General features: G+C 49.7%; 52 protein-coding genes, 4 pseudogenes and 1 other annotated feature (2 of these 57 cut by a window edge). Of the genes and pseudogenes, 32 read left to right on the forward strand and 24 right to left on the reverse strand.

What is annotated here, in order from left to right:
* Positions 1–797: pseudogene (locus tag IM299_RS04285) on the forward strand (hypothetical protein) (it extends 122 nt beyond the left edge of the window).
* A gap of 572 nt (positions 798–1,369) precedes the next feature.
* Here the strand turns inward: IM299_RS04285 and IM299_RS04290 are convergent.
* The 4 genes from IM299_RS04290 to IM299_RS04305 all read right to left on the reverse strand — a co-directional run bounded on the left by IM299_RS04290 (position 1,370) and on the right by IM299_RS04305 (position 4,943).
* The gene (locus IM299_RS04290; protein WP_049097167.1) at positions 1,370–1,726 is read right to left on the reverse strand and encodes a helix-turn-helix domain-containing protein; all 357 of its coding nucleotides are present in this window, start codon (positions 1,724–1,726) and stop codon (positions 1,370–1,372) included.
* A 112-nt stretch (positions 1,727–1,838) separates the two neighbouring features.
* Entirely contained in the window at positions 1,839–2,702 is an 864-nt protein-coding gene (locus IM299_RS04295; RefSeq protein WP_004899294.1) for an HlyD family secretion protein, read from the reverse strand.
* The gene (locus IM299_RS04300; protein ID WP_004899298.1) at positions 2,699–2,914 is read right to left on the reverse strand and encodes a DUF1656 domain-containing protein; all 216 of its coding nucleotides are present in this window, start codon (positions 2,912–2,914) and stop codon (positions 2,699–2,701) included. The genes IM299_RS04295 and IM299_RS04300 overlap by 4 nt, the downstream gene beginning before the upstream one ends.
* Positions 2,904–4,943, reverse strand: a complete 2,040-nt coding sequence (locus IM299_RS04305) for an FUSC family protein (RefSeq protein WP_049097165.1) — start codon at positions 4,941–4,943, stop codon at positions 2,904–2,906. The genes IM299_RS04300 and IM299_RS04305 overlap by 11 nt, the downstream gene beginning before the upstream one ends.
* 76 nt (positions 4,944–5,019) lie before the next feature.
* Between IM299_RS04305 and IM299_RS04310 the strand changes: the two genes are divergently transcribed.
* The 20 genes from IM299_RS04310 (at position 5,020) to IM299_RS04405 (ending at position 22,192) form a co-directional block, all read left to right on the forward strand.
* Positions 5,020–5,826, forward strand: a complete 807-nt coding sequence (locus IM299_RS04310; RefSeq protein WP_049096918.1) for a helix-turn-helix domain-containing protein — start codon at positions 5,020–5,022, stop codon at positions 5,824–5,826.
* Between the two features lie 603 nt (positions 5,827–6,429).
* Positions 6,430–6,615: an AlpA family transcriptional regulator gene (locus IM299_RS04315; protein WP_032936812.1), complete on the forward strand. Its 186-nt coding sequence runs from the start codon at positions 6,430–6,432 to the stop codon at positions 6,613–6,615.
* A gap of 61 nt (positions 6,616–6,676) precedes the next feature.
* Entirely contained in the window at positions 6,677–7,261 is a 585-nt protein-coding gene (locus IM299_RS04320; protein ID WP_032936811.1) for a DUF2857 domain-containing protein, read from the forward strand.
* Positions 7,251–7,460, forward strand: coding sequence for a TraR/DksA family transcriptional regulator (locus IM299_RS04325; protein WP_048211278.1), 210 nt, complete (start codon positions 7,251–7,253; stop codon positions 7,458–7,460). Before IM299_RS04320 ends, IM299_RS04325 begins: the two co-directional genes overlap by 11 nt.
* A gap of 396 nt (positions 7,461–7,856) precedes the next feature.
* On the forward strand, positions 7,857–8,090 hold the full coding sequence (locus IM299_RS04330) for a hypothetical protein (RefSeq protein ID WP_049096916.1): 234 nt from the start codon (positions 7,857–7,859) through the stop codon (positions 8,088–8,090).
* A gap of 71 nt (positions 8,091–8,161) precedes the next feature.
* Entirely contained in the window at positions 8,162–8,824 is a 663-nt protein-coding gene (locus IM299_RS04335; RefSeq protein ID WP_049096915.1) for a lytic transglycosylase domain-containing protein, read from the forward strand.
* Positions 8,821–9,099, forward strand: coding sequence for a TrbC/VirB2 family protein (locus tag IM299_RS04340; protein WP_049096914.1), 279 nt, complete (start codon positions 8,821–8,823; stop codon positions 9,097–9,099). The genes IM299_RS04335 and IM299_RS04340 overlap by 4 nt, the downstream gene beginning before the upstream one ends.
* Positions 9,100–9,110: 11 nt before the next feature.
* Positions 9,111–11,858 (forward strand): VirB3 family type IV secretion system protein, encoded by a 2,748-nt coding sequence (locus IM299_RS04345; protein WP_120763963.1) that lies wholly within the window; start codon positions 9,111–9,113, stop codon positions 11,856–11,858.
* Positions 11,859–11,880: 22 nt separating this feature from the next.
* Entirely contained in the window at positions 11,881–12,609 is a 729-nt protein-coding gene (locus IM299_RS04350; protein ID WP_090049478.1) for a type IV secretion system protein, read from the forward strand.
* Positions 12,610–12,620: 11 nt separating this feature from the next.
* The gene (locus IM299_RS04355) at positions 12,621–12,896 is read left to right on the forward strand and encodes an EexN family lipoprotein (protein ID WP_090049480.1); all 276 of its coding nucleotides are present in this window, start codon (positions 12,621–12,623) and stop codon (positions 12,894–12,896) included.
* 71 nt (positions 12,897–12,967) lie between these two features.
* Positions 12,968–13,999 carry a type IV secretion system protein gene (locus IM299_RS04360; RefSeq protein WP_049096909.1) on the forward strand — a complete coding sequence of 344 codons (1,032 nt, stop codon included), beginning with the start codon at positions 12,968–12,970 and terminating at the stop codon, positions 13,997–13,999.
* An 89-nt stretch (positions 14,000–14,088) separates the two neighbouring features.
* The gene (locus IM299_RS04365; RefSeq protein ID WP_032936799.1) at positions 14,089–14,229 is read left to right on the forward strand and encodes a hypothetical protein; all 141 of its coding nucleotides are present in this window, start codon (positions 14,089–14,091) and stop codon (positions 14,227–14,229) included.
* Positions 14,222–14,905, forward strand: coding sequence for a virB8 family protein (locus tag IM299_RS04370; protein ID WP_049096908.1), 684 nt, complete (start codon positions 14,222–14,224; stop codon positions 14,903–14,905). Before IM299_RS04365 ends, IM299_RS04370 begins: the two co-directional genes overlap by 8 nt.
* Positions 14,905–15,792 carry a P-type conjugative transfer protein VirB9 gene (virB9, locus tag IM299_RS04375; RefSeq protein WP_064360579.1) on the forward strand — a complete coding sequence of 296 codons (888 nt, stop codon included), beginning with the start codon at positions 14,905–14,907 and terminating at the stop codon, positions 15,790–15,792. Before IM299_RS04370 ends, virB9 begins: the two co-directional genes overlap by 1 nt.
* Positions 15,789–17,096 carry a VirB10/TraB/TrbI family type IV secretion system protein gene (gene virB10 / locus IM299_RS04380; RefSeq protein ID WP_049096906.1) on the forward strand — a complete coding sequence of 436 codons (1,308 nt, stop codon included), beginning with the start codon at positions 15,789–15,791 and terminating at the stop codon, positions 17,094–17,096. Before virB9 ends, virB10 begins: the two co-directional genes overlap by 4 nt.
* Positions 17,086–18,105, forward strand: coding sequence for a P-type DNA transfer ATPase VirB11 (virB11, locus tag IM299_RS04385; RefSeq protein ID WP_193357100.1), 1,020 nt, complete (start codon positions 17,086–17,088; stop codon positions 18,103–18,105). Before virB10 ends, virB11 begins: the two co-directional genes overlap by 11 nt.
* 60 nt (positions 18,106–18,165) lie before the next feature.
* Positions 18,166–18,468: a TrbM/KikA/MpfK family conjugal transfer protein gene (locus IM299_RS04390; protein WP_075208278.1), complete on the forward strand. Its 303-nt coding sequence runs from the start codon at positions 18,166–18,168 to the stop codon at positions 18,466–18,468.
* A gap of 698 nt (positions 18,469–19,166) precedes the next feature.
* Positions 19,167–21,041 (forward strand): type IV secretory system conjugative DNA transfer family protein, encoded by a 1,875-nt coding sequence (locus IM299_RS04395; RefSeq protein ID WP_129639793.1) that lies wholly within the window; start codon positions 19,167–19,169, stop codon positions 21,039–21,041.
* 10 nt (positions 21,042–21,051) lie between these two features.
* Positions 21,052–21,798 (forward strand): MobC family replication-relaxation protein, encoded by a 747-nt coding sequence (gene mobC / locus IM299_RS04400; protein ID WP_129639792.1) that lies wholly within the window; start codon positions 21,052–21,054, stop codon positions 21,796–21,798.
* A gap of 106 nt (positions 21,799–21,904) precedes the next feature.
* On the forward strand, positions 21,905–22,192 hold the full coding sequence (locus IM299_RS04405; RefSeq protein WP_129639791.1) for a hypothetical protein: 288 nt from the start codon (positions 21,905–21,907) through the stop codon (positions 22,190–22,192).
* Between the two features lie 297 nt (positions 22,193–22,489).
* Here IM299_RS04405 and IM299_RS04410 read toward each other — a convergent pair whose 3' ends face one another.
* Positions 22,490–23,092, reverse strand: coding sequence for a hypothetical protein (locus tag IM299_RS04410; RefSeq protein ID WP_129639790.1), 603 nt, complete (start codon positions 23,090–23,092; stop codon positions 22,490–22,492).
* A gap of 32 nt (positions 23,093–23,124) precedes the next feature.
* Complete coding sequence (locus tag IM299_RS04415) at positions 23,125–25,116, reverse strand: DEAD/DEAH box helicase (protein ID WP_129639789.1); 1,992 nt, start codon at positions 25,114–25,116, stop codon at positions 23,125–23,127.
* Between the two features lie 40 nt (positions 25,117–25,156).
* Between IM299_RS04415 and IM299_RS04420 the strand changes: the two are divergent.
* A pseudogene (locus tag IM299_RS04420) lies at positions 25,157–26,198 on the forward strand (IS3 family transposase).
* A gap of 484 nt (positions 26,199–26,682) precedes the next feature.
* Here the strand turns inward: IM299_RS04420 and IM299_RS04425 are convergent.
* From IM299_RS04425 to IM299_RS04435, 3 genes are all read right to left on the reverse strand, one after another.
* Complete coding sequence (locus IM299_RS04425) at positions 26,683–27,627, reverse strand: ArdC family protein (RefSeq protein WP_129639788.1); 945 nt, start codon at positions 27,625–27,627, stop codon at positions 26,683–26,685.
* A gap of 656 nt (positions 27,628–28,283) precedes the next feature.
* Positions 28,284–29,507 carry a hypothetical protein gene (locus tag IM299_RS04430; protein WP_227013031.1) on the reverse strand — a complete coding sequence of 408 codons (1,224 nt, stop codon included), beginning with the start codon at positions 29,505–29,507 and terminating at the stop codon, positions 28,284–28,286.
* A 38-nt stretch (positions 29,508–29,545) separates the two neighbouring features.
* The gene (locus tag IM299_RS04435) at positions 29,546–31,828 is read right to left on the reverse strand and encodes a hypothetical protein (RefSeq protein WP_129639787.1); all 2,283 of its coding nucleotides are present in this window, start codon (positions 31,826–31,828) and stop codon (positions 29,546–29,548) included.
* 191 nt (positions 31,829–32,019) lie between these two features.
* On the opposite strand from IM299_RS04435, the pseudogene IM299_RS04440 reads away from it, so the two are divergent.
* A pseudogene (locus tag IM299_RS04440) lies at positions 32,020–33,187 on the forward strand (IS3 family transposase).
* 71 nt (positions 33,188–33,258) lie between these two features.
* Here the strand turns inward: IM299_RS04440 and IM299_RS04445 are convergent.
* Genes IM299_RS04445 through IM299_RS04455 form a run of 3 tightly spaced genes read right to left on the reverse strand, consistent with a single transcriptional unit; the run spans position 33,259 to position 38,918 of the window.
* Positions 33,259–36,000, reverse strand: a complete 2,742-nt coding sequence (locus IM299_RS04445; protein ID WP_227013032.1) for an AAA family ATPase — start codon at positions 35,998–36,000, stop codon at positions 33,259–33,261.
* Positions 35,993–36,538 (reverse strand): hypothetical protein, encoded by a 546-nt coding sequence (locus IM299_RS04450; RefSeq protein ID WP_107759093.1) that lies wholly within the window; start codon positions 36,536–36,538, stop codon positions 35,993–35,995. Before IM299_RS04450 ends, IM299_RS04445 begins: the two co-directional genes overlap by 8 nt.
* Positions 36,531–38,918 carry an ABC-three component system protein gene (locus tag IM299_RS04455; RefSeq protein WP_129639785.1) on the reverse strand — a complete coding sequence of 796 codons (2,388 nt, stop codon included), beginning with the start codon at positions 38,916–38,918 and terminating at the stop codon, positions 36,531–36,533. The genes IM299_RS04450 and IM299_RS04455 overlap by 8 nt, the downstream gene beginning before the upstream one ends.
* Before the next feature lie 1,022 nt (positions 38,919–39,940).
* Here IM299_RS04455 and IM299_RS04460 point away from each other — a divergent pair.
* Positions 39,941–40,402 (forward strand): hypothetical protein, encoded by a 462-nt coding sequence (locus IM299_RS04460; RefSeq protein WP_129639784.1) that lies wholly within the window; start codon positions 39,941–39,943, stop codon positions 40,400–40,402.
* 452 nt (positions 40,403–40,854) lie between these two features.
* Here the strand turns inward: IM299_RS04460 and IM299_RS04465 are convergent, their stop codons facing one another.
* The 4 genes and pseudogenes from IM299_RS04465 to IM299_RS04480 all read right to left on the reverse strand — a co-directional run.
* Positions 40,855–42,033 carry a DUF3800 domain-containing protein gene (locus tag IM299_RS04465; protein ID WP_129639783.1) on the reverse strand — a complete coding sequence of 393 codons (1,179 nt, stop codon included), beginning with the start codon at positions 42,031–42,033 and terminating at the stop codon, positions 40,855–40,857.
* Between the two features lie 62 nt (positions 42,034–42,095).
* Positions 42,096–43,523, reverse strand: a complete 1,428-nt coding sequence (locus IM299_RS04470; protein WP_107759087.1) for a hypothetical protein — start codon at positions 43,521–43,523, stop codon at positions 42,096–42,098.
* Positions 43,524–43,602: 79 nt separating this feature from the next.
* Positions 43,603–43,821, reverse strand: coding sequence for a hypothetical protein (locus IM299_RS04475; protein WP_107759086.1), 219 nt, complete (start codon positions 43,819–43,821; stop codon positions 43,603–43,605).
* A 47-nt stretch (positions 43,822–43,868) separates the two neighbouring features.
* Positions 43,869–44,069 (reverse strand): annotated as a pseudogene (locus IM299_RS04480) (tyrosine-type recombinase/integrase); the annotation flags it as partial.
* 19 nt (positions 44,070–44,088) lie between these two features.
* Here IM299_RS04480 and IM299_RS23080 point away from each other — a divergent pair.
* A complete protein-coding gene (locus tag IM299_RS23080; protein ID WP_370567624.1) occupies positions 44,089–44,289 on the forward strand; it encodes a hypothetical protein in 201 nt (66 codons plus the stop codon).
* Positions 44,290–44,400: 111 nt separating this feature from the next.
* Here IM299_RS23080 and IM299_RS04485 read toward each other — a convergent pair whose 3' ends face one another.
* The 4 genes from IM299_RS04485 to dacD form a co-directional block, all read right to left on the reverse strand.
* Positions 44,401–44,736, reverse strand: coding sequence for a DUF496 family protein (locus tag IM299_RS04485; RefSeq protein WP_028013754.1), 336 nt, complete (start codon positions 44,734–44,736; stop codon positions 44,401–44,403).
* 159 nt (positions 44,737–44,895) lie between these two features.
* The gene (locus tag IM299_RS04490; protein WP_028013755.1) at positions 44,896–45,954 is read right to left on the reverse strand and encodes an FUSC family protein; all 1,059 of its coding nucleotides are present in this window, start codon (positions 45,952–45,954) and stop codon (positions 44,896–44,898) included.
* Between the two features lie 92 nt (positions 45,955–46,046).
* The gene (sbmC, locus tag IM299_RS04495; RefSeq protein WP_028013756.1) at positions 46,047–46,520 is read right to left on the reverse strand and encodes a DNA gyrase inhibitor SbmC; all 474 of its coding nucleotides are present in this window, start codon (positions 46,518–46,520) and stop codon (positions 46,047–46,049) included.
* A 119-nt stretch (positions 46,521–46,639) separates the two neighbouring features.
* On the reverse strand, positions 46,640–47,806 hold the full coding sequence (gene dacD, locus IM299_RS04500; protein WP_048961279.1) for a serine-type D-Ala-D-Ala carboxypeptidase DacD: 1,167 nt from the start codon (positions 47,804–47,806) through the stop codon (positions 46,640–46,642).
* A 198-nt stretch (positions 47,807–48,004) separates the two neighbouring features.
* Here dacD and sbcB point away from each other — a divergent pair, with 198 nt between their 5' ends.
* Positions 48,005–49,441 (forward strand): exodeoxyribonuclease I, encoded by a 1,437-nt coding sequence (gene sbcB, locus IM299_RS04505; RefSeq protein ID WP_370567625.1) that lies wholly within the window; start codon positions 48,005–48,007, stop codon positions 49,439–49,441.
* Positions 49,442–49,500: 59 nt separating this feature from the next.
* Here sbcB and plaP read toward each other — a convergent pair whose 3' ends face one another.
* From plaP to IM299_RS04525, 4 genes are all read right to left on the reverse strand, one after another.
* Positions 49,501–50,859 carry a putrescine/proton symporter PlaP gene (gene plaP / locus IM299_RS04510; RefSeq protein WP_028013759.1) on the reverse strand — a complete coding sequence of 453 codons (1,359 nt, stop codon included), beginning with the start codon at positions 50,857–50,859 and terminating at the stop codon, positions 49,501–49,503.
* The gene (yoeI, locus tag IM299_RS04515) at positions 50,849–50,911 is read right to left on the reverse strand and encodes a membrane protein YoeI (RefSeq protein ID WP_099458931.1); all 63 of its coding nucleotides are present in this window, start codon (positions 50,909–50,911) and stop codon (positions 50,849–50,851) included. The genes plaP and yoeI overlap by 11 nt, the downstream gene beginning before the upstream one ends.
* Positions 50,912–51,130: 219 nt before the next feature.
* Entirely contained in the window at positions 51,131–52,060 is a 930-nt protein-coding gene (locus IM299_RS04520) for a LysR substrate-binding domain-containing protein (RefSeq protein WP_048957557.1), read from the reverse strand.
* A gap of 41 nt (positions 52,061–52,101) precedes the next feature.
* Complete coding sequence (locus tag IM299_RS04525) at positions 52,102–52,926, reverse strand: SDR family oxidoreductase (RefSeq protein WP_048957556.1); 825 nt, start codon at positions 52,924–52,926, stop codon at positions 52,102–52,104.
* Between the two features lie 175 nt (positions 52,927–53,101).
* Here IM299_RS04525 and hisL point away from each other — a divergent pair, with 175 nt between their 5' ends.
* The 6 genes from hisL to hisH form a co-directional block, all read left to right on the forward strand.
* A complete protein-coding gene (hisL, locus tag IM299_RS04530; RefSeq protein WP_001364200.1) occupies positions 53,102–53,152 on the forward strand; it encodes a his operon leader peptide in 51 nt (16 codons plus the stop codon).
* Positions 53,128–53,251 (forward strand) — a sequence feature (His leader region). Its footprint overlaps the gene before it by 25 nt.
* 45 nt (positions 53,252–53,296) lie before the next feature.
* Positions 53,297–54,196, forward strand: a complete 900-nt coding sequence (gene hisG, locus IM299_RS04535) for an ATP phosphoribosyltransferase (RefSeq protein WP_000886595.1) — start codon at positions 53,297–53,299, stop codon at positions 54,194–54,196.
* Between the two features lie 5 nt (positions 54,197–54,201).
* On the forward strand, positions 54,202–55,506 hold the full coding sequence (hisD, locus tag IM299_RS04540; protein WP_193357101.1) for a histidinol dehydrogenase: 1,305 nt from the start codon (positions 54,202–54,204) through the stop codon (positions 55,504–55,506).
* Positions 55,503–56,564, forward strand: coding sequence for a histidinol-phosphate transaminase (hisC, locus tag IM299_RS04545; protein WP_028013763.1), 1,062 nt, complete (start codon positions 55,503–55,505; stop codon positions 56,562–56,564). The genes hisD and hisC overlap by 4 nt, the downstream gene beginning before the upstream one ends.
* A complete protein-coding gene (gene hisB / locus IM299_RS04550; protein ID WP_028013764.1) occupies positions 56,561–57,628 on the forward strand; it encodes a bifunctional histidinol-phosphatase/imidazoleglycerol-phosphate dehydratase HisB in 1,068 nt (355 codons plus the stop codon). The genes hisC and hisB overlap by 4 nt, the downstream gene beginning before the upstream one ends.
* Positions 57,628–57,671 carry the beginning of an imidazole glycerol phosphate synthase subunit HisH gene (gene hisH / locus IM299_RS04555; RefSeq protein ID WP_048957555.1) on the forward strand. 547 nt of this gene lie beyond the right edge of the window, so 44 of the gene's 591 nt are visible here — the first part of the coding sequence; its start codon is at positions 57,628–57,630; the stop codon falls past the right edge of the window. The genes hisB and hisH overlap by 1 nt, the downstream gene beginning before the upstream one ends.

Consider the following 57,671-nt stretch of genomic DNA (forward strand, 5'->3'; position numbering starts at 1 on the left):
AGCATGCATTACATGGCAGCATTCATCTCTCTATTTACTTTCAGTCGCCAATTACATTACGAAAAATACAGAGGTCGGGCTACAAAGTAAGGCTCAGACCATGTGATATGTCATCAATAAATCGTTTATGCCTTCTTGACAAAAAAGCGTTTATTGAAGGACATAATTTTATTGTTAGCACTACTGGCAAATATATCATCCCCACAGAGAGAGTTATTGACACTCTATTGATTGGATATGAATATGTTCTAGTACAAAAATTACTTGCCCAATCTCTTAAAATACCATTACCTGTAACAGGAGCTATTGATTTTAATCATGGCATAACAGTTAGCTTACAAGGAGAACCATTTCAACTATTCGATAAAATGACATGGGAAGAAAGAATAACACAAAAAATTATGCAACTCCCTAAAAACATTTCACCATATGTACATAAAGAGATATTCTCAAAGAGGATAAATAATTACCTGGGGAAAGAGTATTTCCCGGCTCATATTTTACCTCGGGATGCCTGGTTTGTTATTCGACACACTGAACTTGATAAAGTCATTGACATCATAACCAATAGCAGAGTGCCCCCATTATCTGCAACGCGAATATCAACACCACTATCTCGTTTTTTCTGGCTGGCCTGTAAAAACAATGAAGTCATCCGTCCATTAATTAGTAAACCGTACAAACTACTATCTATTTTCGAACAATGGGCATCTGACGAAGGCATTACCGACAGGCTCAGTGGTGATACGTTAAAAACTGCACTCGTACGCGGTTCCCCCACATCAATGTCGGATTGACGCAAGTGAATTTTACCAAACCCAAATGTCCGTATTAAGGACCCTAAAATCAGTAATACGGACATAATTAGTTTTTTTGACTCTTTTTTCCTTGTCACCTCAAGGGATATTATATTTCTGCATTACGGGTATAAATACATATCATCAATTACCAAGCATTAGAAATGTAAAAACAAAATAGTACTTAAATGCTCACAACCCCACACATACATAAAGCCACTCCTTATTCAAGGAGGATTTAGCCGACCTGCATAGGTTCGATCGAATCCAAAATGCGAAAAATAGATTAACCTTAATTTATCCAACCATTAAATACACACATGGGTTCGTAATTATATTCCAATTAATTAATCCAAAATTTACTCACCAATACATTACACATGCAAAAACACGAAAACATACATTGCACAGAAAGACTTAGATTCATTTACAATGAAATAAATGAGTGATTTCATTTCGCTCAACAAATATATAACTGAGGTACTAAGGCCATGATTACTAGATGAACCCGTCCATAATCCAGATAGTTACTAAAGATTTAAAAACTCATCCTTATGATACGAGTAATTACCTTACTCCCTAGTAGACTTGCTTTTAATATTTACGGCCTTTTTTCTATACCGGTGCGGGGGGACATTATACCTTTTCCGAAATGCCCTGGTTAATGATTGCTGAGAGTCAAAGCCAAATCGCATCGCGATGTTTATCAAAGGTTCATTTGTTGTGATAACAGCCTCTAAAATAAGACATAATTTTTTCTCTCTGATAAAACCTCCCAGGCTCTGCCCTGTTTCAGAAAAAAACAGTCTCTGCAAATGCCATTTTGAATATCCGGACCTGATAGCCACATCATCAATTTTTAGTGGCATCTCTATATTTTTGTTTATCCAGATAATTAAGTCATTTACAAAATCTTTTCTGTTTTTCATAACCGAAACCTTAGAATTACTCTACTAGAAATACATTTTCATCAGGCATATAGATCAAGAGCTGACAATCCCTAAGTTCTGCATAAATCCTCAATAGAAACCATACTTTTTATTATGGTGTGATGGATATACTCGCAGACAGTCCAGCCACCAATTCAACTCCCTCCGGCAATCTGTCAATATGAATCCGAACCGGGATACGCTGCGCGAGCCGCACCCAGCTAAAGGTTGGCTCGACATTAGGCAGGCCAAGCCCCCCGGTCTCGTCATTGTTATCATCTATTCCGCGTCCGATACTCTCAACATGACCCGTGATCACCGGCTTAAATCCCATCAGCGTAATGTGTGCAGTATTTCCCGTGCGGATATGTTGCAACTTAGTCTCTTCAAAATAGCCAACCACCCAAAAACTATTGGCATCAATGATGGAAACTTTAGTTTCTCCCGCTGTGGCATAGTCACCAGGGCGAAGCCGCAAATGTGTGACATAGCCCGTAACCGGTGACCGAACAATAGCATGCGATAAGTTAAGCTCTGCAAGGTCCAGCGCAGCCAGTGCACCGTGGTAATTAGCCGCAGCGACGCTGGCTGCGCTGGCTGTTTGTTGTAAATCCTCGCTGGAAATCACCCCTTTAATCTGAGAGCGTCGCCTCGCCGCATCCTGGCGCATCAGCATTTCATGACGTTTCGCCTCAACATCAGCCTGGGCGCTGACCACTGCCAACCTCAACCAGTGCGGGTCAATGGAATAGAGCACATCGCCCCGATTAACCCACTGATTATCGCGGACGGCCACATTCAGAACCGGTCCAGAGACATCCGGCGCAATCTGGACCACATCCGCACGAACCCGACCATCGCGGGTCCAGGGGGTTTGCACATAATGTTTCCAGAGAATAAAAGCCAAAAGCGTAGCAACCGCCACAGCGCTGAGCGTCAGCAAATAGCGGCCCAGTAGAGAAAGTAACGATTTCATTTTAAAAACCCCAGTTCGGTCAGTCCCTGCAATAACAGGTAAAAAGTAATAATAAAGATGGAAAAATCGATCATCGGGCGAAACGGCAAGCGACGGTAACCCTTGCTTAGCGAGAAAAGCTGCACGAGTAATAGCGTACAGGTGAGCGCGACGAGGGAAATTAACAGTAGACCGGGTACAAAAACGCCCTCAATATTGAAATCATTGATCATCGACAGGCTCCATTTCCTGAGTGCTTAATGCGCAGTACAGATCAACCAGTTGATTAACATGATGCCGCGATAGTTCATCTGCTACGGACAGGCTACGCTCAGTCAGGCTGACAATCCGTTCAAGTAAGGTGTTAATATCCGTCGAGTGTGTAAGACAATTGAGAACCTCTTTTATTTCTTTGTCTGCATGCGCATCCCATCGGCGTAATCGCATTACACACAGGCCTATACGCAGGGTGTGCAAAAGATGATTCAATGCCTGTTCTGATGACTGTCCGCTGCGCGGCAAACGTGGCAGTATCAACGCAGCCCGATCGATCATCAGGTTGATCCAGAGAGTTTCATCAGTATTCAACACACCTTTCACGCTGCGGTTAATATCGCGCTGGCATAATTTAAGCAGGCGATTTATTGCCGCATCTGCCTGCACAGTCTGCAGAAAGCCCATGCTGAATACCGCAAAGCCAGTTGCAGAAAATAATGCGATAGAGGTATTCACCGCCACGGCAAAATCCCCGCTGTAATGAGCACCCAGCTCGCACAAAATAGGCAGCGTCAGTGTGATCCCCATCGCCATAAACGTGGTGGGCGGCCTTGCCTGGAGCGATCCGGCAAGCAGATATACCGGAGCTAGAACCACTACCAGCACGATAAAATCACTGACTTGCGGTAGGAGAAAGAAGCTGTAAATCAGGCTTATCACAACTCCCCAGAGGGAACCAATGATGTATTTCACAATATGCGGGGCAGGCGTATCGAAGCTGCCAAACAGTGTGCAACAAACGCCAAGGATAGATACTGCCGTACCGCCATCAGGCCATGCCGAGAAAATCCACACCATGCAGCCGCTCAAAATGATGGTGAAAGCGCCCAATGCGGTGCGGGCAGCAGTAAGAGGATCGCGGTGGAATACATACCCTTTCACGGTATTCATTTCTGAGTGCGCAGGCATCTGATTCGCGTGATGAATGGCATCCGAAAGACGATAGCACTGCTGCACGAGGACAATGGCCTCTGTCAGGTAGCGCATAAAACTTACATGCAGTGCTTCTACAAACGTCAACTCATGTACGACATAGCGCTGCAGTAATTTTTCACTGCGTTTTTTGAGCTCTTCCCCCTCGCTTTTAAATTTTCCTTCATCTTTGCAGGCCAGCCAGACCTCAACATCATCCATTAAAATTTGCACATCGAAAGGTATCTTCGCTATCAGCGCTAAACGGTCACGTAACTCACAGTTAACAATGACTAATCGCGCAAGCCTGTCATGAAGCCTTTTTCTCGCTTGCCGGACCGGTACAGAGAACGCAAAATCATAAGGGATATGATGGCTGATGCCCTGCAGGAACTGCAATGCCAGTGCCATATGCAGCGGCGAGGAAACAGGATCGGGTTTGCCTGTTAAAGTCTCTGCGATACGCTGTCGCGCCGCGAGCAGCGTCTGCGATAATTTACTGTTGAACTGGCCTGAGATGCGCGCGGGCAATACATAGCGATGGATAAGTGCCGCGCAGAAGATACCGATCATGATTTCCTGTACCCGAGTGATAGCGATTTCAAAAATCGCGCCAGGATCGGATACAGCAGGGAAGCCAATCAGACTCGCAGTGTAACCAGCAAGGACAAAACCATAGGCCCGGGGCGTACGTTCCAGCAAGGACAAATAGAGGCAGAATGTAATCCAGCCTGCCAGTATCACGCTGCAAAATACGGGGGAATTCACGAACGTGGGTACAATTAATACCGTCATGCCAGCGCCAATTACCGTTCCCACCAGACGATACAAACTTCTGCTTAGCGATGCTCCGACGGAGGTTTGGGAAACAATATATACGGTGATAATTGCCCAGGAAGGCCGCTCCAGGCCAATTGATAATGCAATATAGTATGCGAGCATCGCAGCGGTAAAACTCTTCGCCGAATAGAGCAGAGCGTTCGCATCATTCAGTAGTGAAGGAGAAGCCATACCGTGAAGACGATGGCATATCGTGTGTAAAAAAATGAAAGTAACTCGCGTTAATTTTTTCATGCCGGAAATTATTACCGGCTTGCATATCTACTTAAATACTCTATTCTGTCAAAAAATACCTAAATGTTGCCAATCTATGTTACCCCCACTTGCCAATACGCTGTTCGATCCGGATACCACCTCCTGCCCCGCAGTCGCGCGTCATTTGGATTTTGTCGATTACGCGGCCGAAGTGCCTGTGCATACGCACCGCAAAGGGCAATTGATTATTGCCCTCTATGGAGCGGTCATTTGTCGCGCCGAAAATGATATCTGGATCGTGCCGCCTGATTGTGCCGTCTGGATCCCTGGGGGAGTGCCGCACAGCGCAAAAGCTACTTGGAATGCGCATCTCAACTATCTTTTTATCGAGCCTGGAGCCGCCGAGCTGCCGGAGCGATGCTGCACTCTGGCCATTTCTGGTCTGATCAAAGAACTCATTGCCCGTTTAACCCACGAGGGCGTCGGATACCCACCAGAAAGCCATCTAGCCAGACTGACCAGAGTAACACTTGATGAATTAGCCACCATGCCTCAGCAGAAACTGAGCCTCCCTGTGTCGTCGCATCCTAAAATCCGCGCCATGGCCGATGCTCTGGTCAGTCAACCTGATGACCGAAGCACATTCAAAACATGGGCAAAAAGACTGGCGCTTAGCGAGCGTTCTCTCGCGCGTTTAATGCTGCGCGAAACCGGGTTGACGTTCGGACGCTGGCGTCAGCAACTGCAACTGATAATTGCTCTCCGGGAACTGGCTAGCGGCGTTTCGGTTCAGAATGTTGCAGCTAATCTGGGGTATGAATCGGTTAATGCGTTTATCACCATGTTCAAAAAAACCATGGGCAGTACACCCGCACACTATTTTGCCGAACGGAAAACAAGCGCACACTTAACCGATATTTAGCGACATCAGGTTTTCCAAGAAACCAGAGGTGAGTCATAGAGCTGCCATATCCGTCTCCCTATGCGGGGGATCACACTACAGAATCTTTACCGCATGGAACCTCCAGCCAGGACTATATTGCCTCAGCCGCCTTAACGATAAAAAGAATCAAAGGACGGTATTATATCTGTTGGATCGGTCTATACATGATCGGGAAGCACAATCAATTCAGCATTGTGTTAAGGAAGTAGTTGAGCATATATGTTTCGACCACACAGAACACTTCTATGGCGATGCTTCATAGCGCATTACCGCCACAGTGGTAACGCCCCCCCCCCTGACTGAAATTCACAATGAATGTATTTAACCGCATCTTTTTATTGTCCTCATTATCACGCTAAGTCATGACACCATTGCAGCAGCGAAACGCTGAAAACTACACAGCAGCACAACTATCCTTCTCCACATCCTTATACAACTAATAACTTATTATTTATTCACTACAAAACCGTACTAAGGATCTTCCCATCAGTAATAAGGTGCTATCGGCTTTTCCTAAGCTTACTGCTGTGTTCTTTTATTTTCTCTGGACATGCACCAGTCATTCCACAATAGGAGAATACAATGACATCACATCAGTTGTTACGTTTAAAACAGGTCGAAGAAAAAACCGGTTTGAAACGCTCTCAAATTTACTTGTATATGAAAAATGGTTCGTTCCCACGTTCAATAAAAATTGGCCCGGCCAGTGTGGCCTGGCTCGAATCGGAAATTGATGAATGGATCAACCTTAAGTTAGCCGGACGTTAGATCAGTTAAAAATGTCCGTTTATTTGCTCAACTTTTCCATATGGATTGAGGAGATAACAGAATGATTCCATTAATTAATTACACCATCTTAACTGATGCATTGCACGCTCTGAAAGAAGGCAATATTCGTCACTGTAAATCCCTCGGATTTACTTTCGACGAAATGAATGCTCTTAATCAGTTATCACTCGATGAACTGTTTACGGTCAGCCGGGCGGCAGTTCCCTTTGTTTCGGTCAGTGTCCGCCATGATGTTCTGCATCATTTACTGGCGCAGGCCCGCCAGGAATACCAGCATCAACAGGAGATTAACCGTGCTATCCGCCTGGGTGGCTCTATCTCGTTGCTCAACCACTATTTTGGCCTGACATCAAATGAAGTCTGCCTTCGTCGCCGGTTGCTGAGTGTCAGCGTGCCGTATGGGCGGACGCCTGAACCAGATGAAGAGACAGATGCCGAAATCTGGAGGCAATGGCAAAAATGTCGGGTGGATAACCTTGAATCCTCCGACGCGCTGGCCGCCATGATGCAGGTGACGGAAAAGCTATTGCCGGACGCCGAAGGTCTGTCTCTCACCACCATCTGGAAGCGCATCACACTCTGCGAAAAGGAAGCCGCCAACAGGAGGGCATCAAATGCCGGATGAGATCGACCGCGATCAGGAGTTCAATGAACAACGACTGGAAGAGATGATTGAACAGAGCCGTTTCAAACCAGGAACAACACCATCATTATTCCACTGCCGTTTATGCGGTAAACCTATTCCTGAAAAACGACGGCAGGCACTACCAGGCGTAACAACCTGTACGGAATGTCAGGATAAACTTGAACGCCGTCGTTGTTAAATGTGAACCAAAAGACGTATGAGTAATAAATGCTCATACGTCTTTATCTGTATCAGAAAGTAAAAATAAATCCCCATAATTTACTTCAACTTCCTTTCCTGCTCTCCAATTTCTTTATTTATCCATCCGACTAACTCTTTCATTTTTGTTTTGAGTTTATCGTTTATGACTCGATCCAGCCCCCTCATGCTGAACACGCCATTACAGAATGGTTGCCCTAATGGACGTTAATTCGTCCGGGCCGGGTATTGCTCTTTAATAATACGGAACGGGCTGTCACAAAACCACAATTCAGGGTGCCGCTGAATGTTCTCGCTGACCCGTTAAAACCGGAATGCAGAATCGGGACGTGATCGAAAAATATTATTTTCTACCATTTTATTAAAAGGGCTCATCATGAGAAAACCCGATTATTATGCATATGTTGCCCAGGAAAGTCAGCCGGATACTCAGGGCGAGAAAAATACGTACTGGACAAAAGTCGGCGTTGCCTTTGCTCACCACGGTAAAGCCGGTCTGAATATTGTCCTGACGCCCGGTATTGCCGTCTCCGGCAAACTAGTCCTGCTGGAACCTCGCGAGGAAAACAGTCCGCAGCAGAGTACGGCTCCTGTCGAAACCGCGCAGTAATCCCTTTGATTCTGACTCCACAGCATGCAGCGTCTGCAGACCCTGCATGCTGTCTGCTTTCTGAGGCCATCATGCTTTCCACCACTGCCTTTCTGGCGGCGGCCATGCAGTGCGCCGCCAGCATTCATCCGTCCACGGCACTCGACGTGGCGCGGGTGGAATCCGGTTTTAACCCGTATGCCATTGCCGAGATTGTCCCGAACTCCGGAGAATCTTCCGGCGATAAACACGTTAATTCTCACCAGCCAGCCAGTCGGGGAGAGGCAGAGCATATTCTCCGCAGCCTAATGGCTCAGGGCCGCCGTTACTCTGTTGGACTGATGCAAATCACCAGCACCAATTTCCGCCATTACGGCGTCACGGCCAGCGACCTACTTAACCCTTGCATCAATCTGTCGGTATTTGAGCGCATTCTCGCCGACTGTTACCGGCGCGGCGGCACCCTGAAACGAGCACTCAGTTGTTACTACTCCGGCAACTTTGAAACCGGACAGCGACCGGAATCCGCCTTTAACCAGACCAGCTACGTACAGCGCATTGGCTATGTCGTCCCGTCCACGCGGGAAGACCGGCACCGTGCCCCTGACCGGAGTGTACAGCCCTCTGTCCGTTATCCCGCCGTTGTGCTGCGCGGCGAGCCTGCCGGTGCCACTGCGCCGATCCTGACTTCTCTGCATTATCCCGGTGCCGTCATTCGCGGCGCTATCCCTGTTATCCCTGATGAGGATAAATGATCATGCGTAAACGCCGTTACTCCGTTGTTGCTTCCGTGCTGCTGCCTGCCCCACTGCTGGCGGCGGACAGCGGATTTAACAAGGCCAATGAGACACTGAGCAATACTTCGACCGGCCTGCTGGGACTGGCCGCCGTCACCATCACGCTGGCGACCATGTGGGTGGGCTACAAGGTGCTTTTCGACGGCAAGAGCCTGCACGATATGCGTAACGTCATCATCGGCGCGATCCTGATTGTCGGCGCGTCCGGCTTCGGTGCCTACTGGGTGTCATAAGCGAGGTAACGATGGCTACGCTGAATAAAGCACTCACGCGGCCTGCCGCCATTATGGGTATTCCTCTTGTGCCGTTCGTTCTCGTCAGCGGGGCCATCGTCCTGCTGGCGGTCTATGTCAGCTATTACCTGGCACTGTTGCTGATCCCGGCCTGGGCGGAAATGAAAAATAAAGCCCGGAAGGATATTCATTATTTCAGTCTGCTCTGGCTGGCATTTAAAACCCGTGGGCGACTTTTCACCAGTAAGCATTTTGGCGCGAATGCCCTTCTGGCAAACCAGTACGATAATGTTGATGTGTCGGAGTTTATTCAGAAAATGAAATTAAACGAGCGTATTACGCTGGATAAATATATTCCGTATTCCTCCCATATTCACCCTTACGTCATCAGAAACCGTCACCGTGATTTGGTTGCCACCTGGGAACTGGGCGGTACAGTCTTTGAATGTGAAGACGAACATCACCTGACCCTGATGGCCACGCATCTGAACAATATTATCCGCTCGTATGAAGGTCTGCCGGTAACATTTTATATTCACCGGCTCCGTGAAAAATACCATGATGCTTTTGAAGCCTGTTCGGGCATACCCTTTTCTGATGACGTGACCCGGCGGTATTACCAGCCGGTAAAAGAAAAACCGTTCTGGCGGCACCGGCTGTTTTTCACCGTCTGCTACGCGCCGTTCTCTGCGATTGAGAAAAAAACCATGAAAGCGCAGTCGCACGGTAAACGCCAGCCAGCTCTGGATGACGCGCTCAAAATCATGCAGGAATACCGTGAAGCACTGGAATCTTCATTATCCCGCTATATGGCAACGCCGCTGGGGATATATGAAGAAAACGGGCGGGTATATTCCTCACAACTGGCGTTCTTCCACCGCCTGATCACCGGCCAGTGGCAGAAAGTGGCCGTAACGCGCTCGCCGTTTTATGAAACGTTAAGCACGCCGGACGTGTTTTTCACCACCGACACCGGTGAATGCCAGACGGTCAGCGGTTCCCGCTTCTTCCGCAGTCTGGAGATTAAGGATTATTCCCCGGAAACCCACACCGGCATGCTGGATGCGCTGCTGTACGCCGAAAGCGAGTATGTTCTGACGCAGTCCTTTACCTGCATGGCACGGGATGAGGCACAGCATCATATCCGGCTGGCGGAAAAACGGCTTAACTCCACGGACGACGACGCGACTTCCCAGCGCGAAGAGCTGATTGTCCTGCGCGACCTGCTCCAGTCCGGACATGTGTCATGCGGTAAATTCCACTTTTCCCTGCTGGTCTCCTCAGACAGTGCCGGACAGGTGGTGAAGGACACTAACGTTCTGGCCCAGCCCTTCGCCGATTTGGGTATTATGACGACGCTTTCCACCCTGTCACTGCCAGCTGCATATCTGGCGCAACTGCCGGGCGTCTATATGCTGCGTCCCCGACTGGTGGCCGTCAGCAGCCAGAATTTCGCCGATATGGCCTGCCTGCATAACTTCCATCCCCACAAACGTAGCGGCAATCCGTGGGGGGAAGCCATCGCCATCCTCACATCTCCCGGCGGTGGCGGGTATTACCTGAACCTGCACGACAGCCAGGCCGGACGGGATGACACTGGTGAGAAAACGCCGGGGAATACGGCGATTATCGGGAAAACCGGCTCCGGCAAAACCCTGCTGATGACCGTCATGCAACAACTGATGCAGAAATACCGTAACCCGGCGTCGTTTGCGCCTTCTGCCACCCTCAAACGGCTGACCACGGTGTATTTCGATAAGGACCGGGCGGCGGAGATGGCGATCCGCCAGGCGGGCGGGCGTTATTTCCGTATCCGTACCGGCGAGCCCACCGGCTTCAACCCGTTTGCGCTGGAGCCAACCCGCCGGAACATCAGTTTTATCAAACGGCTGGTGCGCATGCTGTGCCGCCGCAACGGTAAGCCGCTCGATCCGCGCGATGAGGAGCGGATCAGTGCCGCCGTTGACACCATCATGCTGGACTATCCGCCGGAGTACCGCCGGTTCGGGATCACCCGGCTACTGGAAGTGCTGCCGGAGCCGCCGACCACAGACGCCCGCACCAACGGGCTGCGTATTCGCCTGAAACAGTGGGCGCAGGGGGGCGAGTTCGGCTGGGTGTTTGATAACGAGGCCGATACATTCACCATCAGCGATGTCGATAACTTTGGTATCGACGGCACCGAATTTCTGGATGATGACGATATTCGCGGCCCCGTGACCTTTTACCTGCTGTATCGCGTGACCAGCCTGCTGGACGGTCGCCGCCTGGTGATGTTTATGGATGAGTTCTGGCGCTGGCTGGCCGATGTCGAATTTTCCCGCTTCTCGCTCAATATGCTGAAAGTCATCCGCAAGCTGAACGGTATCTTCGTTCCGGCAACACAGTCACCGGATGAAATCGTCAAACATCCCATAGCCCCGGCGATTATTGAGCAGTGCGGTACCCAGATTTTCCTCGCCAACCCGAAAGCCAGCCATGCGGATTACGTGGAAAAAATGAAAGTACCGGAAAGTGTTTATGACACGGTCAGGAATCTGGATCCGGGCGAGCATTATATGGTCATCCTGAAAACACCGCTTCGGGCCGGGGAAACCCGCCCGTTTATGGCGATGGCGAAAATGGATCTGTCCGGACTGGGTAAATTCACCCGGCTTCTCAGCGGCAGTGAGGACAACCTGAAAATATTCGATGCCATTTATCAGGACGGTATGCGACCTGATGAATGGAAAGATACGTTTCTTGACCGGGCAATCTGAAAGCCAACCGGAGGTAATATCAATGCGTTCCAGGAATCACCTTCTGGCATTATCGTTATTTTTCTCAGCACAGACGTTCAGCGCCGGAATACCGGTTTTCGACGCCGTGCAGAATACCGAATCCATTAACCAGTGGATGCAGAAACTACAGCAATGGGAAGATACGGTTACCCATTATAAAAGTGAACTTGATGCATATAAGAAACAACTGGCTACCGCAACCGGCGTGCGGGATATTCAGGGTTTTCTCAGTGATGCCCGAAGCCTGAAAACCGATATTGATAATCTCCGTAAGAATGATATTTCACTGGATGATCTGCTGACCACGCAGAACAGTTCATATTCTGCTGAACTGCAAAACCTTTACAGTAAATACAAATCGTTCAGCGTATGCAGCCCGGAACAGGAAGGAATAAAATCCCAGTCTCTGGCCGACAGTTGTAAACAGATGATCCTCAATCAGGCAATGGCGATTGAGAATACCACTGACGTTGAAAACAGGATCAACAGCACACTCAGCGACATATCAGACTTATCTGACCGTATATCGAATGCGCAAGACTCGAAAGAGTCTCAGGATCTGGCTAACGCCATCGCGGCGAAAAGCGTACAGTTAAATGCGCTGACGAATCAGTGGGAGATGTCTGTCAGACAGGCTGAACAGCGAACGACATTGCTGGAACAGCAAAGACAGAAAGCCTTTGAACAGCAGCAGCTAACGGCACCTGTTGCTGACCTTAATAATTTATAAGGAGGTTATCCGTGCTCAGATCCTTATTCACCTTATGCATACTCTCAGGCGTTATCGTGCTCTCCGGCTGCAAGGAAACCAAATCCGAAGCCTGGTATAAACAGCATCCTGACGAAACTTATGCGGTTTATACGCAATGCCTGAAGGATGGCGAGGCAAGCGATAACTGCGAATTTGCCCACCGGGCAGCACTTATGTTTGCACAGGAAGGCCAGCCCGGGGTTAAGGAGAAATTTGAGGCGATATTTCAGCAGGAAGCTGAAAAACGAAATGCTGTGACACAGTAATTTTTCCTTCAGCAAAACAGGGAATTCTCCCTGTTTTTTATTTCCTTTCTTTATATATCAGGTGAGGCACCATGTCCGGTGGTATTTTTGTTGGTATGGACAAAAACATCATGAATGGACTGAATGCCGTACTGGAAGGCCAGTCTTCCACTTACGGCACGATGATCAGCGTCATCATTGTCAGCTCTTTTACCTTATTTATACTGTTTCGCGGTTATCAGACGCTGGCTGGCAAACTCCGGACCCCGGTTGAAGATATCGCCTGGGATGTGGGGCGAATGCTGCTTATCACCACCTTTGTGTTAAACCGGGATGGCTGGCTGGATATGGCGGTAGCGGCTATCCAGGGACTTAAAGACGGTATCAGCGGCGATGATAACGTCTGGGCGCTGCTCGATACTGTCTGGGAAAAGGCACAGGCGCTGGGGCAAAAGTTATTTAATATGGACACCTCAACTTACGTCAAACTGAATGGCGGCCTTGCCGAAGTTCTGGTATGGGGCGGCTCTATTGTCCTGCTGATGGCAGCCACCTTTGTCAACCTGCTCGCCGAAATCACCATCCTGTTAATGACGACCACCGCGCCGCTCTTTATTTTCTGCCTGCTGTACGGTTTTCTTAAGCCGATGTTTGATAACTGGCTGAAAACGATTTTCGCGGCAATATTAACGGTCATGTTTTCCGCTTTATCCATCCGTATCGCCATTAATTACCTGAATAAAATACTGGATGCCGCAGCAAAAACATCCGCTGAAACCAATATGGTCACGCTGGCAGCGCAGTGCCTGCTGGCCGGGATAGCGGCGGGTGTGGTGGTCTGGTTCTCCGCGAAGCTCGCCAGCGCACTCAGCGGGGCCGCCGTACAGGCGGTGCTGCAGGGTGCAGCCATGAGTGGCCTGAGCGGACTGGCGAATAAATCCGCCAGTCTTGCCGGGCCGGGTGTAAAGGGAGGTGCCCGCCTGGCTGCGAAAGGCGGCATGGCCGTCGCCGCGGCGACAGGCAGGCTCACCGGCGCAGGCGTGGGTAAAACCGTGAGCGCCTGGCAGAAACGCGCCGCCGCCATCGAAAGTATGAAACGCCTGAACCGGCAGCGTTACCGTTAATCCTCCCGGCTGTTAATTTCCTTTCCCCGTCACGCCGTGCCCAGCGCCACCGGTGCGGCATTCCTGCATCCATACGATAAGAGGCTTCCATGAAATTCAGCATCTTTCTTCTGATGCTGTGCGCGCTCACGGGCTGCGCACGGCATCAGGGCGACCTCCCGCCGGTATCCGGCGAACCCGAGCCGGTGAATTCCCCCGCCATCATTCAGGAGCTGACTCACCATGTCTGATATTCAGAACATTGTTAATGTTTCCCGCTCTTTTGAATCCATCCTGCTGGAAAAGGAAGAGCGTTCCCGAAGAACCGCCTGGCGGGTGGCCGCTGCCGGACTGATTCTGGCTGCAATGGCGATTGCGGCCATTATTATTCTGCTGCCGCTGAAAACTACCGACACTGAATTATGGTCAGTGGATAAACAGACCGGGCGCTATGAATATATGACCCGTGTGAAGGAGCGGGATATCTCGTCTGAAAAAGCACTGGCGCACTCTCTGGCAGCACACTATGTCAGACTTCGCGAGGGGTATAATTATTTCTCCCTCCAGCGTGATTATGACGACGTACAGTTATTTAACAGCGACAGCGTGAACCGGGACTATCTGGACGGGTTTAACGGTGACCAGGCACCGGACGTTATTTTTAATAAGGCGGAATATGTTGTCTATATCGACATTATTTCCAATGTTCATACGCCTGCCACCGGGCCGGATAATCTGGCAACCCTGCGTATCAAGCGCACTATCCGCCGTATTGCTGATAATTCCGTGAAAACGGATGTGTGGAATATCCGTCTCACATACCGCTACGTCCCGCACCGGCAACTGACCGACAGCCAGCGCGAAGTGAACCCGCTGGGCTTTATCGTCACCAGCTACCAGCGCGACAAAGAGCTGAGGGGGGAATGATGCTGAAATACATTCTGCTCCTCACGGGTTTACTGGCGTCATGCGTGGCATGGAGCGCGGCGACACCGCGCGGCAGCGCGTATGACAGCCGGATGCAGAACGTCACGTACAACAGCCAGAACGCCACGGTCGCCAGTACCCGACCCGGCTACGTCACCATGCTGGTGTTTGATGATGATGAAACCGTTATCGATGCGCAGGCGGGTTTCCCCAGAGGCTGGACCGTGACGAAAAGCGATAACCGGGTGGGCGTCAGCCCGAACCCGATTACCCAGCCGGTCACGGACGCCAGCGGCAACAACGTCAGTCAGGTGTTTCTGCCGACGGCAAAAGACTGGAAAACCAACCTGTTCGTGGTGACATCGAAGCGCGATTACAGCCTGGAGCTGAACGTGCTGGATAAAGACTCGCCCGCCCAGGCCTTTGTTATCCGCTACCACTATCCCGATGAGCAGCGGAAAAAGTCAGCGGCCACCAGCGCCACCCTCCAGCAACGACAGCAGGAAACACTGGACCGGCAGCGGATAGCGGCGGCATTCGGGCAGACAACCACGCCGCGCAACTGGCGCTATACAAAACGGGTGGCCGCCGGTTCCGCCGCCATCGCCCCGGACTTTACCTGGGATGACGGTCGTTTTGCGTATATCGGTTTTTCTCCTGCGAAAACCCTGCCTTCCGTTTTCCGGGTGGTTAACGGCCAGAAGCAGGCGGTCACGCCCGGAACGGTTAAACGGGGCAACTACACCGTGATGGTGGTTCCGGCATCGCCGCAACTGGTTCTGCGTTACGGCAGCTCGGTGGTGGGGATCGAAAACGACGGATTCGGGCGTATCCCGCTGACCAACAGTGACACCGTTTCGCCGTCCGTTACGCTGGAGGAAAAATGACCGACAAATCTTTCCCGGACGAACCGGAAAAAACCACCGCAGAACGGGAAGCAGAAGCCCGCGAACGCGCCCGCGCGGCAATGGCATATCAGGAACCGGAGCAGAAAACGCCGCCCGGTCAGCCGGAAGTGACCCGCTTTCGTAAAGCTTCTGGTCGCCGCACGCTGATCGTCAGCCTGCTGAGTCTGGTACTGGTCATCGCGCTGGCATCCGGTGGCGATCGTCTTCTCAGCGCCCTGAAAAGGGGTGCTGAGAAAGAATCTGACACTGCGCCACCGCCCGCCTCCGGGACGGTGCAGCAGGAGCGTAAGAATCTGGGCATGGACAGTAACCCGTTTGGCCTGTTCGGCCCAGGGAGGCAGGAAAGCGCAGGCACTGCCAGTCAGAGCGCCCCGGCCACTCCAGCTCTGCCGCCCGGGCCGCCCGCTCTGAACAAGGCGGCAGCACTGGCAGGCGGGCTGAACAGCGGCAGTACAGGGTCAGGCGACGATATGCGCACGCCCCGAAGCGGATCGCGCAGCAACGCGGAAACGTCGGGCAGCCCGTCAGCCTCAACGGCGTACACATCCTGTCAGTCGGTACTGGTCAGTGGCGAAGATGGGCGCCTGCGTTGCCCGGATAGGGTCACACCGGCAGCCAGCAGTAACAGCGACAATCCAGGCCTCGCCAGCGTTACCGGCGTGAAGCGGCTTGGCCTCAATCCCGATCTCTATATCCCGGTGGATCGCTATATTCCGTGTTCGATGATGCGGCGCTTCGTATCCGATGTTGGCGGTCAAATCTCCTGCCTGATCGGTGAGAATGTCTGGAGCGCCAGTAACCATGTGAAGCTGATCCCGGCAGGAACGGTCGCCCGTGGCGTCTACCGCACCGGGGCACTGCAACACGGACGCAGCCGGATGTTTGTGCTGTGGACGGAGCTGCGCACGCCGGAGCCCGGCAGCCTGCAAATCCCGCTCACCGATACGCAGGCCACCGGCCCGCTCGGTGAGGCGGGGATCGCGGGCTGGATCGACAGCCATTTCTGGGAGCGTTTCGGCAATGCCCTGATGCTCAGTACCGTGCAGGACGTGGCGGTGGCGGCATCAGATGCCGCACCGGGTAAAGACCGTAATACCGACTATACCGAAAACACCCGCGCTGCCACGGCGGAAATGGCGAAAACGACGCTGGAAAACAGCATCAGTATCCCGCCCACCATGTACCTGAACCAGGGTGATGTGATCGGCATCATGACCGGCACGGATATTGATTTTTCCTCTGTTTATCAACTTCGACTGAAAAAGAAATGGTATGAACGCTGAAAACCTGTCACTGGATTTTATGAAAAACCGGCTGTTTGGTGATTTTCTCGCGCAGGATGGCCTGACAGAAATTGCTGTTAACCGACCGGGTGAGCTGCATACAAAAATTCGGGGAAAATGGCAAAAACAGGCATCTCCCATCACGTTACGTCAGTGTCATGCTTTTGCCAGTGCGCTGGCGTCCTGGCATGACGATAATATCGACGATACATCACCCATCCTTTCAGCAACATTAGGATCCGGCGAACGTATTCAGGCGATTATTCCCCCGGCCTGCGAGCGTAATACGGTGTCCATTACGCTTCGCAAACCCTCGTTTGAGCAGAAAACACATCAGTCATGGATTGATGCGGGATTTTATCAGCACGTGGCTGGTCAGGAAAATACGGAAAGTCAGGATAATGCACTGATCCGGTTATATCACAGCGGGGATATTCCCCGTTTTATGGAAAAGGCGGTGGAATACGGCAAAACGATTTTTATTGTGGGTGAAACCGGCTCCGGCAAAACCACCTATATGAAAACGCTGCTGTATTATATTCCGCTACATCTCCGTCTGGTAACGATTGAGGATAATCCCGAAATCCGTTTTTATCACCATGCCAATTATGTTCATCTTTTTTACCCGGCGGATGCCGGGGATAACGCCATTGTCACACCCGGCAGGCTGATCCGTGCTAATTATCGTATGAACCCTGACCGGATATTACTGGCGGAAATTCGTGGACGGGAGGCGTGGGATGCGCTGAAAATTGTCGGCTCCGGGCATGAAGGGTTAATAACCTCCCTGCATGCGGGCAGCCCGGAAGAATGTATTGAAGGCATCATTGACCGCTGCTATGAAAACCCGGACTGCCGGAACATTCCTTTTGATGTGCTGTTACGCAAGGTACTTAAAAGCATCGATGTCATCGTCAGCATTGATATACACGGCGATGTGCGACGGATGCGTGACATTTACTTTAAGCCAGTTCATTTAAATGGCATGAAAGAGACATTCAGACATTAACTCCGGCAAATAACATTACTCAAGATACGTAACCTTTCATTAATCATAATGGTAACTGAAATGAAAAAAACAATATTATCCGTATTATTACTCTGCGTTATGGCGTCATGTCCAACATCTGTACTGGCTGCTGATGCCTGCAAAGTGGTGTTATGTATGTACGGTAAAGCAACCGGGAATGGCGGCAGCAGTGAATGTCACACCGCTGAACGGGCATTTTTTAATATCGCAAAAAAGAACAGGCATGGTTTTCTACCTGACCATACGGCTGATGCCAGAAAATCGTTTTTACTTGAATGTGACTCGGCAGACCCGGCGGCTATCAGTCGGGTCATCAGTAAATATGGCCGCGTTCGTGGTTAATACTGGCGAGACGGGCACAGAGCGTGACGGTTTTCAGGTTTTTACGGCTTCTGTTTTTCGCGGATTAAGGAGCGAAGAAACAGGGGCCGTAAAAATGAGGCAGCGGACAGAAATATTTTCGCGGGTTAAGGAGCGAAAATAATTCAGGCACCGCCCCTCACCTGCAAACAGCCGCGCCCACGCGGATTTTGCAGGCCGGGGGGAGCCGGATAAATTTCGCCGCCCCAGCGAGCGAAAAGCTGTCGCCCACGACAGCGATTTATCTGGGGGGCACAGCCCCGCACACCGTCGCGGCTAAGTCTCCGGCCAAAAGCCGGTAGCGTGGCGCGACCACCCTCTTTAAAGGTCAGCTTCCCTTTTATTCCCGCTGCGAGGAACGAGCAAAGGGAAGAAAAAGGCGAAAGCGACCGTCTTAAAGGGGGTGGTCGCGCGTAGCGGGCGACGGTGTGCCGCCGTTGACGTTGGGGGTTTGGCGCGGCGTCCAGCCACGACATTACCCCCATGCGACATATCATAAGGGCGTCCAGCCCGCATGTACTGGCGCACGCCGTGTCGTGCAGGGAAGCATGCTTTCCGGCACATGGTCGCATAGCGGCCACCTTCTTTACCCCATACGCTCGCCCCGCCTTTTCGCCCAACACCGTGGGGCGAACTGATGGGGCGATGTCATGGGGCGAACTGCTGACGAAGGAGGCATCGTGATTTTGAATAAGCTGGTCGTTTCACTGTCGCCGATAGTGAATGGCGCGCTGAGCTTCATTGCTTTTATGCAACAGCATCAGCTGATGCTGGCGCTGTTATCGGGGCTGACGATGCCGTTTTTCGCGTCAATGAAAAGCGATGAACGGCAAAAAGCCCCGTTGTGGCAAAAGCTGATTATTGTTTTTTCCATGCTGTGTTTTCTTTCCGGTACGATGGCCCCGGTTGTTATCTGGATTTTTCAGTGGCTTTATAAAGGCCGTGTAGTCGCCAGCATTTCCGTTCTGGCATGGCCGGTGCTGATTGCCTTTACCGTAACGGGTTTTATTTTGCATATTTTGCTACGCAGAGTATTAACACCTGAATTAGACAGAATAAAGAAACACCTCGTCAGAAAAACAACGCTTGAACGGGAATTGCGCACCGATGTCCGCACGGTAAAATCACTGCTGCCGGAAACGCTGCATTATGACCCGCTGGATTATATCGACCTGAACAAAGGGTTATTTATCGGCATGGACCGCGATATTCAGCCAATGTACCTGCCGTTAAACGACTGGCAAAAACAACACGCGGATATTATCGGCACAACAGGAGCTGGTAAGGGCGTTGCCACCGGCATATTACTATATCAAAGCATTCTGGCCGGTGAAGGCGTATTTGTGATGGACCCCAAGGATGATGAATGGGCACCCCACCTTTACCGAAAAGCTTGTGAAGATGCCGGGAAGCCCTTTGCCTTAATTGACCTGCGAAACCCCCAATACCAGTTAAACCTGATTGAAGCGATCACCGCCGATGAACTCGAAGAGCTTTTTGTTGCCGGTTTCAGTCTGGCAGAGAAAGGTCAGGAATCTGACTTTTATCGCATTGACGACCGGAAAGCAGCACGAATAGCCGCGCAGTATGTCACCCGAAATACTGCCTCAACCATTCGGGATGTTTATAACGGCGACTACGTTCAGGGTATTGCAGATAAGATAAAGGCCTTTTTCGGGAAAATTGAAGAGCTGGCCCTACTCAATGCTATCAATGCCCCCACCGGATTTTCGCTTAATACGATATTTGAGGAAGGCGGTTGCTGCTATGTGATTGGCTCAATGCGCAACAGCAAAATCATTACCGCGCAGCGCATGTTGCTGGTTCGACTATACCAACTGGCAGAAAGGCGCGAGCGTGTGAAGGACGTGCCCCGCCCCATTGCTATTTATCTTTCCGAACTGAAATACCATTTATCCAGGCCCGCGCTGGAAGGTTTAGGCGCGGCACGCGATAAAGGCGTGCACATTATTATGGACCATCAGTCGATTGCCGATTTAAAAGACTGCCCGGCAGATTTGAAAGGTGATGCCGTTGTCGGCGCGGTCGTTGAGAACGCTAAATTCAAACTGGTTTATCGGGTCATGGATCCGGACACCGCTGAATGGGTGGCAAGGATGTCCGGCACCATATTAGTCGATGATGAGGTCCGCAAAGCCAAAACCGATGCCGTACTGACAGAGACTATCGACGATGAACGCACCATCAGGCAGGCGGAGCGTTTCTTTACCGACAGCAATATGATCCTGAACCTACCCGATTTTGTCAGCTTCATCTTTACGACAAAAACACTCCCGTCTGCTTCGCTGATTTCGCCCATCAGGGTGAGAAAACGCGAGCTGGAAATCTGTGCCGTATCGCCCTCGATTGCCGCCACCGCCGCAACGGTAAACATCACCCTGGATTTTAGCGAGGAGGAAACTTCCCCCGGACCAGCATTAACGCCGGATATCACCACAACGCGGCCTGATCTTTTTTTTGATGAGGTGGGCGAAAAAAACACGACAACACCAAATGCCGATAAAGAAGAAAACCCGTCATTGCTGGATTTTTAAAGGGGGAATGATGCTTATCACCGCATACAGCGAACGCCAGACGCGGCACCGCGAAAAAATACAACGACTTCTGAATTTTCTGAAAGAAGATACGTACAGTGACTTTAAAACGCTGATGCTGCTATTCGGCTTCAGAGACCATAAATCGCTATATTCCCTGCTTTCAAAAGTCGAGGGCATGGGGTTAATACAAAAGCATGTCCTGGTATCGCGCACGATGAAGATTTCATTGTGGGGCATAACCAGTGACGGACTGGCCGTTGTATTAACACCCGACGATGCGCTTTTCCCGGCGCGGTTTGAGCCTTCAAAAATCACCGGCTGGACCTTGGAACATCACCTTGATAATCAGGCAGCCCGGATCATCCTTGAGCAAAAAGGCGCATCCGGGTGGATAAATGGCGACCGCACAACCTTCCTCAGCCGGTATCAGGTCGGTCATCGCCCGGACGGGCTGATCACCCTGTCCGGCGGCACCGTGATCGCCATTGAGACCGAGCGTCGTCTGAAAACCAAAGCCCGATACCAGTCAATCATCGCCAGCCATTTACTGGCCCGCACCCGTAAAGACTGGATTTACGTTTTTTATATTGTGCCGGATCCGCAGAAAAAGCGCGGCCTTGAACGGCTCTTTGACAGCATCCGGCACGTCATCGTTAACCATCAGCACATCCCGTTGGAAACCCGCCACCGAAATGTCTTCCGCATCTACACGCTCGACGAGCTAAAACAGCTTGATGTAGGCCACTGCATATAGTTCTTCTGTATCACTTACAGTCCCAACCCACCCAACCAGCAGCGCAACAACCTGAAATAATCCCCCTCGAAATACTCCCCAATATCAGAACAGACAGGACACCAGAATGAACAGAGAAACTGACCGACTTGCGGACGTACTGACCGAAATGAGCGCAAAAGCGCTGGTGACTTGGATGACGCATTCCGCTTTGCAGGACATACCGCGCGAAGCATTACTGGTTCGCGGCCACGATTTTGTGTATGCCCTACATGCAAATTTTGTGCTGCTGCGTGATGTTCTGTCAGAAACGATGGAAGATATTGAGCAGCAGAGCCATGACCTCGAAGAAAGACTGAATAGCCTGGAACAACGCCTTCAGACGCTTCAGAAAGATACTGATAATTTATATTAGCTCACCTTTGACCTAGCACAACTACGACATAGGGCCAAACCTAATCTGACAGGCAGCTTTGTGCCAAGAGCGGAAATTGATGACCAAGTTTAAGTACCTCATCGGTGTGAATGAAAATGGAAATTATCTGGCTGCCGGTGAACGTGATAATTTCATAGAAATCCCGCTGCATTCAGGTTAGAGGAAAATTCTACTTATGCCTGCATTGTTCTTTCGGGGGGGTACCCCTGCACCAGAAAATTAACAAATATAGCTAATTCAATCGGTGACAGGATAATGCCCCTCCCTCTGTATATTCTAACAATTAATAAACTTACAATCTGTTTTTATGTTCAGCAAGTCTAAAAAATCTTCCTCTGATATTTTTCGTCTCAATCCAATTTTAAAAGTAGAATTGCTACCATAAAATAAGTCGTAGTGATGCAAGGGATGTATGTCTTTTTTACCATGTTTTTCATAGTTAATCCTATCATAGTCATACCTTAAATATCCATCTTCCATCATGAGTAACTCTCTCAAAAAACTCCAATAACTCTCATTACAACTATCCTCTTGATATAAGGATATTTTCTCAATAAATTCCAAGCTACAGCCACTATAAAAACTCGGCTCATTTATTAATGATATAACCTCAGATGTAATTCGATTATCAACTTCCATCTCGTTTCTAAATTTGAATGAGTAGCATTCATTTTTCTTAATGTAAAATGGGAACATAATTGAGAAATATTTATCAGATTTCACAAAAAATATTCTACTCATTTTATCAATTCTAACTATAATCTTACCCTTAGCGTTGCTTTCTTTAATTGTCGGATTGATAAGCATATACTTAATACTATTCATCAATAGTTCTATTATCTGGATTTTATTTTTAATCGGCTTAAAAAATCTATCCATATAAGATTCATCTATATCAAATGAGTACTCAATCATCTGCAGTAGTACTTTTTGTTATCGTTAATAAATTCAACAATCCCATCCTCATCAAAATCGTCTTTATAACTTTCAGGTAAAGACTGGATGAATTTCTTCCAATATTTCTTTTCAATCCCTTCTCTTGTTAAAATATCATTAATAAAATCATAGAAGGAGACGTTAGATTGACTTTTAACCTTAACAATACGCTTCTGTATTCTTTCTTTTTCTTCCCTACTTGGCTCTTTTGTTTTAATTACATCTTGTGTATTAATTATATCTAAACCATCAAGTTGGCATTGGATTTTTTCATACTTTTCAACCAACAAATAAGACTGAAGAAATGAACGGGTTAACATTGTGTAAAGACTATTCCTATATGTATAATTATCTTTAATTTCCTTTGTCACACAAATAACAAAAGGGAATTCCAATCCTTTGACATTATTAACATTTGAAATAAACAATTGATTGGGTATTTTTTTCTTAGTCTCTACTGCTTTATTAACATCCCATTTAAGCTCAGTTCTAATTTTAAACTCTAAACGATCTATATAATCATAGATGTAATTATCTTTATCTAACATGATTATAGCAATATCATTTGATTCTACCGTCGGATTATCATTTTTAATACGCTTTAAAATATCAATAACTTGTGACTCATTTATATGTTTCATGATATTCATGTTCGATATTTTTGTCTCTTCTAAATCCTCAAACCTCCGAATAGAATCACGAGAGAGTGTCACTTCTTTGTTTGCTTTATTGATAGTATAACCACTACTTTCCCACTCACTATCTTCTAACCAATTGAGTTTGTTTTCCTCAAAAAGCCCCATTCCAATAGCATGTGCAAACATTAAAATCCGAGGTGCCGTTCGGTAACATTTGTTAAGTACATAGTCGACATTTTCAACTTCTTTCTTGATGTTATTTTCAAAAATATCCTGAAAAATATCACCAGCTACGTATACCTTGTGTCTAGTAATCTTTTCACACAACTCAAAAAATACTTCAGGAAAGTCTTGTTTTTCATCAATTAAAATATAATCAAATGCATATTCTAAGTCTTCAATTTTATTAATTTCAATTAATGCCTTAGAAAAAATCTCATGGTAACTAGTGTTTTTGCTCCACCTTGAAAAAGAAATGCCATAAAAATCACAGATATAACTATATAACCCAGAGTCTTTATCTTGCTTAGAACCCCACGCTCTATCAACCCACAACTCATTATTCCATTTGATTTGTTTTTCGACTTTCATAAAGTCAAAAAACGTTGGAATCCTATCTTTCAGTGTATGAGATAATGCTTTATTATGACACGTAAAGAAAATTTTAATCTTATCTTCCGATGCATATATTTCTTTTAGTTTATGCATTAAAAGCTCGGTTTTACCAGTGCCAGATAAACCTTGGATTGATATTCTTTTATTTGGTAGTTGCTTGTATATAAATCGAGTTTGCTCACCATCAAATAAAATTATATTATGTTTTACTTTTTCAAGAAGCGTTGTTGGAGTTTCAACTCCGACCTTATCTATATTATTTATACTACCCGTAATTAATGATATCAAAAGCTCACACTTCCTATAGTCAGCCTCATCAAGTTGATTCTCTTTCAAAATTTCTGAGCAATCAAAGTCGTTATCTAGCGTAACCTGGCTCGTGAAACCTTCTTTTAATTTTCGAGCTCTTCCTATATGTTTTTGATATCTATATTTATCAGATATAGAGTTAACATCCTCCATAAAATCTTCGTAATATTCATCAAATTCATCTTCATCATTTTTTAAATCAATGAATATTATTTTGTGCTTTGGTGAAAGTATTACTATAGTATTTTCTGAATAAGAGTAGCTATATTTGTTTTCACCTAATGGAGCTGTTATTAAGTATAACTGTTCAGTTGGGTTTTGTTCAGCATACTCCTCGATATTTTGAATAACATTTGTATTCAATTCACTCTTTTCTATATGATTATAAAATAAACTATTTGGCATGCTGCTAGTCACCTGATTATGTTAATAGTAACCACCGTAAGTGGTGGATAAACCTATAAGTTATTATCTAACAATTTTAGGGAACTTCCAACCAAGTGTGTGCAGAAAGATGGGCATTTCTGAGGCCACCTTTTACAACTGGAAGAAGAAATTTTCCGGTCTGGGTGTGACAGAATTGCGCCGTCTGCGGCAACTGGAAGATGAAAATCAGCGGCTGAAGAAATTGGTGGCCGCTCTGAGTCTGGACAAGGAGATGCTGCAGGAGGTGCTGAAGCAAAAGTTCTGAGGCCGGCTCAGAAGCGCCAGGCGGTACATTTTCTGCGTGAGGCTTATCGCATCAGTGTCCGTCGAGGATGCGGGTTGCTGATACTGAGCAGAACTGTCTATCACTGGCAGAGTCGGCGTGATGATCGGGCAATAACCCTGCGCATCAGGGAAATTGCGGAAACACGAATACGCTACGTCCGCGCATTCATGTCCTGCTGCGACGGGAAGGCTGGCTGATAAACTATAAGAAAACACACCGGATTTACTGTCTGGAAGGCCTGAATCTGCGCAGGAAACGTCCCCGCAGACATATCAGTGCGGCACACCGTCAGCAGCGTCCGCCCGTGACGCACATCGATCAGTGCTGGAGTATGGACTTCGTGTCGGATCGTCTGTTTAACGGACGGCACTTCCGGGCGCTGACTGTAGTGGATAATTTTAGTCGGGAATGTCTGGCGATCCATGAAGGAAAATCACTGAAGGGTGAGGTTGTGGTCAGTGTAATGGATGCACTCAATAGGTATCACGGCAGTGAGTTTATCTCGAAAAGTCTGGATAAATGGGCGTATGAACACGGTGTCACGATGGACTTCTCCCGACCCGGCAAGCCGACAGATAACCCGTATATTGAGTCATTTAACGGTAGTCTGCGGGATGAGTGTCTGAACATTCACTGGTTTTTGTCACTGGAAGATGCACAGGACAAACTCGACAACTGGCGCAGGGAATATAATCATGAGAGAACCCATTCATCATTAAATGACATGACTCCGGCGGAATTTATCCGAAGTATCCAGAAAGATGAAGATCTCTGATTTAGCACTGTACTGATTTTGGGCCAGGGTCATACCCGAGCTCGTTACAGCTTGTCGTTGAGGAGGAACATCTTAAAAATATAAAGCTGCCGCATTGGGTTGGGCTTGTGTAAGTCGATGCTAACGTCTAACCATTTAACTTCCGCTTCTCGCTGTGGGTTCAACGGGCCGATGCAACACTAGGTTTACTTTCAGAATGAGCTGGAATCAATGATTTCGTCAGGCCTGCTTTTAGCTCTAAACTGACTGTCATATTTGGTTGTGTGCTGTACGAGAAAGCTGTACAGCGATATGAGCTATTGCAATTAATCACATGGAGTAACTACACATCAATCCCTTCTTGGGGTTGTTTTAATTCCACTGCAGGAACATGACTGTTCGGTGCTCGCCCTGTCTGCGCTCCGCCTCACTCATGTCCCTACAGCGTTACTGTTTTAAAAGCCCCCTACACGCAAAGCCCCATTCCTTTGCAGTGCATTCCCACTCAAAGCTTATCCATCAAATAACGATGCGCTTTGGATGCCGCGCTGGCGGCCTTGAAAATATAGCGCTTGTCGTTCTTCAGTGCTTTCAGCCAGGAAGCGATATAGCTTTCATGCTGCACCTCTCCAACGATCCCCAGATCCGCCACCAGGAACGCGCTTCCCAGTTCGGCGATCAACTCCTCAAACGCATACCCCTCACTGCCAAACTTCCCTTTCATTTCACGGTTCAGCCGACTTTTTGCCCCGCTCCAGTGAATCAGCTCATGCAGGCCGGTGGCGTAGAAATTGGCAGCGTCGGTAAAAAGACAACGTTCCGGTAAACGGATTTCATCGGTTGACGGTGCAAAAAAGGCGTTTTGTCCCTTCTCAATGATGGTTGCACCACTGTTACGGAAAAGCGCTTCCGCACGCGGTAACGGCTCAAAGATCTCTGCCGGACAAACGGCTTCGTCACTCAGAGGCAAACCATCAATTTGCTCAACATTAAACACGGTGAACGTCTTCAGCATCGGGATATAGTCAGTTTCTCCGTCGTCATTTTCCTTTTCCAGCGTGGTATAGAAAATGGCGGTAGTGCCGTGTTCTCCCTTGCGCACCTGCCCGCCTTCCGCTTTTGCCTGCTTGTAGGTCATCCAGCGCGAATCACTGAATCCCTGTTTTGAGGCACTGCACCATAGCAACATGATATTCATTCCACTGTAAGCAGCACCAGTCGCGTAGTTTGAAGGTAATCCTGACATGCCTGGTACGCGCTGCCACGGGCAGGACCACGGCTTAACACCTGTTTCAAGGGCAGAAATGATGCTGTCAGTGACTGTCTGATAAATATCGGTTTCGGTTCTGGAAAACTTCGTTTTTGAGGAGCCTGACTGCTCCAGCGGGGATACGCTGGTCGCCGTTGCGGTGCTAGGGGCGCTAGTCTGGTTATGCAGGGAAATAGTCATGGTTTTTTCTCCGTCAGTGGTGTGATTTCCGTCTTCGTATCGCCTGACGGTTCGCTTTTCCGGCATCGTTCCATCCCGCAAGGGCGCAGCATGCGTGCTATTTACCCTTGCGGGATGGGTTGTGTTGGGAAACGATTAGCCGGAAGCTGATACGGGAACGGAAATCACATGGGAGAAAAACCAGATTCTAAATACCCATTCGTAGCGCCCCTTGCTCCGTATCGGTGAAAGAGGTTAAGGCTAGAGATTTGTAGTGGTTTGATTGGCTTAGGGATAAGGTCTAGCTAAAAAGTAAAATAAAAAGCAGGGGTGTTAACTCTTACAGAGCCTGCGACATGTAGCAGCTGTAGCAGCTGTAGCAAATGTATGAATAGTAGTTTTTTGAAAAAAAACATCTAACCCTATAATTTTATAATCAATATACTCTAGACTTATTTTAACATTCTTAATTTGCTCGAGAAGTAATTATTTTGAGTTTCAGTTCCATATTGGATATGAATGACAACAAATAAAAAATGTGATTTATTTCAAACCCTGGACAAGAAGATCGCCCCTCAAATTCCAGTTTGTATTTTTTTAAATATAATGATGTTTGTTTCGATAAAAACTATCCATTCTCAGCTCTTATCGGAATTGAATCGCCAATTTAATTTCAACTATTTTTGGATATCTTTAAAGAAAATAGAGCACCTCTCAATAATCGATGGCAACATTTCATCTATTAAATCATTTCTAAAAGTATGTTTGGAGTAAGGCCGAGGTACTATTATACAAGACAACTCCTGTAATGTGATAACTGAGCTTGGAAAAACTGCATCTGAACCAGCTAAAATTAAAGCCTCACGACCTAAATGTATTACTGAGTCAATACAATCTGCACACATTGCTGCGCTCTCATAATCCACTGTTTTTTTCTCAGAGTTGAATAGAGGCACTTTCTTTATTTCAAGTACCCAAGGATTTTTCTTCGAAGCTCTGACACACTCAATTTTAATTCTTTTGCAACAAGGGCACACCCATCGCTCATCATATCTATTCCAATATTTCCCCCTAGTAGAGGAAAGGTGGGAAATCTCATTTGATGTTGGCTCACGTTTAGCGATAAAACTTTTTTTCATCCTCCAAGAGTTAGTTGCTCCTTTAAAAACTTCAGTGTTATACAGTAAACTTTCAGGCCAATACTGATCAAACTCTAACAATCCATTAATCCTAAAAAAATGCCTGGCTAAAGTTTCTGTCTGTTTAGCGGTTTTTTCTGATGGTTGATACCAGTCTTGTTTTTCGGCAGCTATAGTTGCAAATTTTCTAGCCATATCCATGCGAATATTAAATACAGGCTCTACCCTCTCCCACATTTTTTTTGCGGCCTCAGCATTTATTTGATGTTCGCGATTACTGGCAACATGAATAAATTCCGATATCTCCGTTGGTGAAAATGAAAAAAATCGATGGCATTTAACTAAGCGCTTAGCATCAGCATCGGCTTTATTACAGTCAGAACATATTATCGTATTGTCATAGGCTGATAAAGAAAATGCTGTCTTTATGGCAAATCGTTCAGAGAGAGCATCCGCAACAATAGTTTTCTTCTTTGTTGATAATTCCTCAAAGAGGGACTTTACGACCTCTTTCATATGGTCATGATGTTCATGTAGTTGGCAGCTTAAAAAATTATTTTTATTCAGCCTCACTATTTCTGATTTTTTCCTTCTGCAGCAGGGGCAAATCCACTCTACCGGGGTCATAACCCACCATTTATTAAGATGTGCCCCATCTGCTTTAAAAAGGGAAACTAAACGCTTTGTTGACAATGTGAATTCTGAATCAAGACCCGTAAGGTCTCGCTGTGCAAGAGAGAGTTTAAATATTTCCCAATCCATTTTAGACCTCAATCATTACTAATAATCATGCTAAGATTTTACTCGTCAACATCGTCGAAAATACTTCGTCCTGAAGACAAATTTGTACTCTGGGCTTCTTCTGTTTCTAATTCTTCGTAATCCACTGCCTCGGATTGCTTCTGCTTCAACATATCTTTCTTAGCTTCGATTTCACGGATGAATTGTTCAGATTTTTGCCATTCATCTTCATCATAAAAATCCGCACAATAAAGTTCATTATTCTCGTCACGAAATCGCTCCAAAAGGCGTATGACATCGTAGAATGCTTCGTCTACATCATCATCTGTACCCCAGGAATCCTCTATATCTTGGATTATTTCATTCATGTTAGAGTAAAACCCGACTTTTTGGACTGAAAGCCTGGCTGCATTCTCTTCTTGCGAGAGTAAAACTCCGACAAAGTCGGCATCGATGAAACAATCTGAATGGTTTACTGTGGCAAGAACGCTCAGCCTGTCCAGTACTTTTATTCTGAGCTCATCACCCAGTAGACCATTTGCATTCAGCCTACCCAATATTGTAAGGCTATTATCGTATCTTCTCGCAGAGTTTATTAAATCAAGCAAATTAGCCTTTGTCTTGTTGTTATTGAAATAAAGTCCCAAGAATTCAGGTGAACACCTGCTTGCCAAAAATGAGAGTATTGGCTTACTGATGGAGGCTCTGTTGCCACTAGGATCGATGATGTCCAGAACGCTGTTGAACATACTATGTGGCACAACCAGTTTTATCCCCTCAATCCCCATATCCCCACAACTGATTTCCTCGATTAATCTTTCCTTTGTGACTCCGGAAAGGTAGATATCGATGAGTTCTGGATTACCCGAAACATCAGTTGCGAAAGCATCGCGAATGGTTGGATGGCGGAATTTCCAGTAGTGTTCGTCTTGTGTTTTGCTAATTCTGATGAGTGAATCATCTAATGCTGACAATGCAGCTTTTACGTCGCCAAGATTTGATTGCATGGACGTGATGATATTGGTTGTCTGAGGGTTTTCTAACCGCAGTGGGATTGGTAGTTCCCCTCCATTAGCAAATACGAGGGCTAAGGCCGCTCTTTCAGCGGGTGCAAGCCCACCAATAATGTCTGCCATGATCCCCGTGGGATTTGAGAAAAAATCAACGACCCCAACTTCGTTAGGCACAAGCTTATTCGTGAACTGTGGATTGGCGAATCTCCGGGCAATTTCCGGAAGAAATTTGGGCACTGTTACTACTGACGGTAGAAAACTCTTAATTGCCCTTCGAAATGCTTTAGTCTGTTTCCCAAGCTTCAGGTGGTTGTACAGGATCATGGCTTTTTCAGGATCGGAGAGTTTCTCAACTTCAATTGTGACTCGGCTGTCTTTAAACAACTCGAATTTATTTGTATTTAAGCGATTCTGGGCTGCACGGAAGATATAGCTGCGCGAAGTGAAAATCACTCGCGCTCCCTTATGTATAGCAGCTTTCAACTTAGGGAGCCTTTGATTCCACTCTTGGACTCGGTTAAAGTCACAATGATTAGATCCAAAAGCATCGTCAACCCAAAAAAATTGTCCTGGATCGTCTGGGTTCCATTGCCTATCCAAATCTTCCGGCGAACTTAAAATCAGCGTTTGCAACCCCCACTCATCAGCCGCTGAGAGCGCTAACAAATTAGCTATCATAGTCTTACCACTTGCAGGTTCACCTATAAGCATCACGAATCCGTGATCCCTGAGAGCGTGTGCACAACGTCGGTATGCCTCTGTGGGGACGAAGCATGCAAGATCTGGTGCAATCGAATCGAGAACACTTTTTGCTTGCCGGAATGCCTGATTTGTAATTATCTGGGAAAGGTCACCAAGACCATATATTCGGGGTACCATACGCCTAAGACTTGGGTGTAAGGATATGCTGTGGTTTATCCATTCGGCACCGTAAATCCTTGCGAACTTTGCACCAGCTTTCCGCATGTCCTCTTCCATCAAGGCGGCTGTTTCAGCGGAAACTGAACAATTAGTGAATAAAAGGTATACATCGGCCAGCCCTTTACTCACAAGCCGCTCAATCTTAGGAAGTTCATCACTAACAACTCCCTTTGAAAGCTTCATATCTTGCTTGCTGGAATGTTTACATTGAGTAGTAAAACTAATGCTGATGTCATCGCCGAAACCAGTTCCAGACCAAGTGCCATAGAAAGCCCCATCGCGGCCGCCATCAACGCCGTCAGAGAATACTTGAAATGTCTGCCCAAAGGTCTCTTTCAAGATACATGATACGAGATCCTCGAAAGCCTTCCATCCAAGTTTGTGGAGGTCGAACTGGATTGATTGCATTGTTTTTTTAGAATTTCGGATTTAATAGATACTTATTTTAAAGTGTATGTTGGGGATGTCTAGGGATTGATTACAAGAAGCGAGTAAGGTAAGTGTTTACCTAAACAAGAACTGCTGTTTGTTGTGGTTTACTGAATTTGGCCACCTGAACAGAGGTGATATGCTCATCTCAGAACAAAACAGGTGTCCCAATGAAAAGAAGAAATTTCAGCGCAGAGTTTAAACGCGAATCCGCTCAACTGGTCGTTGACCAGAACTACACCGTGGCAGATGCAGCCAGCGCTATGGATGTCGGCCTTTCCACAATGACGCGATGGGTGAAGCAGTTGCGCGATGAGCGGCAGGGAAAAATACCTAAAACCTCTTCCATTACTCCGGAACAAATTGAAATACGTGAGCTGAAGAAAAAGCTACAACGTATTGAAATGGAGAATGAAATATTAAAAAAGGCTACCGAGCTCTTGATGTCAGACTCCCTGAACAGTTCTCGATAATCGGGAAACTCAGGGCGCGTTATCCTGTAGCCACTCTCTGCCATGTGTTCGGGGTTCATCGCAGCAGCTACAAATACTGGAAAAACCGCCCTGAAAAACCAGACGACAGACGGACTGTATTACGAAGCCAGGTGCTTGAGTTACATAGCATCAGCCACGGTTCGGCCGGGGCAAGGAGCATCGCCACCATGGCAACCCAGAGAGGCTATCAGATGGGGCGCTGGCTTGCTGGCAGACTAATGAAAGAACTGGGCTGGTCAGCTGCCAGCAACCCACTCACCGGTATAAACGTGGCGGTCATGAGCACATCGCTATCCCGAATTACCTTGAAAGACAGTTCGCAGTGACAGAACCAAATCAGGTATGGTGCGGCCACGTAACGTATATCTGGACAGGCAAACGCTGGGCATACCTCGCCGTTGTTCTCGACCTGTTCGCGAGAAAGCCAGTGGGCTGGGTAATGTCGTTCTCACCAGACAGCAGACTCACCATGAAAGCGCTGGAAATGGCGCGGGAAACGCGCGGCAAGCCGGCCGGCGTGATGTTCCACAGCGTTCAGGGTAGTCATTATACGAGCCGGCAGTACCAGCAGTTACTGTGGCGATACCGGATCAAGCAGAGTATGAGCAGGCGTGGAAACTGCTGGGATAATAGCCCAATGAAACGCTTCTTCCGGAGCCTGAAGAATGAGTGGGTGCCGGTGACAGGTTATATTAACTTTAGCGAAGCAACTCATGCGATCACAGACTATATCGTTGGGTATTACAGCTCGCTAAGATCGCATGAATATAACGGTGGGTTACCCCCAAACGAATCGGAAAACCGATACTGGAAAAACTCTAAAGCGGTGGCCAGTTTTTGTTGACCATTACACTGTTAAACCCGCGGCGATTCATTCGGGCCTGCACCTCACAGGCCAGACGTTTACGCTCAGTGTTAATACTGCTCAATGTCAAAAGAGACGCCCTGACGAGGGTTACCATTCATGGTGATAATGCTCAGCAATGCACGATCGCCTGAGAGGGCCGAGAATTTTTGTCTCAGGTGGCGCCTCAGCGGGTCGCTTGCCGTCGTTAACACTAACCCAAGCCCCTTCTCCTGCATCGTCAGCATCCTGAAAATGTCCGTCATAGCCACGCGGTTCATATCATCCAGGTGAGCGACAGGCTCATCAAGGAAGAAGGTGCCCCCCAAGGTCCTTGCTCTGGCAAGATACAGGGACAGTGCAAGATCCTGCCGCTGCCCCTGACTGAAATAATCCTGCGTAATAAGTTCATCATCCGCTTTGTCACCTGTCAGTGCCCGCCATCTCAGCTTGCCGTCCTTTGCCACTTTCAGTCCATCGTAAACTTCATTGGCATGCATTCGTGAAAACATCTCCGAAGCAGGTTCGATGAGATTCTTAAGACTGAGGCTGGTCAGACGTTCGATTTCGGATGCTAGCTCATCACGGGCCTGCTCACCTTCCCGCTTTCTGCGTGTGTGTTCACCTATCCTGCGCTCCAGCGTCTCAATGCTGGTGCGAAGCGATCCCGCGCGACTAATAGTTCTGTGCAGATCCACGGCCCTCTGAGCCAGTACATATAGCGTCTCTAAGTGATTCAGGCGGTTCTGCATGCCTGCATGCGCCTCTTCACACTGGAGCAGATTCGCTTTTGTCAGGTCTGCAGCACTGACTTTTCTCCACTGAGTTTGGATGAACTGAAGGTCCGCAAGAACGGCAACAAGCTGTTCTTCTGCGGCCGTTATTTGTTGCAGGCTTTTAGAGACGTCTTCCCCGGTCTGCTTCAGCCCCATTTCGGATACCTGCTGCGCCAGCCGCGCCGTCCGGAGGGCGATGTCAGTATCATCCTTTATCTCCGCCAGCGAAGACTGCACAGACTGGCACCGGTCGTAGACGGATAATTCGACCACTGCGTCTGTATCCGTCTTTAGAAATGCTTCCGCGGCAAGTAGCCTCTCCCTGAACGCCGCATAACGTGCAGACAGCTCCAAGTGAGCAATAAACTGAGATAACTGTTCGGGTGACGATGAGGTTATTCCTCTCTCCTCAAAAAAGACACCATTGCAATGCGCCCTAAATGCCTCACTGAGCTTGCTCTCCGCTACGGCAAGGGATGCTGAAAAGGCGTCTGCATCACGCAATAAGCCTTCCTTTTCCCTGAGCGTCTCTTCCATGCCCGCATAATCACTGCGCATTTGCTCAAGCTGCACATTCAGCGCCTGTGCTTCAGGGGAAAGCCTGTCGCGGGCCGTACGTAACGCAGTTAATAAACGTTCATTTTTAACCCAGTCATGCGTGCAGAGCGGGCAACAGTTCCCCTGTACCTGACTGACAAGCTGCAATCCCAGTGCGTGCAGTTCAGCGGTCTGATCATCCAGCTCCCTGACCGAGGATGTCATCCGCTTAAGTTCATCCGCTGCCTGTTGTGCTTTAACACGTAACGCAACCACCTCATCCCGCGACACGCGCCTGATACGAGACTGCCATTCCTCACGAGCCTCTCCTGAAACATACACGCTGCGTGCCACCTCAAGGTAGCGACTCAGTTCTTCGTGATAGCCCTGCAACGCGCCTGACGGGATACCCTTTTCAAAATAGTTTTCAAGCAGCTGCGTATCCGTGAAACGGAGATTTGCGCTGACGCCCGCCTGCTGCATTATCTGAGCATAATCCTGCGCCGGGGAGCCTTGCGCAGCCATCCATTTCAGCCGCGTTTCCAGTTCCCGAACCTGACCGTCGTCACGCCGTTTTTGCTCCCCGGCATGCTGATGCCTCTGGTTGGCATCCTGCCATGCGCTGCGATGCACAAGGATTCGGGTGCGTAACTGCTGCTCCTCTCCGGATGCATGCTCAAAGGCTTCCCACCGGGCTGACACATCAAGACAGACGGCTCCGTAACTTTCCGTCTCACGTCTGTATTTCGCAATATCCGTTTGCGCACGCTTAAGGAAAGTTTCATGATTTGAACTGTCCTGCCCAGAATCCAAGCTGACGGCAAGTTGCGAAATCAGCTCAGCCGCATCTGATGCAGGTTCATTTGCTTTTTCAGCCTCATTGACGGCGCGGAGCTCTTCCCGGAGACGGTCTAGCCGCTGTGTCAGTTGGCTGACACCGGGCAGATACTGGAGATAACTGTTGATGGACTGCTGTAGGGGTATGAGATGTCCGTACCCCAGAATGTTGGCAAAGACCTGTGAACGCTGTTCGGCTTGCGATTCATCCACCAGCAGGGATAAGGCATTAGAATAAAGCCACCGGCTATTGCGAAGCCAGGCCTGCTTTGTCAGAACCGCCTGGGGACGGTTCTTGCCCGCACCAATTTCCTCCGGAGAGAGCAGGCTAAGAAGAGACAGGGTGTTGCATTGAGTGATGACCTGTCCGTCGGACTTCTCCAGTCCCTTCAGCGTGCGCGTTAGCCGGTACTGCTGCCCGCTAATAATGCAGTCTGCGGCAACAAAGGTTTCTCCATCCCCCCACTTACAGGTCAGCGAACTTTCTGAAACGTCAGGTAATATGCCCGTCAGTAACCACTCCACCGCCTGACAAAGCGTGCTTTTTCCCGTACCATTTGCGGCATAAATAACGGTCAGTCCCGTGTTAAGCGGAATGGTCACCTCTCCGGGTATTCCCCTAAACCGGCTGATCGTCACGTTTAATATCTGAAGATTATACATCGCTGCTCTCCCACTTACTTCCATGGTTCAGGGCGATAGCACGCGGGGAATTTCCCGACTCAAATTCAGCCAGAAGCGCTTGCGTGCTGCCTGTGACCCTAAGGTCTACGGCAGAGATTCCCCGCTGCTCCAGCGGGGCAAGCCCCAGCATTGTGACGCGACCGGTGCGTTTCCACTCCCCATTTTCCATCCACACGAAATGCTTTCTGACCAAACGGGTATTCTGCTCAACTTCTGTAATCAGGCCGTCAGGGACACCGTGAACTGACGGCATCGCATATACTACGCTTGCATCGATGACCCTGCCCTTGCCTTCACGAGCCCGGGCCATCGCGTCCGCAATCTTCTCGCTGACGATCAATTCTCTTTCCATCTGGTCAGGCTTCGCGTTTAGAGGCCACAGCAGCATGCAGGCATATTCGGATTCCCAGTAAAGACTGCCTTCAGACATACCCGTAAGGTATTCCACCGGCAATGTTTTCCTGAAGAATCCGGCAAAGGCCGCTTTTGCTTCAAATTCAGCAATCAGACTATCCATTTTTTACCGTCCATATACTGCTCAGATAGCACTCAAGCTCAGCCGGATCGTCATTTCGCGTCCGGCTGAGCAGAGGATTAAGGGGGAAAAGCCAGGCTCTGCGCGTTGAACGTGGCGCAGCGAAGGAGTCAGCCTCCGCCGCGGGTTCAGCAATATTGGCGCGAGTCAGATCCTGTCGGATTGAACGACCATGTGAAGGCAGGTCCTCTTCCACATCAGCAAACACGCTCAGGTCGCAATGCTCCCCCCCATCCTGTATCCACCGGGTCAGTATGGCGTCAACCTGCGTGTCACTCATTTCATCAGGTAACCATCCCATCACGGACTCAGGTGTCCCCACACCGTTCCATAAAAGATGACCCGTCACGGCATGATTACCGTTCCAGCTGACGCTGGGGTGCATTGAAAGGTAGCTTAGCGCTCTGATCACTTTACGCATGCCCCGGCGCTGTTGAAGGAATGTGTTCACCTGCGGATAGACATAGGACCTGGGCCCGCTCAGTGCATAATGAACAAAATAGCCGGCATAGGGGGGGTTACATGTCACCAGCGCGTGCCGAAATGCATTCACCCCCTCCTGTACAAGGAATTGCGGGGGATCAGTGAAGGGATCCAGCAGCACCCGCTGAAGCTCAAGCTGTATACCATCGCCTACCTCGTAAAAACACCCATTGTGCCATTGCCACATGTAACAGGATGTCGCGGTAAATTCATCACCCGCCGAATTAAACCTAAGGCAAAACATCGCAGAGGTCACGCTCTTATCCCGGATTAACAGGGCCGGTATCGGCCCGTTATCGGCGTGCAAAAGATCATCACCTGCACTGGCTGGGTAAATGCCTGAGGCATAACGTATGCCGTCCGTAATCTCCACCTGTGACTGATGGCAGAAAATGACCCCTAGAAAACGCTTCTGACGTAGGCTCTCAAAACGGCGGATTTGTGCGTTAAAATGCTCCTGTGTCAGCGCACAGGATGATGAGACCAGAAGGACGTTGGGTCGCCGGTGACCGTCATCAGCAATGCTCAGAGAGAGACGGTCATCCAGTACCGTGCCGGAAGAACCGGCCGGAGTGTAATAATCGGTGTTCAGAACGGGCCAGAGATTCACATCATTAAACGCCAGGCGAAGCGCGCGCCCTGCATAACTCAGAGCGGCATTGCAGTCGCAGGTTTCCAGTAAAATAAACCGGTGAATATCGCCCACACCGGACTTTACCCAGCACCAGCCCGCCTGATACTGAGCCCTTCCCGGGTAAAGGCCCTCGCTGTCAGCAGAAAGCCAGCCGTCGTTTTTCCAGGCGTTTAGCACGGTACCGGGCACGATGCCGCAGCCTGCCTGTAAAATAACGGTGCCCTGACATTCACTGATAAGCGCATCAATGGAGCACTGGTCAGCAGGGTCAAAAGCATTCGCGGGGCAGACCAGCATGACCGGATAGTTTCCGGCCACCTCGGGCATTTTATCTTTTAGGAATTCGCCCAGCATACGCACAGAAAGTCTTTCGCCCGCCGGAAAAATAAATGCGTTCAGCCGGCCTGCGGATAACAGGTTTTCATTTCCGTAATGGGTATAAACGTTTTCTGCATGCATGGCGCGTACATCCGCCGCAATAGCGCCCTCTGGATAAACCTCCCGGAAAAAATCCAGAACGCTCTTTTGAGAAAAATACACTTCACGGCGAAAATAGATGCCCATGAGGTTGTCGGACGCACGCACAAGTGGCGAGAGCGATTCACGGGTGTAAAGCTCAATATTCAGTCGCTCAAACTGCGGATGCACCATGTCATATAATGCCTGTCCGGTTTTTTCCTTAAGCAGCGGGGATTTTCTGAGCAACGCATATTTGTCGCGGACGGCAACCAGTGCTTTGAGGTAATCCGTTTTTCGGCCGATAAGATCGGCCAGCGCAGTAGGGTTTCGCTGGAAATACTGCTGTGTTTCGCCGTTAACGTTATCAGAAACTACGAGAATATAGCGAAATGGGAGACCGTCAGGAGGAAGCAAATCACTTATCACCAGACTGCGCAGGCAGATTTTTATCCACTCATCGCGAACTTCTGGCATGGTAAACGCTTTCGAACTGTACCGTTTACATTGCACGATGCCCGCAATCACTCGGTCTTTCATCAGCTGAACGTCGATACCGTTATCGGATCCATCGTTTATCCGAAAGGCCGTGTCATACCAGTCCCAGGTCGCCTCAACCTTTTTCTCATCAAATAAATCCCGGACGATTAATTCGAATGCTCTGGGGTCAAGCGTGCCAAAAGGCAACTGTCCGCAGTCATGAGCATAAATATCCCGGGCGTTGTTGTGAGCCAGCGCTCTCTCTCGATCATCGTCTTCATCGCTGTAAATACGAATACTGGCGTCCATTCACCATCCCTCAGACAACGTAGTCACTATTTTTGTGTCATTTTAAGATACTTTACTCCCACTTAAGCCGGGCACAAAGCCTGAAATGCTAAGAATTTCATCGCCATCAGTAACGGGGGTATTTACCGCACGCCATGTTTTAATGCCTGGCAGGGCTATCCCGAAGGGATGAGCTCCAGATTCAAAAATACACTTGCTGAGGCCTGCTGAATCAGAGGGGAATGTGCGTAAGCGTTATTTTCAGGAATTTCAGGCGCGTGGCTGGCAGGTCCTTGCGAGATTCGCAGTTGCCCAATGTTAAATCAATACGTTGGAGCGAATTCGGGTTAAAACCTGTGAGAGCCCGGGCGGCGCGACTGACCTTTCAGCTTCTACCTCCAGGCAAATAAGGCCGGCGAGAACGACTCACGAATCCAGCTCACAGGGGAATAAGTCATCAGAAATCGTTAATTTGTTATTCGTTATTGCACCCTCTTTTATCAGCAAAGACGTTCGTTTAAATTGAGAGCCTGAAACCGTATTTAGTCAGCACGCATTGAATCACCATTGTGATTACCAATCACTTATTAATCGCAAACAGCAATACTTAAGCAACAAATGATAGCCGGAGAGTGCGGGATGACGGATTAAAAACATCAAAACTATTAACTTCAGATAAAATTAATTTCTTTGATTTTCTAAATATAGAATAACACCACTTTTTTTATTAATGAGTCACAAAGAATATTTTTTATTTTCCTGCATAACCAGATTACCTCTAAGCAGGACATTATCCGTATAGTCTGGAACGATAATTATCCGCGTATACGCGTCAATAATCACCACTAACTGGTATATAAACTGCGGGCGATGCTGGAACGTCACGATTTGCCCGCCAGACTCATCTTTACAATCCCCAATCATGGGCTCAAACTGAATGAACCCCTGTTGCACTCCCTGGCAGGGGTCTAAACCGTTATGACCGACGACGGGAATAAAAGCCTGCCGTCATCCGCGAGCTTCCCTCTGCATGCTAAAATTCAATGACGCGTATGTTCTCTCACCATTCGCTTTGCCATCATCTGCTGTGGCTGCTTATGGCCCTTGTGCTGGGCGTGAGCATTCACAATATTATCCGCATCCTGCCCGTGGTCGCGTCAACGGATATACCTATCCTTCCCGTGCCCATTTCAGGCCATCACACAGTTAGGATTTCACCATGCCGAGACTCTCTCTTTAATGAAAAAAATGCCTGGTCTCCATTTTTTGTTGATGAAATGACGCACGAAGACCCGCGATTACCCGACGCACCGATCAGTGCCCTGCTTTTCAGCGTCAGAGGGCTCCTCTATGAGGACAAGAACACAAAATGTCTGATTATCCTTGCATCCGGCGCCGCACAGTTTATCGTTGCCGAAGGCGATGGACTTCTGGACAGCGAGGAGGCTGTCGCCCGTATTTTCTCTGACCGCGTGACCATTATAAAAAGGGGGGTTACGGATTGACCTGCTCCCCGCTGTTAGACACATTTGAGTCATTTAAGATGGCTCAAAAAGTGGTTGGTCCGGTTTACCGGGATGCTTACAAAGAAACCGGAAATCTCAAAAGTGCCTGGAACTAAAGCTGGGATACTTACAGGGTCAGTTTAGGGATCGGAAATGTTTGTACGTTAAGCACATTTTTTAACCAATCCAGATACGTAAGGGATTGATTTAGCGTCAGTGGCTATCGCTTTTAGGTTATCCGATTAAGACAAAATCCCCTCAAAACGCTGTATAGCGCGGGAGTACACTCTATTGCTACAGGTAAGCCTGTTCAAAAAACAGGCTTACCGTGCAATAATTCTACATATCCAAACTGACCCCTAGTAATACCACCCCATTGGCGCTTAAACTCACTGCAAGCCCGGACAACACTCCCACAACTGAAAAGTCTATGGGTACGGTACAGATGAGTGTTAATTGTTGTTTTGAGGCTGACATCCCTGACGTTGTTTCTCTAATAAATTATGAATAGTCTTGGTAAAGCCACTTCTGAATGCCGGAGTATATAACTCTCTTGCTTCTGAATTAAGTAATTCAAGATTATGAAAATCAATTTCTCTTTTTAATTCAGTTCCATGATAAAAAGATATATGCGGGATCGCCGGGACATCGAGCCTTGGAGAATGAATGAGTAACGGGCCAAGGTTCCTGGATGCTTTTACCACATCATCAACATTCCCTCTCAAGAAGCGATTGACAGCTGAAACAATTACATCAGCAGCTTGTAATCCTGATGATTTCGATGAATTACCGAAAATACTATACTGTTTTAGAATCTTACCAAACTGAAAGGGAAAAGAAGCATCTGCAACAGAAGAATGGTTTACACCAAATACTTTCATGCGTCGTTCCACTTCATCTTCAGGCATTCCAATACCAGCATCACTCACGCCAAAGTTTCTCTTGAACACCTCCATTTCTTCTGGCAAGTGTGGAATACCACGTGGCTCTCTGTAATAATCCAATTCAACAGTTTCAGGCATAAACTTTGAATAAAGCCATTCAAAGCTCAGAGGTGCGTTGTTTTTCCTGTCAAAAACCCATTCAAAGCGGGATAATTCTCGCGGATTACGGCGCAGATAAAAGGTAATGGTTTTATCCAGCATATGTGAAATCAAATACGACTGAATAACAACCTGATTATATTCCTGAATGCTTAAAGAATTGATGAGATTTTTTGTTTCTTCAAAAGAATGGTTAACCTCGGAAAACTCATCAGGCGTAAGGCCACCCCTGATTTTTTCAATATATCTAAGTCTGCCATCAATCTGTTGTTTCATGTGGAGACGGGTTAACTCATCATCTAATGATGTACGATTGACGGTCATCGCATGAAACGTGCAATCCAGTTTCAGTAAAGCGGTGATAAAATCGGCAAAGCAATCATGAGAAGGGTCTGGCCTTTTGAGATGTTTAATCTCCTCAGAAGAAGGCACGTTCAGTTTCGACTTAAGCTCCATTAATGCAGCACTGACTTTTTTTTCATTCTTATGGGGTACAGTTAACGCTCCAACTGTACCCCATGCTTTATCAATGGTGGCTAGATCGTTACTTGAACTGAATATCCCTGACTCATCAATATATATTTTCATTATAAATCCCTTTTAAATAACGTTATAAGACAGTCAAAAAAATATGATAGTTACAGTCATTCTTACTTACCGAGTGACTTTAGCATCTCATTCTTTTTGTTCAGCAGTTCTTGACAGAAAACTTCATACTTTTCATCATCTAAGAACTCATCTATTACCTGAATGATTCTCTCATTATTAGTTGAGTTTAAATGTTTCTTGATGACTGCCTGCTCGAAATCCCGCCACCACCTACCCTCATCAGACATCGCAGCCTGATCGGGCAAGCCATTAAACCGTTCTTTATTCTGATAAATTTTATCAATATCGAGAAGCGCAACAAAGTTAGGCTTTAAATGCAGAATATGTGAGTTCTTATAAAATTCAAAACGCTGGATTGCTCTTTTGGTGTGATCATCATTTTCAACTATAAAAATTGCTTGCTTCTTACTTTCAGTAAGTAACTCCATTAATCTCTCAGACTGGTACAGACCTCCTAACGCAATGGCCTTCAAATCCGCGACATTAATTTTTTCCTGCAAAGCTTTATTGCTAATGAAGCAGTCGATAAAAAGCTCATCTACCTTCCCCTCAACAAACAACGTTATTTCATCTGACGTAACGCTGTTCTTTCTTTCTTCATTGGCACTTTTCAGTATTTTTGCAACGCCAGGAATAGATGTGGCCCTTGGGAAAAGAGGAAGCCACCCTTTACTGTTGCTCCAGATGACTGGAAGCGTTGTATTTGGGGTGTTATGGTCAAACGCCAGTAAGCCACCCAGCTGAGAAAATCCCAGTGTGGATGTCGATACGACCCTGTTATATTTTTTTATGATTTCCAGTGATGCATTACGCTCCGATACCGGCATATCTTTATAAAATACGCCGTCAAGATTAGCCACAGTATCTTTTGAACAATATTCCAGAGCCGTAACAACGGTGGCGCCTGTTTCTTCAATTACATGTTTTATTCCATCTTCATAACCTGCAACCGTCAGAACAAATAAATTACGGGATTTTGTTAATGAATACACCTCTTCAGCAACCCGCTTAACTTCATGAGCAATGGTTTTTCCTGATCCAATGACATCATCGACCAATACGATATTTTCAATCTTGGACAGGTCTAGTTTATCTTCATCATCATTTGACACGAAATCCTTTTCTGATAAACCTACCGTTGTCCTGTAATGATAAGCTATCAATGAGCCACTTTTGGCCGTGTTTCCTATTGCTGCAAAAAGGGTATTATATTTCTCCATCGGAGAACCTTTTTCCGATATTTTCCTTATTAATTTTGTGTGTGCAACTTCCAAAGCCGACCTGATGCTGTAGGAATCAAGAATATCAATATTGTTGAGAATTCTGACAGCTAGGGGATAATGTTCAGCATCGAACTGCATAACCCATTTGATTGCATGATCCAGTGAAACCTTGACGGGCCATGAATCTATTATTTTTTCGATTTGTCCGACTAAAACGTTTAAGTTATTAGGTAATGCGTTGATCATTATAATTCCTGTATTTTAATTGAATGTACCAGGCTACAAAGCTCATTATATATCAGGCCTGCTGCGCAGAGTTAAGCACTCACTTCAGCGAACATGGATACCCTGCCCACCTTGACTTTTCGTCCGCCGCCGCCTCCCACTCTTTAAACAGCAGGTCGATTGTGCTCTGTACTATCGTGCTTACTATAACGTCGTCCTCTGCATCCCGGAAGTATTCGTCCCTTATTTCAATCTCGGCCTTGAGTCGGGCTATTTCATCGGCCAGCTCGTCGTCAGTCATCCCTGCATATTTTGCCATCTGCGCTCCTTTTCCTTTCGTATTTATCCTCACACACCATTAATTCTTCAGCGCGTGGCGATCAGCGCCCGCGCGTCCTCCGGAGTCATCGAGAACCGCACGCCGAGCTGGCGCGTCACGTCCAGCGCCATCACCCGGCAGTACCACTCGGTGCTTTTCTCATCCTCATGGCCCATCAGCGCCTGGATCACCTTCTTTGGCACGCCGTGCTGCACCAAGTGCATAGCAAACGAATCCCTGAACGTTCTCGTGCACAATGAGGTAACGATCACCACCTATGGTAGAGCGCTCAAATTAGTTTTGCGAACCCCGCAACTATTGGTGGTCATTTTGGTGGTCTTGACAGAAAGGGAATTCAGGTTTAGCTTGCTTATTAGCCAGTTAATGGCAAAGGCGATCCCAGTCAGAGGAGCCAAATTTAAAAAGCCTGCTTTTGAAGCAGGCTTTTTGCTTTTCTGCGTCGGGTAGAATTGTCAGCTGGCGGCTGCGCCTGACCCGACCTATAAATCAGCGGACCGTTGATCGTCAAATAAAAAAGGCCCCCTGTCACCAGAGAGCCTTTTTCACAATTCGCTGCGATTATTCGCTTTTAGCTTCGGCGTTTTTGATTTCGCCCATCACTTTCAGCTTTTTGGAGATGTCGCGACGCTCTTTGGACAGCTCGGCATTTTTGATGATGTAATCATCAACGCGGTCTTCATAGTCGCTCTTCATGCTGGCGATGATGCCCTGAATAGCTTCAACGCTCATGCCCGGCTTGATGTAGTCGCTCAGGTTGTCGAGCAGCAGAACACGTTTCTGGTTGTCACGGATCTTCTTCTCAACGTCCTGGATTTCACGCTGCAGTTTGTTTTTACGGCGGAACAGGCGGACGAATTCCAGAACATCCTGGAACGAAGGCTTGATAGTTTCCATTTTTTACACCCCTGATAATGTGAGATTCGGATTCGTTAAAGCAACCGCTGTAACAATAACCTTACTGACAGCGGCTGCGAATGACAATGGCTATATCGTTTAAAGCTATCATAACCCCAATTGCTGCTGAATCGAAGCAGCAGGCGTCACATCCGCGTTTTATTTGCGCAGCGCCCGACAAATCAGGTGCGATAGCAGCTCAAGCTGTCGCGCCAGCTCCAGGCTCAGCCAGACATAGCCGTGAATGGGCGTTTCCGCCACGTTATCGCCCTGCCGCTCGTTGATTAACTGCTTCAGTTCCGCCACGATTTCATTGAGCCGCTCGCTGTTCGCCAGCACGGGCTGCGGGTTGCCTTCATAGAGCGCATGGGCGATGGTCAGCAGGGTCTGCTGCGTCATCATCTGCGTCTCTTTGAGGGTCTGGGCGTTAAGCATCAACAGATGGCTGGGACGCGTGGCCCAGTGCGCATTGATTTGCAGTTCAAGCATGCACACCAGATTGCGGCTGACCGTCTGGATAGCTTCGAAAATCGCTTTCTGAATATGGGTCTCTTTACTGGCTGGTACTATCAGGCCGCGCATTTTGACCACGTCGTTGAGGATGGTTTGCAGATGCTTTTCCAGCCGGGGACGCTCAACCAGATTCGGTGAAAACCCCGCCTGGTAAACGCGGTTAAACGCCGTGACGTAGTTAGCCATCTGGATACGCCAGTGCAGAAAAGCCCGCTGCGGCCAGATGCCGGTAAACAGCATGGCGAGCAGCGAGCCCAGAATAACATCCCCGCTTCGCCACATCGCCGTGGTCATATCCCCTGCTGGCGCGCCGACCACGACCGCGAGAGTGATACCAATCAGCAGCGCCTGATAAGGCCGTTTGCCCAGCGCCAGCCAGCCGCACAGGAACATGGCGGCACCGCACCATGCCAGCATCACTGGAAATGAGATGAGCTCAAGCTTCAGGGCAATCAGCCCCAGGGCAGAGCCAAGCACGGTACCACCTATCCGCTCGAAGGCGCGCGGGACAACGTTTCCCCAAAATGAGATTGGTCCCATCACCACCACCAGCGTGATCAGCGGCCACGTTCCTTCCGGTATATCCAGCAACCTGACCAGTACAAAGGTCAACACGAACGCCAGCGCGATGCGACACCCGTGCACCACGCGGTAATGTTTATATAAGCGAATTTCAAAAGGGGTTAATGATTTGTCGGGACGCACACCCGCTCTCCAGCAACACGGCAAATCACAATTGTACTGTGTTTTCAGCCGGGCGGATCGCTCCCGGCTGAAAAACCCTTCATTGAGCAGGCTTAAACCGTTTTGTGCTCTACCGCGATAAACATTTCAATATCCCAGTAGCCGTCCGCGTTGCCATCATTGAGATAGCGCTCAAAGCAGGGCTTAAGCGCCATCTGGTATTTATTATCCTGCAGCAGGGAATTAAAGAACTGATACCACGGGGTTGCAAAGTCGTAGTTTTCCACGCGCGCCGTCGCCACGGCATAATCACCGGCCGCGATTTCGGTCATCATCACCCCTTCGCTGTTTTCCGGGATGACGAAATCATCCGGTACGGTAACGGCCGTATCGCAGCGCAGTTTTTCTGCCGGAACCTCATCGGGGTTATCGTAATAGACCGCCACCCACTCCAGCGGCTCAATGTGACGCCCGTCTACCCACATGACCAGCTGTTCAAAGCCCTGCTTGACCGTTTTTTCCCACGGCCCAACAAGATGAAAACCCGCAATCTTACGTTTCTGTTGCTGCTTGATGCTGTAATCCATGCTGCCTCCGATTAGCACTGTATATTTATACACTATAAAGCAGAATTTCTATTATCGGCAAACGAGGAGTGTTTATTATGTGAGCAGACTCGCAACCCTGCCAGTCTGCCCATCAGCGGTTAAAGCGTGTGGTGAAGATAATCGCTCAGGCGTGAGAATACGCCTCCCTTATCAACGGCTTCCAGAGTGACCAGAGGCCAGTGCGCCACGACTTTGTCGCGGTCATAGAGCTGGATCTCCCCGACCCGCTGATGCGCGGCAATCGGTGCTTCCAGCTCTTTTTTATCCAGCACGTATTTGGCTTTGATGTTCGGTACTTCCGCTTTCGGCAGGGCCAGCCAGAAGTCCTGGTCGGTGCCCAGTTTCACCTGTTCTTTATCGCCGTACCAGATACGCTCTGTTCCGACTTTTTTACCGTTATGCAGGATCTGCACCGTATCGAAGTTCTGTTGTCCCCAGTGCAGGAGCTTACGCGCCTGGTCCTCGCGCCCTTTCGGGCTGTCCGCGCCCATCACCACCGCAATCAAACGACGCTGACCGTCCACCGCGGAGGCAATAAGGTTAAAGCCTGCTCCTGAGGTATGCCCCGTTTTCAGGCCGTCCACGTTCATGGTTTTATCCCACAGCAGGCCGTTACGGTTTTGCTGGGTGATGCCGTTCCAGGTAAGACTCTTTTCGCTGTACATATGATAAAACTCTGGCTCACCGTGAATGATGGCCCGGGAGAGCACGGCCAGGTCATAGGCCGAGCTGTGCTGGCCCGGCGCGTCCAGACCGTGGACGGTTTCAAAGTGCGTATCACGCAGGTTCAGCTTCTGCACGTAGTCGTTCATCATCTTCACAAACTGCGGCTGCCCGCCCGCCACGTGATCGGCCAGCGCCACGCAGGCATCGTTGCCGGAATCGACAATCAGACCGCGGCTTAAGTCACGCACGGTGACGCGATCGCCCTCTTTCAGAAACATCAGCGACGAACCGTCAAAAACCGGGTTGCCCTTTGCCCACGCGTCACGCCCTACGGTGACAATGTCATCCGGGGTAATGCGGTGGCTATCAATAGCCCGGTCGACCACATAGCCCGTCATCAGTTTGGTGAGGCTCGCCGGGTTACGTTGCTGATGTTCGTTGCCCGCCGTTAAAATTTGACCAGTCGTGTAATCCATCAGCACCCATGAACCCGCCTGGATGGCCGGAGGCTGCGGCGAAAAGTCCAGTGGTTCGGCCGCAAAAGCAGATGAGACACTCGATGCGAGTAAAGAAACAGCAATAAACAGACGGCGTTTCAACGGTATATCCTCAGGTCATTAAAAATCGATGACCTTTTTACGGGACTTCTGATGTCGTTACCTGGCTTAATTGCAAAAAAATGTGACAGAACGCAGATTTTACGCGGAAGCGGTCTCGCAAATTTGCGCCGCGGCGGTGCTTTTTATTCGGTCTGACCCGCACGATCGTTTACCATAGTGACGTCATTTTTTAACAGGATGGTATTACTGGTGTCTGACTCTGCCGCTCGCCCGACTTTTTTATTCCACGACTACGAAACCTTTGGCACGCATCCGGCGCTGGACCGACCGGCGCAGTTTGCCGCCATCCGCACCGATGACGAATTCAACATCATTGGCGAGCCTGAGGTCTTTTACTGCAAGCCAGCGGATGATTACCTGCCGCAGCCCGGCGCGGTAATGGTCACCGGGATCACCCCGCAGGAAGCGCGGGAAAAAGGCGTTAACGAGGCAGAGTTCGCCCGCCGCATCCACGATCTGTTTACCGTTCCCAATACCTGCGTGGTCGGTTACAACAACATCCGTTTTGACGATGAAGTGACGCGCAACATCTTCTATCGCAACTTTTACGATCCGTACGCCTGGAGCTGGCAGAACCGCAATTCACGCTGGGATCTGCTCGACATCATGCGCGCCTGTTATGCCCTGCGCCCTGAAGGCATTAACTGGCCGGAAAATGAGGAAGGGCTGACCAGCTTCCGGCTGGAACACCTGACGCGCGCCAACGGCATCGAGCACAGCAATGCCCACGATGCGATGGCAGACGTTTATGCCACCATTGCCATGGCGAAGCTGGTGAAAACCGCACAGCCCCGGCTGTTTGAATATCTGCTGAGCCACCGAAGCAAGCAGAAGCTCATGACCCTTATCGACGTACCGCAGATGAAGCCCCTGGTGCATATCTCCGGCATGTTTGGCGCCTGGCGCGGCAATACCAGCTGGGTTGCGCCGCTGGCGTGGCACCCGGATAACCGTAATGCGGTTATCATGGCGGACCTGGCGGGCGATATTTCGCCGCTGCTGGAGCTTGACAGCGATACCCTGCGCGAACGGCTGTACACCCCGAAAAATGAACTCGGGGATCTGCCTGCGGTGCCGGTTAAGCTGGTGCACATCAATAAATGTCCGGTGCTGGCGCAGGCGAACACGCTGCGTCCGAAAGATGCCGACAGGCTGGGCATTAACCGTCAGCACTGCCTGGATAACCTGAAAGTGCTTCGCGATAACCCGCAGGTGCGCGAGAAAGTGGTCGCCATCTTCGCCGAGGCGGAGCCGTTCGTGCCGTCCGAAAACGTGGATGCCCAGCTCTACAACGGCTTCTTCAGCGATGCCGACCGTGCAGCCATGAATATTGTTCTGCAAACCGAGCCGCGTAACTTACCTGCGCTGGACATCACCTTCGCCGATAAGCGCATCGAAAAGCTGATGTTTAACTACCGGGCGCGCAATTATCCCGGCACGCTGGATGAAGCAGAACAGGCGCGCTGGCTGCAGCACCGTCGAAACGTGTTTACGCCAGAGTATCTGCAGCATTACGCGCAGGAGCTTGAGTCTTTATACAACCAGCATGAAGGCAACGCAGAAAAGCAGATCCTGTTAAAAGCCCTGTTCCAGTACGCGCAAGAGATAGTCTGAAGTGAGATATAAAAAAACCGGAGACAAGGGTCTCCGGTTTTTTTTTGATACGTTAAGACTTAAGCAACGTCTTCGTACTGAGGAACCGGGTTACGGAAGCTCTTCGTAACGCAGGCCAGGTAAACCAGGCCGATACCTGCCCAAATCAGGCCAAGCACCATCGAGCTCTCTTCCAGGTTAACCCACAGCGCGCCCACGGTCAGGGCACCGCACATCGGCAGGAACAGATACTGGAAGTGATCTTTCAGCGTCTTGTTACGCTTTTCACGGATCCAGAACTGAGAGATAACCGACAGGTTAACAAATGTGAACGCCACCAGCGCACCGAAGTTAATCAGCGCCGTTGCCATCACCAGGTCAAAGTTAATCGCCAGAAGCGCGATCGCACCGACCAGGATAATGTTCATTGCCGGGGTACGCCAGGTTGGATGCACGTAGCCGAAGAAGCTTTTCGGGAATACGCCATCGCGGCCCATTACGTACATCAGACGCGCAACGCCTGCATGCGCGGCCATACCGGACGCCAGTACGGTGATGGTGGAGAAGATCAGCGCGCCGACCTGGAACGCTTTACCCGCCACATAGAGCATGATTTCCGGCTGAGACGCATCCGGATCCTTGAAGCGCGAGATATCCGGGAAGTACAGCTGCAGGAAATAGGTCGAGAAAATAAAGATCAGACCGCCAATCAGCGCCGTCAGGAAGATAGCACGCGGGATCACGCGCTCTGCATCCTTCGTTTCCTCAGACAGGTTGCTAATCCCGTCGAAACCGGTAAAGGAGAAGCACAGAATCGTCGCCCCGGTAATCATCGGGATCACATGCGCATCACCAGACCAGAACGGTTTGCTGCTCGCCAGGGTGCCCGCGCCTTCGCCGTGGAATACGCCATAGATCACCATGCCAAGAATCACGGCAATCAGGACAACCTGAAGCACAACGATGACGGAGTTAAAGTTGGCAACGGACTTGATGCTGCGCAGGTTAAAGGCCGTCATAAAGGCTACCAGCGCCACGACGAAGATCCACGAGGGAATCGATGGCACCAGCGCTTCAAAATAGATTTTTGCCAGCAGAATGTTGATCATCGGCGCGAACAGGTAGTCGAGCAGCGAAGACCAGCCCACCATAAAGCCAACCGTCGGGCTGATAGATTTCTGGGCATAGGTGTAGGCGGAACCTGCAGACGGATAGCGACGCACCAGTTTACCGTAGCTCAGCGCGGTAAAGAGGATCGCAATCAGCGCAAAGCCGTAAGCCGTCGGCACATGACCGTCAGTGAGGCCTGATACGATACCGAATGTATCGAACAGCGTCATCGGTTGCATATAGGCAAGGCCCATCATAACAACCGGAATCAACGTAAGCGTTTTACGTAATTCCACGCGAGAGGTGTTTGGAGTTGCGTTATGCGACATAGTTATTCTCCTTTACGGTGATAACCGCCACGTAAGCGAAAAATTGCCCCATTTCTTTCTTCCTCAGCGACAACAACTGTCGGATTTTAGTAAATATCTATCCGGTACGAAGCCCGGCCTCTTGGTTTTTAGTTTCGTTTCGTACATGCAAAAAAAAATAACCGACGCCTTTTATATCGTCGATTATTCATTTGGTTGCAGCGGCGGCATTTTGCCCCACATCGGATACAAAAGGCAATACTTTGCAACGCACCGGGTCATTTTCTTTTTTCTAACTGGCTGATTTCTCGGCGCTCCCCTGAGAGTAAACTGCAGCGATAGCACTATTTGCTAAAATTTCGTCCCGCCACCAGGCGCTGGCCAGCCCGGCGGTTTGTTCATTCCAGCCGACCCACACCGATTCGTTACTGCTTTGCGCAAGCACCTGTTTTTCAACAAGCGCACCGCTATCAATAAAGCGCTGCGCCAGATAGCGCGGCAAATAGCCGCAGCCCAGGCCGCTAATTTGCAGCTCCAGCTTGGTTTTAAAGTCAAAAACGGTAATGGCCTCCTGCTCATCCAGCAGCTGCGAGGAAACCGCACATTCGGGGCGCGAGCTGTCCCCGACTACTATTGCGCGGTACCCCTTAATAACGCGACGGTTAAGAGGATCAGGCTCCTGAGCCAGCGGATGATGGGGCGCCACGGCAAATACCTGCTCCAGCACGCCCAGGCGGGCAAAGCCAAAGTCACTCAACTGGGGAGGCTCATGCAGGGCACCGACAAAAATGTCCGCCCTGCCCTGGGTTAAGGCATCCCAGGAGCCGCCCAGCACGCCGTTGATGAAAATCAGCCGGGTGACGCTGTGATGCTGATAAAACGCTTCAATGAGCGGCGTCAGTAGAGAAAACGGAAAGGTATCATCCACGCCAATCACCAGCTCATTCTCCCATCCCTGATGGAGCTTAACGGCCTGCTTTTCCAGCTCGCGAACGGTATGAAGAACGTCACGGCCTTTTTCCAGCAGCATCTGCCCGGTGCGGGTAAACCGCGCGCGGTGCCCGGTGCGATCGAGGATCTGAATATTGAGGTCGCTTTCCAGTTTTTGAACGGTATAGCTCAGGGCCGAAGGGGTTTTGTAAAGCTTTGCCGAGGCAGCCGCAAAGCTCCCCTCTTTTTCCAGTGCATCCAGAATAATAAGAACATCCAGCAGCGGTTTCATGCTCGCCCCCTTCCGGTGTGCGATTGTCTCCGCTGCGGGGCTTATTCCATGGGCATCACCAGCGGATCGGGATACTGATACTCAAACCCCAGCTCATGGCAAATGCAATTGCCATCAACAATTTTGCCTTTACTTTCGTTCTTTGCCTCACCAAAAACCGGCGGAGCCAACCCAAGCTGGCGTGCCATGAGCGGGTAAAACGTGCTGCGCGCCGGATGAGACGGTGCACATATATTATAGATGTGTCCGCCTTTTGGAGCCTGTAAGAGTAGCTCAATCGCGCCAATAACATCTTCAAGATGCACAAGATTCACGCCATGCTGACCGTCTGGTGCCGTCTTACCGGCAAAGAAGCGCCCCGGATGACGCCCCGGGCCAACCAGCCCCGCCAGACGAACGATATCGACCTGCGTGCCGGGAAGGTTATGCAGCCAGTCTTCCAGCTCTTTCAGGACCTGACCGCTCGCGGTTACGGGACGGCGCTCGGAACTCTCTTTCACCACGCCCTCAGCATCGCCATAAACCGACGTCGAGCTGGTAAAAATTATGTGCGGGACGTGATGCGCCAGCGCGCTGTCGACAATCTCCTGCATCGCCTGCAGGTAGAATGATTCGCCCGGGCCACTGCGCCGTGCGGGTAGCGTAATCACCAGCGCATCTACGTTCATCAGCGTGTCCAGATCGTCCGCATCACACACCAGCTCCGGCTCCAGACGCAGTTCAACGCCATCAATACCGCACATGCGCGCCGCTTCGACCCCATCCCGGGTGGTCTTGCTCCCGGTCACCTGCCAGCCTTTCGCGGCTAATGACATCGCCAGCGGCATTCCCAGCCATCCTAAACCGACAATCGCGACCTTTTTCATGCGAATTCTCCTGACTCTCACTCGTCTTTCATAAGGCTACGCCAGCCCGGCAGAACACACAATTCATAGCATCAATATGAAATGAATTAATGATCAAAAAAAGCCCTTGCAATATGTCGTACAACTGGTTTAGGTTAAAAGACATCAAATGAATAAGCATTCATCGAGAATTTATATGACACGCGTTCAATTTAAACACCACCATCATCACCATCATCCTGACTAGTCTTTCAGGCGATGTGTGCTGGAAGACGTTTGGATCTTCCAGTGGTGCATGAACGCATGAAAAAGCCCCCGGAAGATCTTCTTCCGGGGGCTTTTTTTTGGACCAAATTCAGACAGGTTAAAACAGGTTAACGAGGAATAAAGAATGTTAGATAACTCACGTTTACGCATAGCTATTCAAAAATCAGGCCGTTTGAGTGACGATTCACGCGAACTGTTGGCCCGCTGCGGGATTAAAATCAACCTGCACACCCAGCGCCTGATTGCTCTGGCTGAAAACATGCCCATCGACATTCTGCGCGTGCGTGATGACGATATTCCCGGCCTTGTGATGGACGGCGTCGTTGACCTCGGCATCATCGGTGAAAACGTGCTGGAAGAAGAGCTGCTGACCCGCCGCGCGCAGGGTGAAGACCCGCGTTACTTCACCCTGCGTCGTCTGGACTTCGGCGGCTGCCGCCTGTCGCTGGCCACGCCGGTTGATGAAGCGTGGGACGGCCCGGCCGCGCTGAACGGCAAACGTATCGCCACCTCTTACCCTCACCTGTTGAAGCGTTATCTTGACCAGAAAGGCGTGCAGTTTAAATCCTGCCTGCTGAACGGCTCCGTTGAAGTGGCACCGCGTGCGGGTCTGGCGGACGCCATCTGTGACCTCGTCTCGACCGGCGCGACGCTGGAAGCGAACGGTCTGCGCGAAGTGGAAGTCATCTACCGCTCTAAAGCGTGCCTGATTCAGCGCGACGGCGAGATGGCCGACGCCAAACAGCAGCTGATCGACAAGCTGCTGACCCGTATTCAGGGCGTGATTCAGGCGCGTGAGTCCAAATACATCATGATGCACGCCCCAACCGAGCGTCTGGATGAAGTGATTGCCCTGCTGCCGGGCGCTGAGCGCCCAACCATCCTGCCGCTGGCGGGCGATCAGCAGCGCGTGGCGATGCACATGGTGAGCAGCGAAACCCTGTTCTGGGAAACCATGGAAAAACTGAAGGCGCTGGGCGCAAGCTCCATCCTGGTGCTGCCAATTGAGAAGATGATGGAGTAATGGCCATGAGCTTTAACACAATCATCGACTGGAATACCTGTAGCGACGCACAGCAGCGTGAGCTGCTGATGCGCCCGGCGATTTCCGCCTCTGAAAGCATCTCCCGCACCGTGGCGGAGATCCTGGATAACGTCAAAGCCCGTGGCGATGACGCGCTGCGTGAATACAGTGCAAAGTTTGATAAGACGGAAGTTGGCGCATTGCAGGTTACGGAGCAGGAAATCATTGATGCCAGTAATCGTCTCGGTGACGATATCAAGCAGGCGATGGCCGTCGCGGTGAAAAATATCGATACCTTCCACACCGCGCAAAAGTTGCAGACCGTGGATGTGGAAACCCTGCCCGGCGTGCGTTGCCAGCAGGTGACGCGCCCGGTGGCGTCAGTGGGACTTTATATCCCTGGTGGTTCAGCGCCGCTGTTTTCGACCGTATTAATGCTCGCCACGCCGGCGCGTATCGCCGGATGCCAGAAAGTAGTGCTGTGTTCTCCGCCTCCGATCGCCGATGAGATCCTCTACGCGGCAAAACTCTGCGGCGTGCAGGCGGTGTATAAAGTGGGCGGCGCGCAGGCGATTTCCGCCCTGGCGTTCGGCACAGACTCCATTCCTAAAGTCGACAAAATCTTTGGCCCGGGCAATGCGTATGTGACCGAAGCCAAGCGCCAGGTCAGCCAGCGTCTCGACGGTGCGGCCATCGATATGCCTGCCGGTCCGTCTGAAGTGCTGGTCATTGCCGACAGCGGCGCAACGCCGGACTTCGTGGCCTCCGACCTGCTTTCACAGGCAGAACACGGCCCGGACTCGCAGGTCATCCTGCTGACGCCGGATGCCGATATGGCGAAACGCGTGGGCGAAGCCGTTGAACGCCAGCTTGCCGACCTGCCCCGCGCCGACACGGCACGTCAGGCGTTAGCGGCCAGCCGCCTGATTGTGGCGCGCGATCTCGAGCAGTGCATTGCCATCTCCAACCAGTACGGCCCGGAGCACCTGATCATTCAGACCCGCAACGCGCGCGATCTGGTCGACAGCATCACCAGCGCGGGCTCGGTGTTCCTCGGCGACTGGTCACCGGAGTCCGCGGGGGATTACGCCTCCGGCACCAACCACGTTCTGCCGACGTATGGCTATACCTCTACCTGTTCCAGCCTCGGCCTGGCGGATTTCCAGAAACGCATGACCGTGCAGGAGCTGTCCCGCGAGGGGTTTGCTTCACTGGCTTCTACTATTGAAACCCTGGCCGCCGCCGAGCGTCTGACCGCCCACAAAAACGCCGTGACGCTGCGCGTTGCCGCCCTGAAGGAGCAAGCATGAACATTGAAGAATTAGCCCGCGAAAATGTCCGCCGCCTGACGCCTTACCAGTCTGCGCGGCGTCTGGGCGGAAACGGGGACGTCTGGCTGAACGCCAACGAATTCCCGACTGCGGTGCAGTTTGAGCTGTCGCAGCAAACGCTGAACCGCTATCCGGAGTGTCAGCCAAAAGCGGTGATTGAAAACTACGCGCAGTACGCGGGCGTGAAGCCTGAGCAAGTGCTGGTCAGCCGCGGGGCGGATGAAGGAATCGAGCTGCTGATCCGCGCGTTCTGCGAGCCGGGCAAAGACGCGGTGATGTACTGCCAGCCCACGTACGGCATGTACAGCGTCAGCGCCGAAACCTTCGGCGTGGCGTGCCGCAACGTCCAGGCGCTGGAGAACTGGCAGCTCGATTTACAGGGCATTGCCGACAATCTCGACGGCGTGAAGGTCGTCTTCGTCTGCAGCCCAAATAACCCAACCGGACAGATTATTAACCCGCAGGATATCCGCACCCTGCTGGAGATGACCCGTGGTAAAGCGCTGGTGGTGGCCGACGAAGCCTACATCGAGTTCTGCCCGCAGGCGACGCTGACGGGCTGGCTGGAAGAGTATCCGCATCTCGTTGTGCTGCGCACGTTGTCAAAAGCCTTCGCCCTCGCGGGCCTGCGCTGCGGGTTTACGCTGGCGAATAAAGAGGTCATCGACCTGCTGCTGAAAGTGATCGCCCCGTACCCGCTCTCAACGCCGGTTGCCGATATTGCGGCACAGGCGCTGACGCCTCAGGGTATCAACGCGATGCGCGAACGCGTGGCGCAGATCCTGGAGGAACGTCAGTACCTTGTCACCGCGCTGAAAGACATCCCTTGCGTCGAGCAGGTGTTCGACTCGGAAACCAACTACATCCTGGCGCGCTTCACCGCCTCCAGTGCCGTATTTAAATCTTTATGGGATCAGGGCATTATCTTACGAGACCAGAATAAACAACCTTCCCTGAGTGGCTGTTTACGTATCACCGTAGGCACCCGCGCAGAGAGCCAGCGCGTCATTGACGCCCTGAAAGCGGAGAAAGTATGACCCAGAAGATCCTTTTCATCGATCGTGATGGCACCCTTATTTCGGAGCCACCAGCCGATTTCCAGGTCGATCGTTTCGACAAGCTGGCTTTTGAACCGGACGTCATCCCGGTGCTGCTTAAGCTTCAGAAAGCGGGCTATAAGCTGGTAATGATTACCAACCAGGACGGTCTGGGTACGGACAGTTTCCCGCAGGCGGACTTCGACGGCCCGCATAACCTGATGATGCAGGTGCTGACCTCTCAGGGCGTGGTATTTGATGAAGTGCTGATTTGCCCGCATATGCCAGCCGACGAGTGCGACTGCCGTAAGCCAAAGGTGAAGCTGGTTGAGCGCTATCTGGCCGAAGATATGCTGGATAAAACCAACAGCTACGTCATCGGCGATCGCATCACCGATATTACGCTGGCGGAAAACATGGGCATCGCGGGGCTGCGCTACGATCGTAACGACCTTAACTGGGCAAAGATTGGCGAGCAACTGACAAAACGCGACCGCTATTCTCACGTTGAGCGTAACACCAAAGAGACGCAGATTGATGTAAAGGTATGGCTGGACCGTGAAGGCGGCAGCAAGATCCACACCGGCGTCGGTTTCTTTGACCACATGCTGGACCAGATTGCCACCCACGGCGGTTTCCGCATGGAGATCGCGGTAAAAGGCGACCTTTATATTGACGATCACCACACCGTGGAAGATACCGGCCTGGCGCTGGGTGAAGCCCTGAAGCTGGCGCTCGGCGACAAGCGCGGCATCAACCGTTTCGGCTTCGTCCTGCCGATGGACGAGTGCCTGGCGCGCTGCGCCATGGACATCTCGGGTCGTCCGCACCTGGAATACAAAGCTGATTTCACCTACCAGCGCGTCGGCGATCTCAGCACCGAAATGGTGGAGCACTTCTTCCGTTCCCTGTCCTACACCATGGGACTGACGCTGCACCTGAAAACCAAAGGCAAAAACGATCACCACCGCGTGGAGAGCCTGTTTAAAGCCTTTGGCCGTACGCTTCGCCAGGCGATCCGCGTGGAAGGCGATGCCCTGCCCTCGTCGAAAGGAGTGCTGTGATGAACGTGGTGATTCTGGATACCGGATGCGCCAACCTCAACTC

Origin of the sequence: Enterobacter cloacae complex sp. P47BA (genome assembly GCF_014930485.1) — a bacterium.
GTDB lineage: Bacteria > Pseudomonadota > Gammaproteobacteria > Enterobacterales > Enterobacteriaceae > Enterobacter > Enterobacter bugandensis.

Bases quoted from the DNA above. Each gene is read 5' to 3' on its own strand.
- IM299_RS04345 (WP_120763963.1), top strand. From the start codon at position 9,111: ATGGCTACGCTGAATAAAGCACTCACGCGGCCTGCCGCCATTATGGGT.
- virB10 (WP_049096906.1), top strand. From the start codon at position 15,789: ATGACCGACAAATCTTTCCCGGACGAACCGGAAAAAACCACCGCAGAA.
- IM299_RS04350 (WP_090049478.1), top strand. From the start codon at position 11,881: ATGCGTTCCAGGAATCACCTTCTGGCATTATCGTTATTTTTCTCAGCA.
- IM299_RS04450 (WP_107759093.1), bottom strand. From the start codon at position 36,538: ATGGATAGTCTGATTGCTGAATTTGAAGCAAAAGCGGCCTTTGCCGGA.
- sbmC (WP_028013756.1), bottom strand. From the start codon at position 46,520: ATGGATTACAGCATCAAGCAGCAACAGAAACGTAAGATTGCGGGTTTT.
- IM299_RS04425 (WP_129639788.1), bottom strand. From the start codon at position 27,627: ATGACTATTTCCCTGCATAACCAGACTAGCGCCCCTAGCACCGCAACG.
- IM299_RS04525 (WP_048957556.1), bottom strand. From the start codon at position 52,926: ATGAAAAAGGTCGCGATTGTCGGTTTAGGATGGCTGGGAATGCCGCTG.
- IM299_RS04485 (WP_028013754.1), bottom strand. From the start codon at position 44,736: ATGGAAACTATCAAGCCTTCGTTCCAGGATGTTCTGGAATTCGTCCGC.
- virB11 (WP_193357100.1), top strand. From the start codon at position 17,086: ATGAACGCTGAAAACCTGTCACTGGATTTTATGAAAAACCGGCTGTTT.
- IM299_RS04475 (WP_107759086.1), bottom strand. From the start codon at position 43,821: ATGGCAAAATATGCAGGGATGACTGACGACGAGCTGGCCGATGAAATA.
- IM299_RS04360 (WP_049096909.1), top strand. From the start codon at position 12,968: ATGTCCGGTGGTATTTTTGTTGGTATGGACAAAAACATCATGAATGGA.
- IM299_RS04290 (WP_049097167.1), bottom strand. From the start codon at position 1,726: ATGAAAAACAGAAAAGATTTTGTAAATGACTTAATTATCTGGATAAAC.
- IM299_RS04310 (WP_049096918.1), top strand. From the start codon at position 5,020: ATGTTACCCCCACTTGCCAATACGCTGTTCGATCCGGATACCACCTCC.
- hisG (WP_000886595.1), top strand. From the start codon at position 53,297: ATGTTAGATAACTCACGTTTACGCATAGCTATTCAAAAATCAGGCCGT.
- IM299_RS04465 (WP_129639783.1), bottom strand. From the start codon at position 42,033: ATGAAAATATATATTGATGAGTCAGGGATATTCAGTTCAAGTAACGAT.
- virB9 (WP_064360579.1), top strand. From the start codon at position 14,905: ATGCTGAAATACATTCTGCTCCTCACGGGTTTACTGGCGTCATGCGTG.
- IM299_RS04365 (WP_032936799.1), top strand. From the start codon at position 14,089: ATGAAATTCAGCATCTTTCTTCTGATGCTGTGCGCGCTCACGGGCTGC.
- IM299_RS04520 (WP_048957557.1), bottom strand. From the start codon at position 52,060: ATGAAACCGCTGCTGGATGTTCTTATTATTCTGGATGCACTGGAAAAA.
- IM299_RS04300 (WP_004899298.1), bottom strand. From the start codon at position 2,914: ATGATCAATGATTTCAATATTGAGGGCGTTTTTGTACCCGGTCTACTG.
- IM299_RS04330 (WP_049096916.1), top strand. From the start codon at position 7,857: ATGAGAAAACCCGATTATTATGCATATGTTGCCCAGGAAAGTCAGCCG.
- IM299_RS04460 (WP_129639784.1), top strand. From the start codon at position 39,941: ATGACGCGTATGTTCTCTCACCATTCGCTTTGCCATCATCTGCTGTGG.
- IM299_RS04315 (WP_032936812.1), top strand. From the start codon at position 6,430: ATGACATCACATCAGTTGTTACGTTTAAAACAGGTCGAAGAAAAAACC.
- IM299_RS04325 (WP_048211278.1), top strand. From the start codon at position 7,251: ATGCCGGATGAGATCGACCGCGATCAGGAGTTCAATGAACAACGACTG.
- IM299_RS04445 (WP_227013032.1), bottom strand. From the start codon at position 36,000: ATGTATAATCTTCAGATATTAAACGTGACGATCAGCCGGTTTAGGGGA.
- IM299_RS04320 (WP_032936811.1), top strand. From the start codon at position 6,677: ATGATTCCATTAATTAATTACACCATCTTAACTGATGCATTGCACGCT.
- IM299_RS04430 (WP_227013031.1), bottom strand. From the start codon at position 29,507: ATGGATTGGGAAATATTTAAACTCTCTCTTGCACAGCGAGACCTTACG.
- IM299_RS04305 (WP_049097165.1), bottom strand. From the start codon at position 4,943: ATGAAAAAATTAACGCGAGTTACTTTCATTTTTTTACACACGATATGC.
- IM299_RS04415 (WP_129639789.1), bottom strand. From the start codon at position 25,116: ATGCCAAATAGTTTATTTTATAATCATATAGAAAAGAGTGAATTGAAT.
- plaP (WP_028013759.1), bottom strand. From the start codon at position 50,859: ATGTCGCATAACGCAACTCCAAACACCTCTCGCGTGGAATTACGTAAA.
- hisC (WP_028013763.1), top strand. From the start codon at position 55,503: ATGAACATTGAAGAATTAGCCCGCGAAAATGTCCGCCGCCTGACGCCT.
- IM299_RS04340 (WP_049096914.1), top strand. From the start codon at position 8,821: ATGATCATGCGTAAACGCCGTTACTCCGTTGTTGCTTCCGTGCTGCTG.
- hisD (WP_193357101.1), top strand. From the start codon at position 54,202: ATGAGCTTTAACACAATCATCGACTGGAATACCTGTAGCGACGCACAG.
- IM299_RS04370 (WP_049096908.1), top strand. From the start codon at position 14,222: ATGTCTGATATTCAGAACATTGTTAATGTTTCCCGCTCTTTTGAATCC.
- IM299_RS04295 (WP_004899294.1), bottom strand. From the start codon at position 2,702: ATGAAATCGTTACTTTCTCTACTGGGCCGCTATTTGCTGACGCTCAGC.
- IM299_RS04390 (WP_075208278.1), top strand. From the start codon at position 18,166: ATGAAAAAAACAATATTATCCGTATTATTACTCTGCGTTATGGCGTCA.
- IM299_RS04405 (WP_129639791.1), top strand. From the start codon at position 21,905: ATGAACAGAGAAACTGACCGACTTGCGGACGTACTGACCGAAATGAGC.
- IM299_RS04335 (WP_049096915.1), top strand. From the start codon at position 8,162: ATGCTTTCCACCACTGCCTTTCTGGCGGCGGCCATGCAGTGCGCCGCC.
- IM299_RS04455 (WP_129639785.1), bottom strand. From the start codon at position 38,918: ATGGACGCCAGTATTCGTATTTACAGCGATGAAGACGATGATCGAGAG.
- IM299_RS04435 (WP_129639787.1), bottom strand. From the start codon at position 31,828: ATGCAATCAATCCAGTTCGACCTCCACAAACTTGGATGGAAGGCTTTC.
- hisB (WP_028013764.1), top strand. From the start codon at position 56,561: ATGACCCAGAAGATCCTTTTCATCGATCGTGATGGCACCCTTATTTCG.
- IM299_RS04470 (WP_107759087.1), bottom strand. From the start codon at position 43,523: ATGATCAACGCATTACCTAATAACTTAAACGTTTTAGTCGGACAAATC.
- sbcB (WP_370567625.1), top strand. From the start codon at position 48,005: ATGGTATTACTGGTGTCTGACTCTGCCGCTCGCCCGACTTTTTTATTC.
- IM299_RS04410 (WP_129639790.1), bottom strand. From the start codon at position 23,092: ATGGATAGATTTTTTAAGCCGATTAAAAATAAAATCCAGATAATAGAA.
- mobC (WP_129639792.1), top strand. From the start codon at position 21,052: ATGCTTATCACCGCATACAGCGAACGCCAGACGCGGCACCGCGAAAAA.